Here is a 47,485-nt window from a genome sequence, read left to right as displayed (position 1 = left end):
TCGGCGGTGGTGGTGGTGGTCGCGGTGGTGGCGGCGGTGGTGGCGGTGCTCGCAGCCGGACATCCAGCGGTAATTCCGGACCCGCACGAGGCAACGTCGGTGGACGCAGCAGCGGGCGGCGGGTCCCGTCGATCTCGGGAGGCGTTCAGTCCGCCCGCGCCGGGATCTCGCGCGGCAGTCACTCTCTCGACGCCATGGCCCAGGACATAGCCGGCGATGTGCCGGGCCGCCCCTTCGCAACGAACGAGGTCATGAAGTGAGCACGACCACCACGCCCATGCGTCACCGCCAGACGTACATGATCGGCCCCGCACCGAGGGAATCGTTCCTCTTCGGGCTGAACATCGCCGCAAGCGTCTATCTCTTCGCCTGCGCGATCGTGGGCGTGTTCGCACTGTCGATCGCCGACAACAAGCTCTATGCCCTCGCCTTCATCGGAGTCATGGGCATTACCGCGTTACCGCTGATCCTGCGGTTCCAGCGCAAAACCATCTACCAGTGGGTCGTCCTGTACTCGCAGTGGCTGATCCACATGTCGAAAGGCGAGAACTTGTACCTCTCCGGACGTTTCTCCCGCGTTCCTGGCGGCACCAACCGCCTACCCGGCGTGCTCTACGACAGCGTGCTGCACGACGGATGGGTCCAGCATCAGTCCCGCCAGAAGTTCGGCGTGATCGAGATGCCCAAGACTCATCAGTTCACCATCGTCATCGAGTGCTGGCCGCAGGGCAACGAGGCCATCGACCAAGACGCAGTCGATACCTCGGTGTTTTCCTGGGGCGCGGCAGTCAACTTCATCTCCCAGACCGGCGACGTCGACGGGATCACCGTCGTGATCGAGAACGGCCCCGAGTCCGGCAATCGGCTCCGACGTGAAGTGCGGTCGATGGCGCATGGCGACGGCTTCTACGGCGGAGAGCTGCCGGCACGGATGATGCTCGAGTCCGCGGAGTACCTGGCCACCGGCACACCGCGTTTGTGGGCACGGGTGGCCATCACCTACAGAGCCGCCACCGCAAGTCGACGCAAAGACCCGGGCGAGCAGATCAAGGAACTGGCTCGCCGGATCGGCGGCGTGCTGACGGTGCTCAACGAAGCACAGCTCAACCCGCGACTGCTCGCATCGGAAGAAATCGTCTCGTTCGTCAAACACTCCTACACCCCGGCCGCATTGAACGATCTCGAGCTGTCGGAAATGAAGGGCGGGCACGATCTGGGGTGGGAGGACGCCGGCCCGCAAGCCCAGAAGGCGAATATCTCGAACCTCTTCCACGACGGCTGCTACTCCACGACATGGGAAATGGCCGAGCGCCCGAAGAACGCCTTTGTCGAGACCGTGCTGCGACCACTGCTCGACCCCAACCCCGACGTGCTGCGCAAGCGCGTGGCGATCTGCTACCGCCCCCATTCGCCGGCCGAAGCCGCGACCATTATCGGCCGCGACCTCAAACACGCCAACAGCGGCGTGAACCGACTGGGCAAGAACGGCCCCAGTTTCGAGGCGCAACAGCGCTTGAAGAGCGTCGAGGACCAGCTCGAAGAACAGGGCCACGGACACGGGCTCACCATGATCGGGGTGTTGGTGACGGTGACGACTCCGGACGGGGAGGACCGCCCGAAGGCCGACTCGGTCACCAAGGATCTCGGCACTCGATCCTCACTTCGCTTGCAGCGCTTGTGGTTCACCCAGGACACCGGATTCGCCGCAACCCTGGGGATCGGCGTCCTCATGCCCTCGCACACCAAGAACGTCGCAAAGAAACTGGGAGCGTGAGATGAGCATCAGACGCCCCTGGCGACGGGCTGCCAGCGCTGCCTCGCACCGCGACCTCGGCCGCACCGCAGCACAACGTCAGCGTGAACAGCACTGCAAAAGCGTCGATTCCGCCCCGGTGGCCGTCCTCGACGACAACGAGCGCCGCGAGCTCGAACGCGCCGCCGAATCGAAGAACATCGCCGTCTCCTGGCGGGCACGCCTGCATCTCGGGCGCGACGCTGCAGCTCGATCGAAGACCGTAGGCCACAGCCGCGACGCGGAGACACTGCGCGGCAACCACATGGGGCTCTCAGGACGCGGCGGCGGCAAAGCCGGACCCGTTCTGCCCCTGACCGAATTTCGCGCCACCACACTCCAAGCAGCCGGTATGTGGCCCTTCCCAGTCGGAGCCGGTGCACCGATCGTCGGCGTTCCGCTCGGTGTGCACCTCTACACCGGCGCACCGGTGTGCTTCGACCCGCTCTCGTGGATGACCCGCGCCCGATTCCTCCAGCAGCCCTCGATGATGCTGCTCGGCCTGCCCGGATTCGGTAAATCGACGCTGGCCCGCAAGATCATCCTCGGCCTGATCTACGCCGGAGTGTCCACCCTGATCATGGGCGACATGCGGCCCGACTACCGCAAACTCGTCGAAGCCCTCGGCGATCGAGGCCAGATCATCGACCTCGGCCTGGGCCGCGGGCAGATCAACCCCCTCGACATGGGACCGCTGGCCCAGATTCTGCCCACCCTCGATGCCGCCGACACCGACGCCGCCGACAAGACCGCGGCCCTGGTTCGCAAACGCATCGCCGGCGACCGCGTCCGCCGAGTCAAGACCTTGTTGCAGGTCACCCGCGGCAGCGCCCCGATCGACGACTTCGAGATCTCCGCCCTCGGGGCCGCGATCCGCCTACTCGAAGAACGCTTCACCGGTGCCGTCCAACCGCTGCTCTCCGACCTCGCGGACGTCCTCGAGGAAGGCCCAGACCCGGTACGGCGTGCATTCAAAGCCGACACCGACTCCGACTACCGAACCGGCTCGATGACACTGCGCCGTACCCTCAACGCCCTGATCGACGGAGAATTCGGCGAGGTGTTCTGCGGTCAGACCACCGTGCCGATCGACATCAACGCCGCTGCGGTCTGCGTCGACGTCTCCGGCATTGGTACCGCCGACAAGACCCTCAAAGGTGCAGTGCTACTGGCCTGCTGGGAGCACGGCTTCGCAGCTACCGACGCCGCGCACTACCTCGCCGACGCCGGATGCGGGCCTCGCCGCAACTTTCTGGTCGTCCTCGACGAGATGTGGCAGGTGCTGCGCGCGGGCGTCGGCATGGTCGACCGCGTCGACGAACTGACCCGCCTGAACAGGGCCTGGGGGACCGCACTGTTGATGTGCACCCACACCATCAGCGACCTCGAATCCCTACCCAACCCCGAAGACGTCGCGACCGCCAAAGGACTGGTCGAACGTGCCGGAGTGCTGGTGGTGGGCGCATTGCCGCGCAAGGAGATGACACGACTGTCCGACATCAAACCGTTCACCGACACCGAAGTCGCAGACATTACTTCCTGGTCGTCGCCGAAGGCGTTGACCGGTGAGGCCGGCGCTCTGAGCGCTCCACCCGGGCAGGGCAAGTTCATCGTCAAACTCGGTGAGCAAGGCGCACCGGGTATTCCGTTCCGGACCGTGCTCATGCCCTCCGAGATCGAATCCGGTGTCCACGACACCAACCACCGATTCACCTTTGTCGGCGACGACCTCGACGACGACTACGACGAGGTCGCGTGAGATGGCGAAACGGTTCTATACCAGCGAGTTTCGGGACAAGTGCCTCGCGCTCGTCGGGGAGCAGATGAAGACCGCCTCCTCACGCGAAGAGGCCGTCGTCGCTGTCGCTGCGGCACTGCAAATCCCGGTCACCACCCTGCGTAACTGGGTGCGCACCGAACGCGGTGCAGCACGCGTCACCCAGTTCCCCGCGGATACCGAACTGGCCGTCCGCGAGCTTCGTGACCAAGTGGCCATCCTGCAACGCGCTCTCGGCCGCGAAAGGATCTGAACCGGTGAAGAGCACCGCCGGCAAGGGGACGTTGGTCGGCGTCGCCCTGTTCCTTGCCCTGATCCTGGCGCTGGTGCTGCTGATCTTCCCCGACGACGACGAACCTAAAGTCGGGGATTGCCTGCCCGGCGGTGCACCGACCGCGGCGTTCCCCGCCGGCACCAAGGTCAAGCCGATGAAGGCCGGCACCTACCAGTTGACGTCCGGATTCGGTCCGCGTTGGGGCACCATGCACAAGGGGCAGGACTTCGGATCGGCTGCAGGCGAACCGATCTACGCCACCGCCGACGGTGTGGTGTCCAAGGCCGGACCGGCAACGGGGTTCGGGCAGTGGATCGTCATCGACCACAACATCGACGGACAAATCATCTCCAGCGTCTACGGACACATGTTTCCCGACGATCTCGAGGTGACCCCCGGCCAACAGGTCCACGCAGGCCAGGAAATCGCCAAAGTCGGCTACAACGGCGAAGTCTCACCACCTGGACCAGGAGGTGCGCACCTGCACTTCGAGATCTGGCAAGGCGGCCACGACGCCGGCGAAGCCGTCGACCCGGCCCCCTGGATCGCCGCAGCCTCCGAGCCCGACGCCCCCGTCGCGAGCCCAGCCACTCCGTCGCCCTCGCCCGCAGTACCGACCCCCGGCGGCGACCTCCCACCTCTACCGCCGTCAGTCGGGTCCGAGGAGCACTGGCAGGTCGACACCGTTCGCGTAGCCCGATCGGTTGCGCAGAAGTTCCCCGAGATCAAAACCATCGGTGGGTGGCGGCCGTACGACGCCTACGACGATCACCCCAGTGGCCGCGCCGCGGACATCATGATCCCGGACTACGACACCGGTGCCGGCAAGGAACTCGGAGATCGGGTCGTCGAGTACCTGATGGCCAACAAGACCGAGCTGCACATCGAATACATCATCTGGCGCCAGACTTACATCCCCGCCGAAGGCTCCTCGAACCAGATGGAGGACCGCGGCTCCCCCACCCAGAATCACTTCGACCACGTCCACGTCACCACCGCCGGCGGCGGGATGCCCGACGCTCTGACCACCTACGGCTCCGCACCGGGCGCAGCAGGCAGCCCAGGGGCCGTCCCGACCCCCTGCGGGGTCAACCCCGCGGCGAGCGGCGGCGAAGCCGACCTCGCCCCCGGGAAAGTGCCCCCGGAGTTCGAGCCGTGGGTGATCAGAGCCGGCAACACCTGCCCACAGATCCGCCCACCCGTGATCGCCGGACAGCTCAAGCAGGAATCGGGCTTCAACCCCCGCGCGGTCAGCCCGGACGGAGCCGAAGGACCGGCGCAGTTCATGCCCGGCACCTGGCCCGGCTACGGGCGCGACGACGACGGCAACGGCTCGGTCTCCCCCTACGACATCGGAGACGCAGTCATGGCCCAAGGCCGCTACATGTGCGAAATCGCCAGCCAGGTCGACGCCGGGATCGCCAACGGCTCCATCTCGGCCCCCAACGGCCCCCTCGAGCTGTATCTCGCCGCCTACAACGCAGGGTTCGGCGCGGTGCAGTCCTCCGGCGGATTCCCCACCGGCTCACCGGACTACGTCAACCAAACCCGCCCCTACGCCGACCTGATCCAGCAGTACGCCACCGAGTACGCCTCGATCGCCTGAGCACACGACACCGACCGACATGACAACGAAGGAGATAGCCGACATGGCCAAACGACGCAGCACCCACAACTCGGTAGCCGCATGGGAGACCGCGAAGAAGGCAGTCAAGGAACACCTCGACGACCTACGCGCACTCGAGACCCACGGCGAGCTCTATGCATGGGCGAAAGAGCACGAGCTCGCCGTCCCAGGCCTGTTCCCGAAGTTCAAGACCGAACTGTCCAAACAGCTCGGGATCGACTACGACGCACTGCGCGAGCAGGCCTACGCCCAGCGCAGAGAGCAGATCGCCGCGGCCGCCGCGGATGGGCCGGTACTCGAGATGTGGACCGCCGCCGACGACGAGGTGTCCTCGTTCGCGATCTGCGGACCCGAAGGAGCCGTCGTCACCTACAACACCTTTCACCCCGAGGACAAGATCTACCGCAACGGCGACCAGGTCTCGGCCGACCGTTCGGTGGCGCAGCACGCGGTGTTCGTCGCAGGCCAGGCCCGCGAAGAGCTCGACGTCGAGGCAGTCCGGCTGATCCTGCACGTGCTCAACCACGAAGTCGGGGCCGACGACCCTGCTCTGGAGCGAACGGCGCTGCGAGGCCGCGTGCACGTGAGCTTCGAAATCGACCAGGACAACCCAGCGGCGGAGTGGTGCCGCGAGAACGGCTACAAGTCGTGGCGAGAGACAAATCTGACCACCCTCGTCGTCGACGACGAACGGATCGCAGGATGAAACGCGGGCAGCTCATCGTGGTCAGTGCGGTGCTGATCCTCGTCGTGGCCGTCGCCGCCGCCGTGATCACCCTCGTCAAATTCAGCAGCACCGACGAGAGCCACGACCCGGCGACCGACGCCCACGTGCACCTCGACGACGACCGTAGTTCCGATCCGGACGCAGTCGCCGAAGCGGCACTGGCGGCGATGTTCTCGTGGCAACCGGCCATCGACCCCTCCCCCGCTGCCGCCGTCGGACGAGCTCAGCGCTGGCTCGGCGGTCAGCTTGCCGCCGACGCTACGCAACCGACCGCGACCGGGATCCGGCCGCTGCCGCAGTGGGCAGGATGGAGTGACTCCGGGGACATCGTCACCGCCACAGCACAATCAGGCGATTCGATCACCGCCTCCGACACCCGGCAGGTACTCGAGGTTGCTCTCACCCAGACCGTCCTGCACCGCGACGGAAGCACCACCCCATACAGCAACTACCGTGTCCGGGCCGTCGTCGAAAAGAACTCCGACACATGGCAACTGACCGAATACAACTTGGCACCGAAATGAGGACGTGGGTCATGACAAGAGGCATCATTCATTCGGATCCGAGCATCGTGATTTCCGGAACCGATCACATCGCACTGTTTCATTCGTTGATCTCCTGCATGACGCTCGCCGTGATCACACTGGTTGCGGCGCTGTCGATCTGGGCCCTCACTGCTCCTCTCTGGTTGCTCCGTCGTCCGGGGGCACGGATCGTGGCGACGTCGTTCACAGTCGCGGTTCTCACCGGTGCAACGGCCACGGCACGGACAGCCCTCGACGCGCCCGGCTATTGGGCATCAATGGCGTACCTGACTCCACTCTTCACGGTGGGAATGGTCGGTGTGATCGGACTTCGCAAAGGTGTTCCTTTCGGCCCTGCATCCCGCAAACGGAAAGCCGACACCCTCATCCAGGACCCGATCGCAGGGAAGGCGCTCTGATGGCGCAGACACGTAGATCCGGAACCGGCGCACGATCGCAGGAGAACCTTCTGCAGGCGGTGCTGCTCTGCATCGGCCTGGCCGTGGTAGTCACCCTCGTCTTGTCCTGGTGGGCAGGAACGTTCCTCGCCGGCGGCGACCCCAGCGGCAATCCCATTCAGGGGGTATTCGAGTCCTTCACCGGCCAACGCCCCTGGCCGTGGCAGTCGACGGCCATCGCCGTGGCACTGGTGGTGGCGATCATCGCAGTCTCCCTGCCTATCGCGGTCCGGCGATCGAAGGGACGCGCCGATGTCGACCGAGCCGCGCGCACGATGGTGGCACCGAACAAGCTTCGCGGCGTCTCCCCGAAGGAATCGCACCGTCTGACCCCCCAGTTCGACAGGACCGACCCCCGGTCGTGGGGATTTCTGATCGGTGTGACCGTGTTGGGGAACAAGCCGGTGTACCTGTCGTGGGAAATGGTCATGGTCGCCCTGGCCGGCACCCGAATGGGAAAGACCGTCGCTCTTGCGGTGCGCGCGACCTTGGCAGCACCGGGGGCCACGATCGTGACCAGCAACAAGCCCGACCTGTACGCCGCGACGCGCCTCGGACGCGAACGGTACGGGCGGGTGTGGGTGTTCGATCTGCAGGCGGTCAGCGGATCGGTGCAGCTCACGTTCTGGTGGAACCCGCTCAAGCACGTCACCACCCTTGCTCAGGCCCGCAAGCTCGCCTCCTTCTTCGTGTCCGCGTCGACGAAGAAGGACGCCAAGACCGACGGTTACTTCGACGGTGGAGCTCAAGAGTTGCTCGCCCTCTACTGCCTGGCTGCGGCGTCGGCCGGCGGTGATCTTCTGCACGCGGTGAGTTGGCTCGGCCGCGATCAGGACAGCACCCCCGCACAGATCCTCGATGCGTTCGACAAGAAACGCGCCGCGGCCCGAGTCCGTGAGGCGCAGGGCCTGACCGATCGCCAGCGCGACGGCCTGTTCGACATGGCGCGCAGATTCCTCGACATCCTGTCCGACGACGAGTACGCCCAGGCCGTCACACCGCCTGCGCGGGCGATCATCGAGGTAGACGCGACGGACAAGACCGTGGCCCCGCGCGTGAACACGCGGTACGAGGAGCCGCTGCACGATCGCCTCGAGTTCGATCCGCGGGCGTTCGTGGCCAGTACCGACACCCTCTATGCACTCTCGCTCGAGGGTCCGGATTCGGCGGCACCGCTCACCACCGCTTTGGTGGGGCAGATCTTCGACGAAGCGACCGCGCTGGCCTCACGGACCCCGGCTCGCACCTACGACAAGCAGATGCCGCGGTGGTGGCCGACCAGGATGTGGCAGCCCACCATTCGCACTCAGGGAGGCCGGCTCGACGTTCCGCTGGTTGCCGTTCTCGACGAGGCCGCGAACACCGTGCTACTCCGTCAGTTGCCTGACCAGTACTCGCATTTCGGTGGCCGTGGAATCATCCCGATCGCGATTCTGCAGTCGCCACAGCAGGGTGCGCGGGTGTGGGGCCGCGACGAGTTCGATTCGATGATTGCCGGTGCCGTGCATTTCTACGGCGGCAACATCAAGGACAAGCAGTACCTCAGCGATCTGTCCGAGCAGATCGGTTCGCACGAGGTGCAATCGACCACCCGCAGCAACGGCCAAGGAAGCCGCAGTACGTCGCAAAGCTGGCAGGAACGGCCCATACTCCCTATCAACGAATTAGCATCCCTCTCGAAATACCGTGCCATCGTGGTCTTTCCGGAGAATCCGCCCGTTCTGATCAAGAAAGTCTGGTGGACCGAAACCGACGACGCCGAGATGATCACCCAGTCCATCATCGACTACAGCGGATCCGCCGAGCAGGCGAAAGAACTGCTCGACGGTCCGTTCAACATCGACTACGAACCGGACCACGACGACGTCGACGAGTACGAGCTCGAGGACTGGAACCGATCGGCGGTGAGCATCGATGGACGATGAATTCGACCTCGACGAGGAACTGGATCTCGACGCCGAACCGGAGGTCGAGCCCGCGTACGAGTCGGTCGAGGACTGGGTTCAGCATTACCTCGCACGAGTGATTCAGCGTCGGATCAGTGACCGACCTGGCCACGGGCTGACCTGGGATGCCCGGTGGTGGCGGCATGGCGAAGCGGTCGCCCGCCTGACCGCTCTGTGGTGGGCCTGGGAATCTGCCCGCCGTGCGGTCGAGGACCGGTCGGCGATGTCGGGATGGTGGGTCGAGCATTGCGAACCTCACCTGCGGATGCTCCTCGACGGCGTCACCGGGCCGATGAGCGGTGCCGACGACACCGGCACCTGGGGCGGCTACGGACCTCTGACGTGCGAGCCGGTTCCCGCAGGCTGGGTCGCGGACGATCTGGCAGACCTTCCTCATGAGCATCCGGTGCCGATCGGGGAGGACGCCGACGAGCTACCGGCCCCGGCGTTTCTGCGGCTCGAAGACTTCGTGGAGAAGTACCTCAGCCACGTCATCAACCGCAAGATCGACGACAAACCCGGCCGTGGACTGTCCTGGGATCGGCGCTGGTGGCAACACCAGGAGGTCGTGTCGCGGCTCAAGGCCTTGTGGTGGGCGTTCGAGGAGGCACGCAGTTCGCCCGACGATCCGGCGGCGATGTCGAGCTGGTGGCTTCGGCACTGCGACCCGCAGATGCGGGTGCTTCTCGATGGTGAATCGGGACCGATGAGCAACGCCGACATCGACGGGAGCTGGCCTGGCCATGGCACTCTGCTCATCGCCTACCCACCGGAGGGCTGGCAGGCACCGAAGCATCTGACCCCCTGACAAGCAACACCTGACACCGAAGGCCTCCCCATGAGAACAGCACCTGCACCCGCATTCGAGCGCCCGGCTACGCCTGGCGACCGGCACCGACTACGGGCATCGATCGCCTTGACGGCGATCATCTGGTGGCTCGCCTGGTCGATACCCGTCGCCGAGTGGGTGCTGTCCTCTGCGGCGAGTGTCTCGACCGATAGCGGCAGACGTGACGCCGCCAACGATGCTGTGGCGCAGGGATGGTGGGCGATCATCACCCTCGTCGTAGCGCTGTCGATCGGAAGCCTTATCGCCGTGGTCACCGCTTGCGTGTCGGTGGCCATTCTGACGGGATGTATCCCTGATGACGCACGGTCGACCACCGCGTCCGGATCGGAATCTTCTGGGGTGGTCGAGCGAGTGGTCGACGGGGACACGATCGAGGTGCGCCTGGCCACCGGTGGCGAGCCGATCCGGGTCCGCATTCTCGGGATCGACACTCCCGAGACAGTCAACCCCGACACCGACGTGCAGTGCTGGGGGCCGGAAGCCAGTGTCTGGGCACGCCAACAGCTCGACCACAGGGCCGTCACGCTCATCTCCGACCCGGTGGCGGACGCCACCGACCGGTACGGTCGCGCCCTGCGGTACGTCGTCCTCCCGGACGGTAGCAATTACAGCATCGTCGCCGCTGGTGCGGGAATGGCCCGCGCCTACACATACAAGGGCCAGCAGCTCTCCGAAGCGGCGAATATCGTTGCCGCGCAATCGACAGCACAAGACGGCGGTGCTGGCCTCTGGGGACCGCCGTGCCACGGGCGAACCGTTCCCAACTGACACCCCACTCAGCTGGGCAACCCCTCGACGTTCTCGATTCTTGTTGCCGGGCCGATACTGCCGGTCGAGCGCTATTGTCAGCGCACGAAACAGGGAGGGGCAACAATCGATGACAACACCGGGGCACCCATCACACAAAGGCCGCAACTGGGTGGGCGGCATCGCACTCGCATTGGGGATCATCGCGGCAGTGAGTCAACTACTGGGCATCCCAGGGCAGGTCAAGGACCTCTTCGGGTCGGAAGAGACGCAAGCTCTAGACCCTGGCTCGACCACCACAGTCACCATGGCCCAGGCGACCGCACTGTCGACGACAACCGCTGGACCCACGACAACCTCAGTGACTACGCCACCCCGGACGACCACGCAGTCGTCAGCGCCCGCTGCACCGGCAGCGGCGACGGTCGTCGACCACCTCGACGTCTACATCAAGGTGCTCGCCGGAGAAAAGCTCGGACCGGACCTCTATGCGACCTCGGGCACGGGCAAATTCGGTCTCGGTTACGGGTGGACTGGAACGACGAACGGGGCCGAAGTGAAGACAGACGCATGTCAGATCACCATGCAGGTCACCGGGCCCGAGGACTTTCCCGTTCAGCGCAGTGCCCAGTGCTCGAAGCAGCCCGGCGGTCCCTTCAGCGGCGGCGACAACTCCGAGGGCATCACTGTTTTCGGGACGTACACGATCACCGTGACAGACGAACTGACGGGCACAGTCGGACAAAAAGCGTTCACCGTTACGGCAGGCTGACCGCAGGGGCCCCGATACGACTGCAGCAACGCTCTGAAAGCGGTGGCCCGTTTCGAAGGTCCGTCGGCCAGCTCAGATCGTGTCGTCGACATCTTCGGGGGTAGCGGCTATCAATGTCCGTAGTTGATCGATCGAGATGTCCAGCGAGGCTTCGTCTCCGGTGGTTACCGCGTGATCGATCAATCGTTCGCGTACCCCGTAACCGAAAGTTCGGATCGTGATGCCGTCGCTGGCTTCGAGAAGCCGGCCGATGTCGCGACCGAGCGGGGTCGGTCCGCTCCCATAGCCGAAACTCCATCCGTTGAACCGGTTCTCTTCGGGTCTCGGCATTGGTTTCAGCGGACCGTCGGGCTCGCGGAGAAACACTGCGGTGTGCCCGGATCCGGTAGAGCTGGCGACGATGTGGGTGCCATCGGGAATGCGATCGACGGCATGAGCGAACCACGGCCACATGATGATCATGCGATCGAGCTCGTTGTAGGAATTTCGGTAGCGCGCCATCAAGGTACCGTCGGCTGCGGTACGAAACCGCGGTTCTGCTTCCAGGAGATTGACTGCCTTACTGAGCCTGCGGAGCTCCGCACAGTCGTGGACACCTTCGGTCCCGTGACGCCAGTACTCGTCGAGCACCGGGGAGACGTCGAACCTGGTGGGTTCGGTCGCCGGGTAGGGAGGAAGCGGCTGCACTGGTTCGTCGCTTTGGTAGGACCGCAGCCGATAGACGTTGTAGACGGTGTTCATCGCGGTCTCGAGAGCCTTCGCAAGCTCCTTGTTTCGGTGCCCGTCGTCGACGGCGTACTCACCGACTGCGCTGAGCCAGACACCCAAACCTGACCAGCAGGAACGCAATTCGTCCACGGTTGGGTCGGGTGGGCCGGACAGCGGTCGCCAGTCGAGGTCGTCGAGATTATCGACAGTAGGGTCGATCGCACAGTGGTCGGTGTCGAACGCACTGCCCCCGTGGCGCATCGCGCTCCGCCATTGCGGCTCACGATGGGTTTCGTCGTTCTCCAGGATCATGTCGAGGCGTTCCCACATCGTGCGCAAGGCTATTTCGCTGGTGGGATCGTCATAGCGAGGGTGTTGCTGAGACCGCCGCAGTGTCACCATCGCCTCAGCGAGTGGGCGAATCTCCGGAGCATCGACAACGACCGGAACGGGTGCATTCGTGGCGGCAAGTTGGGCGATGTTCTCCGGTGTGGCGAGCTCGTTGGTCGGGAAATGCCGCACTGTCTGACCTACGAGTGCGTCGATGGTCGCCATCGGCTCATCCAGCTCGATGAGCGTCGTGTCGACCATCTGATCGAGATCGCGAGTGGCTCTGCCCCTCAACGTGTCCCACCATGAAGGTCGAGGCATATGCTCGTCCGCCCGGGTGACGAAGACATGGTTGTACGCCTTGATCCCCGTGATGTCGTTGCAGTATGTGTTGATCCAGTAGGCCCCCAGGTAGTCCCCGTCGAGGTAGGTCGCTGCCACGGCCGGCAGTACGTAACTCTCGAACCGCCATCCCGAGAAACCACTCGAGCCTGCTACGGGGCCGGTCAGGACTACCGTCCGCGTCGAAGAGCGCCAGATCCGTAGGTGCACTTGCTCGGAGTCATCACCGCGGCCCGCCCCGATCGTGGTGATGATGTCGACGACGAGCGGCAGCGGTGATGTAGCGGGTGTGGCGGTGGTGGCCACCCCTGAGGCCGAGTCATGGCCGCGAGTAGCCCTTTTGTACACCTCGATCTCGCCGATGTCGTAGAGCATGGTTCGCGGGCCGATGACCCGGCCGGTGATCGCTCCATCGAGGGTGAGCTGGCGGATTCGAGCCGAGCTTACGCCGAGCATGCCCGCGGCCTGTGCGGTCGAGATGAGGGTGGACGACATTCTCGAACGCTAACACAGCGGATGCGTTAAGGAAGGACATTGCTTGCGTTATCGCAAATGGTCTTGCTTGATGCGCATCTACCGCCAACGCGTCCGCCACGGCTGCTGTGGCGGTTTCTTTCTCCATCGTGTCCGCCATGACTGCGGTGGTGTCTCGAACTTCCGGGAGGATTGGGCGTGCCGCTCTCCTTTGACCCGGATGTAGGCGTGCATACCGAGATCCTCGGGGTCTTCTTTCCGGGCCGATGCCACCTGACCAGAGCTAACTGGGTAGTAGTGACGTACGCCGTCGACGAAGGTTTGTTCGACAGCCATGACCAGCCTCAGTTGTCTGTCGAGCTCGTCAAGCCAGTCTTCGACACTGAACTTGATATCGGGAAAGCCCGGTGGACGCGGGGTGTACGCGCTGGGAGGTCGATCGCCCCCGTCCTCGAAGTACGTGCGCAGCTGATTCAGCAGGCCGGCGACAGACTCGACGTAGCTGAGCATGTGCCCTTCATCGAGAACGAGGCGCGCGTAGAAGGCTGCAGCTTCGACGTCGGTAAGAGCTTGCTGCACATCTTTAGACAGCAGCTCGAGCTCGGAGGACGGGATTCCTTTGTCGAGCCCTCCCTGATGCCGAGCGACGGCGTCGAATGCCGACAGTGGTCGGCGGACTGCAACTACCGCTGCCCAGAGATCCGCCACGGCCCGGGCCGCTTGGCGGTTGACCGTGAATGTTCGGTCCGTTCTGTTCGTGAACAGTGCTACCGACACTGCCGCTGCGGTGAGGATCGCACCTACCCACGCTGCTGCCGACCCCACCGCGCCGACCGACCAGCCCCAGAACACGGCCACAACGGACAGCACGACGCCTACAGCACCTGCGGCAATCGCCAAAGTCCCCATGTGTTTCGTGACGACAGCGACCAGGCTTTGCGCGACCCGCCGGCACTTGAATCCGATTCCGGTATTAGTCGCCATCATCGAAGTATCGCCTGCGTCTGTTGCACCGCGCGGGCGCTTCCCAATCAACTTTCCCTACTGGCTGTTAGCGTCGCGCAATGGTCGTAACCGTTCCAGAGAAGACGCTCGAACACTGGATCAGCCAGTACATCGCCAACCGGTACGCGGGAAGCGCAGCGCTCTGGTGGCCGACCCGCGGCGAAGACATCGACGTCCGCTCACTTCCCATTCGACCGGGCAAAGCGATACAGCTCGAAGTGAAGACCTCCACCCTCATCAACACAGGTCGCCACGACGTACGGATCGACCTCGAGCAGCTTCAGAACTATCGGAGTCAGGCGCTCGCTCTGCAGCCCTTCTATGTGTTCCCGCTGCCTTACTGGCGAGGTACCCTCCGGGAAGATGCGCAACATGCGGGTTACGAGGTGACCGAAGGGGCGTTCAAACGCAGTGGATCACCGCAGTGGTTCGGTCATTGGATGGTCGTTCTGACCACTGAACAGGTCCATGCGGCAGTGAATCCGCAGCGCGGCGACCCCAAAACGAAGGTGTTGGCCAGAGTCCGAGTGAGCGCCCGCGGAATGCCGCGCGTGGAGTGGCCGAACGCGGGCGGGTCAACACCGTCGTTCGTTGGTTGGTCGGACTTCTGGGACATCCTTGGCCGGTGTGGCCGAGGGGACTGGCCTCAACTGGTGCGGATACCGAGGTGGCTCATCAACGACGGTCAGACCTACACCCACGATGAGATGCTCGAACTACTTCAGATCGCTGCGGCAGAGTTCGATGGTGGTTCGCAGCAGTCGCTGGCGACGTTCTGGAGTGGGGACAAGGAACGTTTTGTCGCAGCTCCCGACGGCGAGGTAGTGCCGGCTGATTTCGACTTCAGCGACGTCGTGGAGGAACACCGCCAAATCGTGTTCGTCGATGCCCGTAACTTCTAGTGAGAGCTCCCGCGCCTTCGAGACCTAGAGTTCGACCGGGCAGCGACGCTTCACCTCGATGACTCGACTTAGACCTGCGCACCAATCTCGCACTTCGGGGCTGATGGTGCCCAAGAGACGGAGCGCGTCATTGTGCCTGGCTGTGATGTTGACAGAAAGTAGAGGTTCCATGTGGGACACCCGATTTCGTAGTCCGTGGAGCCTCTGCGCACGCGAGGAGATGACTACGCCCTTGGCGTCGTTGACAGCGTGCGGAAAGGAGTGCCGCAAGGCCTGATTCCACAGAACCTGCCGCGCGACGTAGTTCGTGTCGGTTCGGTCGCTTGTCGGCAGTAGCTTTGGCCACATACCGAAAGTGAGCTGTGCGAGCAGGTCATCGTGTGAGACGGCCGCACCCCGGCGAGGATGAGTGGCATGACGGGCAAGGTCGGCCTCGTCGGCGTGCTTCTTTGCTGTTCTCCGCGCGCCTCTGGTCATCGAGTTCAGTGGTTTCGCTGGATCGATCAGCCAATCGGGGCTGCACTGGGTTCCGCTGCGTGGCTCGACCTGTTTGCGGTTCCAGATCCTCAACTGCGCGTCGATTGCGTTACGCAGAGCGACCTCGGTCACCGCTAGAACGGGCTGAAACGCTGCTGACATCGCGAGATTCCACTTGTACAGCTCCAAAGCTTTATGCGGATCGTTCCCACATTTTGCCTGGTAGGGGGCCATACGAACTGGGTGGATCAGTCGGTTGACCGCAATGATGGTCTCACGCTTTGGCATGCGGCTCCTTCTTTGCTAATATCACAGCAGATACGAGGACAAGGTCCCTCGTGAAAATACATGGAGTTCCCCCCGCGGCAGCTAGGCCGTGGGGGTTCTTCATTTCGAACCCTGGCCCACGCGGTAAGTGTCCCTCAAATGACCATGTCAGACTGCGCGCTTCTCGGGTGGAACAACGCAGATGTAGTTTGTCGTGTCAGGCCGGGCGCGCCCAAGACCCCGCTGGCATCCCCCTTCCACACCGCAGTTGACGTCTAGATATGCCGCCGGGCACTTCACCGCTTTCAGCGTTCGGATCAAAACGGAGCAGTAGGTGCTGCGAGATCGACTCGCTGCCCCCACAGCCGTTCGTAGTGATCGAGCAACTCGTCGAGCATCCGGTCGATCTTCGACGATCGGAAAACGCACCGAGCGGGCTCCCAGCCCCACGATTTCTCGTTCTCCGGGTCGTGGGTGAACACATCCCACACGGTGACAACTGCTTGTACACGCGAGGTGCTGCCGAAAAAAGACTCGAACACTTCGGCCGCCTCTGCCTGATATCGCGCATCGGTAGCCCATGCGTGCGGCAACTTCAGGAAAATGGAGCCGGTCCCACCAACAGGTAGTTGTCTCCGCGCACCTCGGATTGTGTTCAGCAGACCGTTCTTCGAGTAGGGACCCTCATCTTGCTTCGTTTTCACTTCGATCGACCACTTGAGATCGGGTACGCGAAACCAAACGTCAATGTCGTAGTCGTCGCCCTTGACGTTCCGCTCCCCCCGTAAATCGATCAGCAACCTCGGCATGCTGACCAGCATTCGCACTACGTCGGCCTCGAAGGCAGCCCCTTCGAGGTCTCTCCTCGACAGATTTGCGCACATTCGTTCGTAGAAGTCCTCGTCGCTGAACTCGAAGAGACGGCTAGCGAGTTCATGTAGCCGCAGGTAATGCTGAGCCGCCGTGGCTACGTCGAGCGGAGCGTCCCTACGCAAGTATTTCGCCCCGTTACCCGGCTTTTCGTCGGCATGGAACTGCGCGTTGGCCATGACCCACGCTCTGCCGAGGTGCTGCCCAATGACGTCCTTGAACAGCTCGATGTCTCGCGCAAAGCGTGATGAGTTGGGTAGCTCCTCGTCGAGTTGGCGACGAAGCTGGTCGATCGCATCGCAGCGCGCTGCCCACCGCCGGAAATCGGCAGCTTGCTCGTCCAGCGTTTTCCTGCGTGGAAGCGGGCGAACCGGGCCGTCTGGCATCAATTCAGATCCCCTTCTCGTTTCGCCACTGTTCACAGTTCAGGGCCCCGGTCTCGGCCCGGATCGACATTCGGGTTCGGCCGGTCCTGCGCACGGGGCTTCGCCTTCTGCCGATTGAGCATGGATTTGAGCGACGGCGACGAACCGACCTCTGAGGAGCGTTCTGCTCCGGCCGAGTTTTCGCTGTTCGATTCCGGCTCCGCGTCGAGCTTCCGCATCGCATCGTCGGCGGCGTAGCGCGCGGCGTCGCGGCGTTCTTCGAATCCGGAGGTCGTGGTGCCGGGTCCGGTCCATGCGGTCCAGTGCCAGGTGCGGTCGGTCCACTGGATCGCCGCTCCTGGTGCGCCGCTGTCGCGGTCCGCTCCGCGTTGAAAGCGCGACCCGTCAGGCGATTTCGGCTTCCACGGGTCGTCGGCGCGGCGTGCTTCTCGCTCGGCTTGGGCTGCGGCCCACTTTTCGGCGAAGGCCTGCATTCGCTCGGGGACGGACTCGACGAGTGCTGCGCGGCTGCTGTGTTGGGTGTCGGCGTGTGCGGGGGTGGGGTTGAGGTCGAGGCTCCATTTCGGGTACAGCCCTTGCGATCGGCGCCGGTCGAGATCGCGGCCTCGCTCGGTGAGCGCTTCGGGCGAGTTCTCCCGGGCGTTGACGTCCGCTTTGAGTTCGGCAAGCACATAGCGGGCCTGGGCGAGTTCGTCGGTGCGCGTGAAGGTTCGGTCCTCCTGCGAAGTGAGCTCGGTCAGTCTCCCGGCGATGTGCGCGCGGTCGGCATGAGCTGCGGTCGCACGCACGGGCAGCTCTTTGATCATGTTGCGCATCTGCTGAAGGATCCCGCGTGCGGCGGTGGCACTGGACATCGCTTCAGTGAGCTTGCGGTGCTCGACGTACCGTTTCGGGCCTGCTGGTATAGACAGTTCGAGCTGGTCGTTGACCGGGCGGTAGGTGCCGGCAATCGCAACGCCGGCGATCTCCGCGAACTCGCTCGGTCGTCCGCTCTTGACCGCTCGCATGTCGATGTAGGTGGTCTGCAGGACGTTCTGCAGCGCGTCGACGAGCGATTCGGTGTCGTCGTCGGCGGCGGTCCGTTGATCGATAGTGATCATCTTCTCGGCGCGGTCGTCGATGTCGAGCCACGCTGCAGCGCGGTCGGCATTGGCCTCGACAGTGGGCATGTCGGCGTCGAGGCGCTGGGCGGCGCGGTCGAGGCGGTCGATGGCCGCGCGGCGGGAGGCGTTCGCGTTGGCGATCATGGTCTGTTCGGATTCGAGCGCGTCGACGTGCGCCTGCTGCTCGATCGCGCGGACGTAGACGGGGTCGCCGGTGGCGGCGGCCTTGGTCTGCGCGGCCGACAGGGCGATGTCGCCGCCGACGTCTTCCATCGTGTCCGGGATCTCGCCTCCGCGTAGCTGCTGGACGGAGTGGGCTTTGCGTTCGATGATCTGCCACATAGTGGCGTCGTAGGACCGTCGGGCGACGATGTTGACCACGTCGACCTCGCGGTGGACGTTGCCCTGCCGGATGATGCGCCCGAACCGCTGCTGCATGTCGGCTGCGGTCCACGCGGGATCGAGGGAGATGAGCTGCTTGAGTAGGCGTTGGGCGTTGACCCCGGTGCCGAGCTTGGGTGTCGAACCGATCAGCACGCGAACCTTGCCGACGCGGCAGTCGGCGAAGAGCTGCTGCTTCTGTTTCGGTGTCGGGTAGTCGTGAATGAACACGACCTCCGATCGCTCCATTCCTCTGTCCACCAACGCTTCTCGCAGGCGAGCGTAGAGGCTCTTGTCCCCCGCCCCGCCGGCCTTGGGGGTGCCGCGGTCGCAAAAGACCATCTGGAACACCCCGCGGGCGTCGGGGCCGTGCCGGTCGGCGGGGGTGAACAGGTCGCGGTGCTCGAGGTGGGTGTTCCAGAGCAGATCCGCTGCGACGGCGACCCGGTCGTGTTCGGGTTCCGGTTCGGGCAGTTTCGCTAACGTCGGATGCAGGGAGGCGTTGCGGCCGTCGTTGGAGATCTTCAACGCGTTGTCGACGTCCATGCTGCGTCCGGAGGTCGCGGCCATGCGTTCGTCGAGATCGAACATGAAGTCTCGGACCTGCGGTGCGAGGTCGAATTCGACGACCAGCGGCTTGCCGGTGCGCATTCGCGGCAACTCGACGGGGATCTGGTCCTCGGTGACCACGTCGCGGAACTGGTCGACCATGGCGATCAGTTGCCGCAGGTTCTGGTACTCGGCCATCCGCGAGATCGGCCGCAGTGAGGTACCGGTGATGTTCATTTCGACGGTGGTGCGCTGTTTGGCGAATGTCTGTGCCCAGGCGTCGATGTGGCCGATGCCGGCGGCGTCGAGCAGATCGGGGCGCAGGTAGCGGTTCATCACCCACAGCTCGGACAGGGAGTTGCTCACCGGTGTTCCGGTGGCGAAGGCGATCGCTTTCGCGGGGGCGTCGGGTTGCCCGGATTCGACGTTGCGCAGGATGGCGCGGTCGCGTAGCCAGCGCGCTTTCATCTCCAGGTCGGAGGCGCGTTGCGATCCGTCGGGCAGGGACAGGTCGGCGGAGTTGGAGGTGCGGGCGAGGTTCTTGTAGTAGTGCGCCTCGTCGACCCACAGGAAGTCGCAGCCGGACTGCTCGAATGTCAGACCGGTGTCGGATGCTTTGGAGGACACCAGTTTCTGCTGTTTGGCTTGTTCGCGTTTGAGAACACGTTCGATCTGTTTGACGGTGTGCTCACCGCCGGTCTCCTTGGCGCGTTCGAGGCCTTCACGTAGTTCCATCATGCGGGTCTCGATGTAGGCGAGCTCGGTGTCTTTGCTGACGGCGATCAGCTTCATCACCGATTCGGGGACGATGACCATGTCCCAGTCGGTCACGGCGGTTTGGCCGATAAAGCGTTGCCGGTCGCGGGGCCCGGACAGGTCGCCGCCGACGAGCACTTTCGCGGCCGGGTAGGCATCGCGAACCTCGGCGGCCCACTGGTCGACGAGGTGGTTCGGCACGACCACCCACGGCTGGCGTTTGTGTCCGAGTCGGCGCATCTCCATGCAGCTGATGGTGATGGTGAGGGTCTTGCCCGATCCGACGCAGTGATCGAGCAGGATCGTCTCCCCGTGAGTCAGACGTTGTTCGGCTTGGCACTGGTAGTAGTACGGAATGTAGTTGGGGTTCAGGCCCGGGTACTGCTTGTGCTCGGTGGCGAACTGGGGTTTGACGAACCGGTTGAACCGCCCGTTGTATACCTCGGTGAGGTGCTCGTAGCGGGCCGGATCGGACCAGAGCCACTGCACGAACTTCTCTTCCAGCCGAACGGCGCGATTGCGCAGGTCGGTGGTGTGTTTGGGGTGGAATCGCGGTTTGGGCTCGCGGTCGAGCTCGCTCTCGGTCTTGAGCACTTCGACGGGCTTGTTATTTGCGATCGCGGTGAACAGCTCGAGTCCGGAGTAGCGGCCGGCGATGCCCCACGGGTCCTCGTAGCCTTGCGGGTCGTCCCAGTTCGGGGCCGAGCTGGTCTCGAACTGCCAGGTCGCGTTGACCGCGGCGTACGAGACGGTCAGCTCGTCGGGGTCGATCCCGAACTCCTGGACCAGGAACTGCTTGTGGTTGTCGACTCCGACCCATTCCGCGCCGGGGCGCACACCGATGCGCGCGGGGTCGGCGTCGGGTGGCACGACGGCTTCGAGGGCGTCGACGACGCCGGTGTAGACGTCGGGGTTCTCGGCTTCGGCGACGCGGGCGCGGGCGAGTTTGCTGCGGACGTCGCCGGCGAGGAATTGGCCGGCGACCTCGTAGGTACTCGGATCGGTGAGTGAGGGGTAGATCTTGCCTCGGGCTCGGTCGAGTACGTCCTCGACGTCGGTATCGAGCAGCTCGGCCACCCGTTCGGGGTCGATGCTGCCGCGTTCGTCGAAGGCGATGGCGATCGCTTCGTCGATGCCGGCGGCGCTGGTGGCGCGTTCGGTGGTGAAGGTGACGTCGGTATCGAAGATCGAGGTCTTGGTGCCCTGCTCGGTCTCGTCGTCGAAGAGTTCGAGCGAGCGGACCATCGCCATGCGGGGGTCGTAGCTGATGGCCCCTTGCAGGTGGTGGCGGCTCTTGCGGGGCCCTTGCGGCGGTGTGCGTGCCTTCTCCAGCAGTGCTTCGGTGACCTCGGTGGGCATCTCACCCCCGTAGGGGGGTAGATCGAGGTCTGCGAGGTCGTCGGGGTCCACCCCTCGATCGAGGGCGGCCTGCCCGGCTGCGTCGATGCGCCACTGCGCTTCGAGGGCGGTGAAGTTCTCGGCGGTCTTCTCGGGGCTGTTCTCGGTGGCGTGGTTGGTCCACTTGAACCGGTTGATGAAGCCGTATCGGTTGGTGTAGTCGGTGTATTGCCGATCGAGCTTCTCGCGCAGGTCTTGTCGGTGTTCGGGGGTCGAGTCTGCGGCGCGCGCGCTGTCACCGATGTCCAGGACGGTATCGCCCATGGCGAGCAGTCGTTGCCACTGATCGTTGATCTCGCGGCCCTTGGCGGGGGTGAGAACCCATCCGGCACCGACCTGGTACTGCTCCCACCGGGAGCTATGGGCGTCGAATCGCAGTGTGCCGGGGATGGTTCCGGTATCTGTCCCGGAGTCGGTGTGCAGGCCTGCGGTATCGAGCTCGTGATGCTGGGTTCGATCCGGAGCCGAAGCGGTCATCGCCAGGCCCGAGTCCAGGGCGTCGTCGACGATGTTCTCCAGCGCCCGCGTCAGCAGGGCTGGTATGGATTGCGATTGCGGAGCAACGACTTTCATCGTGGTCGAGCCGTACATTCCGGAACCGACTTCGACGGTGCCCAGGATGCGGTCTCGGTGCCGGTTGAAGTACCGGTTCAGGTGGGCCGGTGCGGTGCTGTCTCCGTTCCCAGTGGGAAGGGTGACTTGGGCGACCTCAGTCCACAGCGTGGTCTGTTCGGTGGCCTCGCGGCCCGGCTCTCGCCTGCGAAAGATCAGCACGTCGGTGAGCACGTCGGTGGCGGCCTGGCGACGATGCGCGGCCGACGGTAGCCGGACGCCGCCGACGAGGTCACCCAGGGCGGCGATCTCGCGCCGCGCGGCCGGGCGCACCGAATCGGAGGTGAACGTGCTGGTAATGACCGCGACGTACCCGCCGGGGGCGGTCAGGTGCAGGGATTTGATGATGAAGTGGTTGTGGATCGAGCGACTGTTGGGGTTGTGAATGTCGTCGTAGACCGGATAGTCACCGAACGGGACGTTGCCGATGGTTGCGGTGAAGGTGCCGTCGGCGGCGAACGCTGCCTCGAATCCGTGGTTGCGGATGTGCTGGTTCGGATAGAGGTGATGGGCGATCGCTGCGGTGATGGGGTCGAGTTCGACGCCGACCATCTTCGTTCCGGTGGGGGCGAGACCGACGAAGTGTCCACTGCCGCAGCCTGGTTCGAGGACGCGGGCACCCTCGGGCAGACCGGCGCGTTCGACGGCGCGCCAGAGGGCGGAGGCGATGGCGGGGTCGGTGTAGTGGGCGTTGACGGTGCTCAGGCGGGCTGCGGCGTAGTCCGGGGCGCTGAGCAGGGTGCGCAGTTCCTCGCGCTCGGGCTCCCATTCGGTCTTGGCGGTGTCGAATATCTGCGGCACGCCGCCCCATCCGGACCAGCGAGCGAGGGTGTCTTGCTCGGTAGCTGCGGCGGGGCGGGACTCGGTGGCCAACCGCTGGACGATGGCGAGGGCGTCGAGGTTGACGCGGGCTCGGGCTTTGGCTCCGGATGGGACGAGAACGTGCGTGCCGAGAACAAAATCGACTGCGGGAGAAGCATGTCGGGCTGAGTCGTCGGCGGAGTCGATCCCGCCACCTAACGGTTCCCGGCTCGGTTCGCCCGCGTCGACGCCGGCAGGTTCGGTGGCGGTCTCGGGTTCGGGCGTCGCTTCCGGTTCGGTCGTGGTCTGGGGTTCGGGTTCTAGCGTGACGGTGTCGGAGACGGCGGCATAGCGGCGGGCGGTGTCGGCGCTGATGTAGACGGTGGAGCCGTCGGGGCGTTTGGCGGCGATGAGACTGTTGCTGCGCCACAACGGGCTGGTGAGGGGTTCTCCGGTCTCGTACTGGGGCACCTCGACCGGCGCAGCGTGTATCTCGCGGGGTGTGGCGGTGTCGGCGGAATCGTCGGCGGGAAGCGATGTTTCGGTGGCCGCAGCGGCGTGCCTGGCAGCATCGGTGCTGGCGGCGGTGGTGTAGCCGTGGATGAAGTCGGCGCGGATCTGTGTGGCGTCGACGCTGTCGGAGGGCAGGGATTCGAGTGCTGCGCCGACGACGGGGTCGGCGGAGGGATCGGGCGCGGCGAAGGGCGCGCGCGGGTCGTAGGCCCGGCGGCCGCGATCGTCGAAGTCGACGATCGCAGCAGTGGCGGCATTGTCGAGCTCGTTCTGGGCGAGGTGCTGACGTGCAGCTTCGTCGGTGGTCTCTGGCCCTGTGGTGTCCGGCTCTGTGGGGTCTGCCTCGAGTGCCCGGTGGTGGGTCTGCCAGAGCAGGTCGACCAGCTCGTGGGGAAGTGCGTCGAGGCGGGCAGGATCGGCCAACAGCGATTGTGCGGCGCCGGTGAGCGCGGTGTCGGTGTCGTCGATGCCCACGAGGGCGTCGAGCATGACCGTTTTCGTCCGTGCCAGAGCCCACGACTGGAACTGGGCGAAGGTGTTCGATGACGCCTGAGCCGAGACGGTCAGATCCGCGTCGGCGAGGACGGCGGCGCGGATGCGCTCGGTGAGTACCTCGTGTGCCGACGCCTGCGGGGGTGCCGGCGGCGCTGCCTCGTCGGTGCTGCGCAGCAGTGGCAGCTCGCTGGCGAGGATGGCCTTGATGGAGCGGTCGGCCTCGGCTTTGGTCAGGCGCGCGTCGACGGTGTCGGCGGGTAGTCCGGATCGGGCGAGCAGCGTGCGCAGGGTGTCGAGTTGGCGTCCGGTGGCGGGGTCGTTGGCCCAGGTCGGCGGCGTGCGGCGTTGCGCGGCGTCGGCGCGGGCGACGGCGCTGTGGTTGATCGAGGCGGGATCGATCCCGGCGGCGCGCAGGGCGTTGCCGAGCTGCCCTTCGGCCGCGCGGGCGCGCTCGTAGTCGGCGAGCAGTCGGGTGCGCCGGTAGGACAGGTCCGAGATCCGCTGTGTCAGTGCCTCGATGCCGTCGCGGTTGTCTTGCTGGCGTGCGCGTTCGAGCGCGCGCTCGGCGTTGTCGAGGTGCTGCCTGAGACGGCCTCCTCGGTGCAGAATGTCGGCGGTGGCCGTGTGGGCGTCGACCCACTGCGCCCGAAGGGTCAGAAGGGAGTCGCGCCCGGCGTCCGGTCCATCTCGTCGAGGATCAACGTTTCGAGCTCCGCGGCGATCGGATCGCTCGCTGTGGTCGGCGTCGGCTGGTTGTCGTCGAGTCGTTGCTGGATCAGCGCCTGGGCGAGCAGCAGGAATCGACCCGGGCGGTCCATCCACACCCGGTCCACGATCCGGCTCGCCAGCGGCGAGATGTCCACCGACAGTGTCGTCCAACGCATCTCGTCGCCCTTGTTCTGCGCGCTCTGCAGGTGCGCTCGGCGCTCTTCCTCGATCACTGCGTCCGTGGAGATCACCCGTTGGTAGATCTCCTCGGTCACCTGCGGGTACAGGTGTTCCTCGAGGATCTTCGATCGTGCCGAGTGCCAGGCCGTGGTCATCAACGCCACGGTCGTGGGGTAGTCCGGTGTCACTCCCGGGTTCTCGGCCCGCCACCGATCCATCAGGAAGCCGTGGGCGCTGTCCCCCACCGTTTCCTCCACCAGTTGGGTCAGTCGTGCCGCTTCGCGTTCGATCTGTTCCTCGCGTACGGCCTCGGGCAGGTCCGGATCGAGTCCGATCCACTCCCCCCAGATCCTGCGCACTTCGTCGCGGATCCGCAGATCCACGTTCATCTCCGGTTCCGACATCGTCGGTCCCCTCTCCGATCGAAAACAGGGACGGTTGATCCTGGTCGTCACGCGCCATGGTCGCTGCGCCCCCGCTCGGTGTGTGGTGAAAGCGAAAAATCTACCCATGCGGCACACCGGATCGGTGCGGCCGTTCGACTGGTCGGGCTCGTCCATCGTCGTCCGTCCTTCATTCGGTGCTCACAGTTCATGGCCACGGTCCTTTCGTGGGCCGCTCTCGGGCTCTCGGTGCGGTCCCTTGCTTCCCTTTGCCTGCTGTTTGCGTAGTCGTTCGCGTACCGCGTCTTCGGCGGCGCGTTCGCCCTGCGTGAGGGCGGCGCGGCGTTCGAGTTCTGCGCGGTAGCGAGCCAACGTCGCGGCCCCGCTCTCGCTGGGATTGAGCCGTTGACTGAGCGTGGTCTGTTTGATCTTGGCTTTGAGCTCGGGTGTTGCGGTCTTCATGGCCTTGGTTCCTTCGGCGATGCGTTCCTCGATCAGGTCCGGATCGACTGTGGTCTCTGTCGGTTCGGCAGTAGCAGTTGCCTCAGTGCTGACACTGCTCGGCACCGGTGGGGCGCTCTCGTCGGGAAGCGATGTCCCGTGCAGGTCCGGCTCGGAGTCGGGCATCGCCGACGCTTCGGATGCCGGGAGTTCCGAATCGACGGACTCGGTGGTGAGTGCACGGGGATCTCGGGAGGGCTCGACCGCCGCGAACGCTGGATCCGACAGAGCAAGGCGCGCTGTGGTGCGGCCGGATCGAGCCGGTGTACTGCGATTCTGCGCAGGCTTTTTCGGTGCGACGGTGGGGCTTGCACGGTCGACGTCGGGCTTGGTGAGGACGGCGACCTGGCCGCGACTGTCCGGCTCGGGCGAGCGTGCCGGCGGCAGGGGGGTGTGTTCGGCGACGGCGGGGGCATCGTGGTGGGCCTCGTGCATTTCCGCGCGCATGATCTCGCCTTCGAGTGCGCGAACGGTGGCGCGGGCGTCGTCGACCGACATCTGGTCGATGCTGGCTGCCGTGTCGCGGATGACGTCGGCATCGGCGGTGGTCACGATGTTGCCGGGTCCCCCGGCTGCGGTCTCGAGGTCGGCCTGTGCCCGCTGCCAGAGCTGGTGGGCATCGCGTTCGGTGGCGTGCGCGTGCTCGCGCAGTATCTCGACCAGGGCGAGGTCGGCCTGGGCGTGGAGTGCGTCGTCGTCGCGGCCGTCCTTGGTCGCGGCTGCTGCAGCTCGCGCCAGGTCTCGGCATCGAGCGTCGGTGGTTTCGAGTTCGCGGGTCGTCTCCAGCCACCGGGCGTGCGCGTCCTGTGCGGCGAAGTACAGCGGGCGCAGGGCGTCGGCGCGGCTGCGGACATCGACGATCATGGGGATCGCAGCGGTCATCGCGGGGCCTCGTTCGTCGAGGTACGCGCGCCACAGATCGTTGCTGCGGGTGCGTGCGTCCGCGAGCTCGGCGTGCAGCGCGGCCACCCGGGCAGCGGGTGCGATGTCTTCGTGTTCGGGGCGGACCATGCGCAGGGAGTCCATCGACTCCGCGAGCATGTCCCAGTCGGCCCCGGTGTCGTACTCGAAGTCCGGTGGCGGCAGGTCGGACTCCGGGTCGGGAGGCAGGTCCGCGTCGCTCAGCTCGGGGTAGTAGTCGTCGAAGCCGGCCTCGAACACCGGGCCGGTCCCGGTGACGGTTGCGGTGGTGGTCTCGGGGGCGTGGCTCTGCGTGGTGGCGGGGGTCGACTCGTACGGGTCGATTTTTCCGGCGACGGTTGCTGCTGCCTCGTCCTCAGCAGGGTCGACCAGTGCGTGTTCGACGGCTGGGAAGTCGTGGTGGGTGAACTCGTGATGGCTCAGGGCGGTGATCCGCCACGCCAACGCTTGGGTGAGCTCGTCGGGGCGTAGTTCGTCGTCGACGTCGCGGGCCTGGGTGAGCAGCTCGTCGGTGAAGGCCAGGATCTGCTGCGGCTCCCAGTCGATGGGCGCGTTGTCGACCGCGGCGACGAGGGAGGGCCATGCGTGATCGCTGCGGATCGTGCGCGCGGTCTCCTCGCCGAACACGACGTCGAGGGCCGGCGTCCAGTGCGGTGCGAGGTGCTTGGACAGTGTCGTGGAGTCCAGAGCTGCCGGGCTCAGGGTGCGCGAGAGCCGCCACCACAGGGCTGCGGCGGGCATCTCGTCGGGTAGTGGGCGGTCCCCGGTGACCGAACGCAGCAGAGCGGGGACGTCGAGACCGGCGCGGCGGGCGGTGGTCAGCCGGAGTGCGAGCACCGGCCAGAACGGATCGGTGAGGATCCGCGGCTCGATCTTCTGGGCGAGCGCTCTCCAGGCGTTGGTGGCGGCATCGGGCGAGCCGATGACCGCTGCTGCCCTCTTGTCGAGCCGGTTCTGCTGCCGTTTGTGTGCGGCCGCGAACTGCGCGGGACCGGTGGGCCGGAGGTCGATGTCGTCGACTGTGCGCGCAGCGCGCCACACGGCGAGGTCCGCGAGCAGGTCCGGGTGTTCGAGGAAGGGCCGGGCCCAGACCGGCGCGGTCTCGCTGGTCCAGCCGCGGGCTCGTTCGTCGACCGCCGTCGAGAGGGTGTCGACCAGTTCTGCGCGGGCGGTGAGGTAGTTGCTCCACGTCGGGTCTGCACGAAGGGCTGGAGGGATGGCGGGCAGCCACGGCAGGGGGCCGCTGCCGGCGGAATGCTCTCCGCTCGGGTCGAGCCTCCAGTCCAGGACGGCGGCGACGTCGACGGCGGTGTCGAGTTCGCGGTGGCTGGCGGCGCGGGCGAGTGCGGCGATTGGGTCGGTTCCCCCGACTGCGCGGATGGCCAGGTGCTTGCGCAGCACGGGCCATGCTGCAGCGTCGGTGACGCCGGGGACGACCTTGTCCGCTTCGGCATCGATGCGCTCCATCTCGTCGTCGCCGAGGACCTGTTCTGCGGCGGTGCCGACGGCATCGTCGTAGGCCGCTGCGGCGATCGGGAGTCGCTCGGCGGGGTCTGCGAGTCGGCGGGCGGCGGTGGTGGCCGATTCCTGCGCGCCGTCTCGGCCGAGGATGCGGGTGAACAGGTCCACAGCCGTTTGCGGTGTGACGGCTTCAGGGGTGATGATTGAGTGTTCGTCGCCGTCGAGGGCGGACCCGAAGTACAGGTGGTTCTCGCTGCGGCCACGGGTAGCGGCGACGTAGGCGAGCTGCCGGGTCTCGCGTCCGCTCAGGACGGTGTGGCAGGTGTCGGCCGTGATGCCCTGCGCGCCGTGAATGGTGCGGGCGTATCCGAGGGTGACCTTCTCGCTGACGTAGTCGGCGGGCAGGGTCACCACACGACCGTCTCCGATGCGGCGGACTTTCAGGCTGCCGTCGGCGTTCGTCTCCTCGACGGTCCACCGGTTGCCGTTGCGGACGAAGTCGGTGGCACCGATGACGAGTCGTCGATCGTTGCGGCGGGTGGTGATGACGTCACCGACCGAGGCGTGCAGTCCGTCGGCCAAGGTGACCTCGCGGCCGATGATGGTCTTGCCCGTCGCAGCGAGGCGATCGATACGGGCGCGTTCGTTGAGGGTGCGGACCGTGTCCCGGGTGGGGGCGAGCATGACCGCGTCGAGGCCGTTTTCGATGTCGCGTTGCCATGCCGAGTAGGCCTGGTCTTCGGCGGCGACGAGATCTCCGACGTGGACTCGGTTGTTGTCGATGTAGAAGCCGATGGCTTCGGCGTTTCCGGCCCGCAGGTCCAGGGAGGCGAGGCCTTCGGCGTTGTCCTTGAATCGGACGACGTCGGTGAGGGTGATCGCCCCGGTGGTGGTGGCGATGTCGCGGAGCACTCCGCCGGCGGCGACGGAGGCGAGCTGTTGATCGTCTCCGACCAGACGGACGCTGCCACCGCGGTCGAGGACGAACTGCACGGCCAGGTCGAGGTCGGCGGTCGAGGCCATGCCGGCTTCGTCGATGACGACGAGGGAACGGTGGTCGATGCTGTCGAACCAGTCCGGGACTGTCACGACCTCGCCGGGTGCGGCGTCGTCGAGCTCGCAGAGTGTATCGACGAGTTTGCCGAGGGTGTCGGTGGTTGCGTCGAGGTCTTGTTCGAGGGCGGAGGCTGCGGCGGCGGTCGGTGCCAGACCGAGGACGTGGCCCCCTTCTGCTTCCCAGCTGCTCCGCAGTACGGCCATGGCGGTGGTCTTGCCGGTGCCGGCGGGTGCGAGGGCGAGCTGGAGGCGTTGCCCGGAGGTGGCGAGCTCCCGGACCATCTGTGCTTGGGAGGTGTTGAGATCGAATTTGTTGGCGGCGTGTTCGAGCAACGCGAGGTCGACGGTGAGCGGGTCGACGCTGCGTCCTCCGCCCAGTTGCGCGGCTTGCACGAGGCGGTCTTCGGCGGCGAGGATGGACTCGCAGGTGTAGAGGCGCGTGCCTTCGGTGGTGTAGACGCTGGCCCCGTTGCTGCGGCGCAATACCCCCGGCTCGTCCAGGTCGTCGTCCGGTCCCAACGCGACCGATCGCTGCGGGTCCAGAGCAGCATCGGTGATGGCGGTGATGGCGTATTCCATCTGCTCGCTCGGGACCGAGTGCGCGCGCACGATGCGGGCCGCTTCGGCGCGCACATGCCACTCCTGCCAGCGGGCGCGGCTCTGCCCGACCACCGACAGGGCGTGGTCGGCGCTTTCGGCGATCCACTGTGCGTCCACGGTGACGGGTTCACGTACGGGCCCGTGGTCGTGGGTGGTGCGTCGGATCATTTCCGAGAGAGCGCGTTCGTTTCCGAGGACTTCGATCGCTTCGGCGCGCCAGGCAGTGCGTTGTTCTGCCAGCGAGCGTGGTTCGTGTTTGGCTTCGCGGGTTTCGAGGTTGGCGCGTTGGTTGAGTTTGCGGGCTTCGGTGGGTGTGGGTTCGCGGCCGAGTTCGCGTTGGAACTCGGCGGCGAGCTCTCCGCGGCGCAGGTCGATCATCCCGGCGCGGGAGGACCAGCGGGCTGCCAGATCGGCGTCGACGCCTACGATTTCGCGGATCGGGCGTTTGCCGGGGTCGGTGCCGGCGCGTTCGGCGAAGTCGACGCCGAGACGGTCTCGGAGGTATCCCTCGAGGCGGGTGTTGTAGGTCTCGGAGATCGCGACCATCGCTTTGTGCAGTGGCCGGCCGTCGATGGCGAGCCACTTGTTCTGCCCTTTGACTTTCACCTTGTTCGAGATCGCGACGTGGGTGTGCAGGTCGGGCTCGCCCGCGCGGGAGTCGCGGTGGGTGAAGGCGGCGGCGAGCATTCCTTCGGTGTCGACCTGCTGCACACCATCGGTGCCGAGCCGAGTGAGTAGGGCGTTGTTCTCGAACCAGTCGAGCGCGTCTTTGACCGCGTCATGGTGGGCGGCTTCGATCGCCTCGGACATCTCTCGCGGGGCCAGCGCCCACAGGGCACTGACCGACTTCACCGGGCTGAAGGTGACGTCGTATCCGGCGACGGCGGTGGTCTTGGCACGAGAGTTCTTGGCCACCCAGCCGCTGAGTTCGCGGTCGTCGAGCGGTGCGCGGCCGAGTTCGGTCTCGAACATCTCGCGGGCGATTCGGGTGCGGATCTGCGCGCGGACGTCGTCGTCGACCGGCGCGTGGGAGGGCAGACCGAGGGCGGCGTTGTGTTCGGTGAACGCTTCGCCGACCACCTTGCGGAACTCGGTGACGCCGGAGTGAATCCGAAAGGGGTTGCCCAGCTTGCTCTCTCGCAGTGCGAGCGCGGCGGCGTCTTTCTTGCTGGCACCGTCGGCGACGAGGGCGGTGGCGTGCCTGCCTTCGATGGCGGTGGCGTCGGGGTGTTTGCCTTCGCCGAACAGCGCGAGCATGTGCGCTTCGGTGACCTCGTCGCCTGCGCCGATGGTGCGCAGCGTGGGTAGCCCCGATCCCATCCAGAGGCCGGGCGACTCGCCTTTCGAGGAGTAGTAGTCCGCGAGAGTGTCGCGTCCACGTGCGGTGGCGTCGTGCGCAGCGACCTGCCGGATCAGGTACATGTACCCGTCCCCGGCCGTCAGCTTGTGCATCGTCGCGGTCACGCAACAGATCATAGCTGCTGTTATCTTTTCGTTATCCTTAATGCAAGAGGTCTGTAGGGCTTGATCTTGGGTTCGTGAGGTGGAATGGTGTGGCGACGAGGACGGAGCTGCAGGCGAGGGCCTGTGGGGCCGTGACGAGGTCTGACTGGCGTCTGGGTTGGAGGTGGGTGTTGCGATGAGTAGGTCGGGTGATCGGATCTCCACACGGACTCAGCTCCGCGCGGCAGCGGCAGCGAAGGTGGCCGATGCGGCGAGCTCGGCTCGCCCGGCGGTGGCATCGTTTCTGGCTGCGCAAGCTCAAGTCGTCGCAGCGGAGCAAGCGATGGTGGCGGCGTTGATCGAGTTGCAGTCGTATGTCGGCGGTCTCGACGTGGCAGCGGAGATGGTGGGGCTCGATGACGAGTCCGCCCGTGCCTTGGTCTCGCGCGTGGCCGCCAGCGGCGTGGGTAGTGAGGGCGGGTGATGGCCGCGCGTCGACCGGTGCCGCAGTCGACGACGACCGAGGAGCATCGCCGGGCGTGGGTGGCTCGTGTCGGTGAAATCGCCGCGTTGCTCGGGCAGTCCACTCCCCCGTCCGTCGAGTTCCTGCCCGGGCCGTTGGGTATGGGTGCGCGCTATCACCATGGGACCGACGCGTTGGGTGTGACGGACGGGTGGATCAGCGCAGAGCCGGATCCGTGGTCGTTGCCGTCGTCGGCGTTGCTGGCGCACGAACTGGGTCACCGTGAGGAGTTGACCAACATTCGTCGCGCTCGCCGGCTCTACTATCTCGCGTACTTCGCTCTGGTGGCACTTCTGCTCGGTGGTTGCGTCGCCGCGTTCGTGTCGTGGACGCGTGAGTCGGACGGCGGGTTGGATGCGTCGGTATGGTTCCCGCTGTTCGTCTCGGCCGTGGGAGTTGCCGTCGTGGTGTCGATGATGGTGACGAGTTGGCCGCGTGAGTACTACGCCGACGGTGTGGCGGCGCGCCTGTTCGGCAGTAGGGGCGTTGTGGCGTGCTTGGCCGTGTACGCCGCGAACGGTTCCCGTTCGACCGTGTGGCCGTCACACACGCACCCCTCACACCGCATGCGGATCGCACGGCAACGCCGCCTCGAAGCCCAGAGACGTTAGGTGGCCGGCGGACCTGAATTGACCCGTTCCCGCTTCGCTTCCGAGAGCATCCGGTCGGGTGAGTTTGTCTCGGTCAGGTCCGATCGAGTGCAGCTTGAGCCACCGCACGAACGTTATCCCTGACGGACTCCGCCTCGACCGGGATCTGGATGGGCTCTCCGCTGTAGGACTCACCGTAGGTTTGCGCGGTTACGGTCCACTCGGCGGATAAAGAAGACGCGGTGTGGTCGACCGCGCGCAGGATCAGCAGTTCGTCATCGCTGGTCCATGTCTCGTCGGGGCGCAGGTGTTGCAGATCGATTGTGATGACGATCGTCTCGTCGTCGACGTTCTCCCATGCAAGGGGAGCGCCCGCGAATTGCAACCTTGTGCTGTAGTCCATTGCTGGGGGTGGAATGTATGGGTCGAACAGAGGCGTGCTCGGTGGCGTGACGGGGGGAATGAACTCGTCGAAGTCGAAGGCGTCGCGCTCTTCCCAGTCGAGACCTTGCGCACCCTTGATCGTGATCTTGACTTGGACGTCGTTGAGGAAGACGCGTTCGATGTTTCGTAGCCGCAGTCGCGTGCCTGGCCACGCAATGGCTGCCAGGTACTGCTCACTGTCGTCCCAGCCTTCTTGCACGTCCTGCGACCACTCGTCCAGAAGGGTGTCGAGGTCTGTTCTCGTTCGCGGCTGCGGGTCGTACTCGACTCCCAACAAGCTTGAGAGGTTCGGGAGGTTCAAGGGTCGGACACCGAACGGTGATTCCTTTCGTGCCGCCTCGGCTGCCTCGTCGAATTCCCGTCTTTGCTGATCACTGATCGCGGCGATCAACGTAGAGCTCGCAGCGTCACCGTCGGAAAAGTAGCGGGCAGAACCGTCGATGGACAGTGCTACGTCGATGGGAGGTGGGCCGGCTTCGATGTCGAGGTACTGCTTGCGGATCTGCGCCATGTTGGGCCGATCAATGACACCCACGGTTCGCTCGAGATGGTAGATCTCGATCTCGGTTCCGTCTCCCAGATCTTCTAGATCCTTTCGTTCAGCCAACAGTATTTCCTGGTTGGTGACGAAGACGAAGCCATGCGGGGCGTGATTCTTGGCAGCGGCCAAATCGTCGGTGAACTTCTTCTTGATGGTCGCGGCGAACTTCTGCTGACCTCGGGGGAAGTAGACACCCATGATCCAGCTCTTTCCGTCCTTGGTGGCGACGGCGTCTTTGCCGCTGTCCTTGCCGCCGAGCGGGTGTGAGGGGTCGATGTTCTCGTACCCCTCCACGTGGAGGACGTGCGCCGCGAGGCGTTCCGATGGGGTCTGTCCTTGCGTCCACTCTCGGAGGCGAAACCACGTCTCGTCCTTGCGCGTCATCTACGGGGCCTTCCGATCTCGAACAACGGGCCACCCGCGAGCGTAGCTATCTGCCGTCGCGCACCTCGGCATATCGATGCGGCGTTCTGTCGTTCTCGATCGGGGAGGAATGCCTGGCGTTCGACCCGTGTGCGTACGGCAGTGACCGGGTAGGCTCGGCAGCGCTGAGGATGCCGTTGCGGGTCGATCCTTCAAGCGCAGATTCGTGTACCCACCGAACTCGTCGCGTTGTTGGTGCCGGCGGTTCGGGCGACTTGAAAGGCCCGCAACTCATGAGTGTCAACCCAGTCAATACAGAAGCCATCTACGCCGCCGCGGAGGCCGCTGTTCGTGGACGTGTCGCCTTGGCAGAAGCCATCGTGACCGCACAGCAAGCAGTCGGAACTGCCGAGGAGAACGCCGCCAAGCAACGAGCCGAAGCCGACGCCGCGATCAAAGCGGCCGAGGCCACCAAACGCGCAGCAGCGAAATCGGTCGACGCCAGCAAGAAGGCCGTTCACGCCGCGATGCGAGAAGCATTGGTGGGCGGGTGGACTGCAGCTGAACTGCGCGACATCGGGCTCACAGTGCCGACGTCGGTCATCTCCGCCGCTGTCGGTAGTAAGTCGACGGAGTCGCGCAAACGCAGTGCGAGCGCCACACCGAAGCGCCCGCGGATCAGCCTGAACGCGAGCGAGGACGCCGCGTCGAGCAGCGCCGGTGAGCGAAGCTCATCCGAGACGACTGCTCCCTCGGATCATCAGCCGCAGAACGAACACGGGCGCATCGACAACGCTCCCGACGTACAGTCACTGGCGCACACCGGATAGCGCGGGAGACGGGTCGATGAGATCCTCGACAGTGGGCCGTGTTCGCGGCGAGAAGCCGTTGGCGCACAGCGGCCGTCGTGTTCACGACAGGCCGACCGACCGGGAAGCGTTAGGTGGGTGGGGAGTCGGTGCCGAAACCGTTGGTAGTGGGCGACGCCGACGAGCGAGCTCGGTTTCGCAGCTACGTCGTGCACGGGCCGCACCGGTCGTCGTGTGCGATCTGGATCGGGGCCATTGCCGACGACGGGTACGGCAGATTCTGGGTCTCCCGCGGTGGACGACCGCGGGTGGTTCGCCCGCATCGCTACGCGTTGGCGATCGCGCTCGGTGGGTCGATCGACGAGTCGGTGAACGCATTGCACATGTGCGACAACCCGATCTGTGTACGAGTGACGCTGGACGAGGCGCAGCAACAGCCGCTGCACGTGGTCGACGGGAACCAGTCGCAGAATTTGCGCGACATGGCAGCGAAAGGTCGCGGCGGGGGACGTCGCCAACCCGGGCTTTGGTACGGGCCGGATCGGGCCGCACGAGCTGCTCGCTCGCGCCGGTTGCGTGCTGCGGTACGCCATGGTTGGGACGACGCAGCGGTACAGGCAGCCCTATTGGAAAGCGCTACGCCGACCTTGTTCTGAGACCACGGCTGGACGCAAGGTCACAGGGAGCTGCTGAAGGCACTGGCTACGACCGCCACGGCCATCGCGAACAGGACGCCGACCACCACGCTCACGAGCCGGAAGCCCATGCCGAACACCATTCCGGTCGCGCGCATCGGCGCGAATCGCCAGCCGCCGTCGTCGGTGACGCCGGCGCGCAACACCGCAACGACGAAGACGATGCCGACCACTATCGCTATCACCACGATCATCACCTCGCTTCTCGTTCTGGGGGTCGCCCCGTGTGGCGGCCAGTAGACACCACGGCACCGACAGGTTTCGAGGCGCGCGGCTGCGGCCGGCGTGTCGACGCCCTCTGAACCGACGCCCTTTCGCTCTTCCTCAGCGCGTGTCGTCTCTCTCTGGGAGATCCTCACGCACACGACGAAAAAGGATCAACCGTCATGACTTCTGCACGAAATCGTCCCACCCATTCCGAGCGCATCACGGTCGAGGTCGCATCCCTCGATCAGCACAACGATCCGGGGCATGTGTTCGCCCGCGCCGAATTCCTTTCCCGGACAGCGGCTGCGACCTTCACTGTCGGTCAGGCCGCGATGCTGTCCGCCGGCCGGGAGGTCGACCGTATCGCGGCCACCATCAGTGTCCGGGCAGGCGACGGAGCGCACACCGAGCTGCCCTTCATCGGCACGCCCAACGAACTTGCGGTGGTGCTCAGTAGCGAGCCGGGGTACGCATCGGGGGTACGCAGGGCGCAGGTGCCGGCCCCGCCCGCGGTGGCCGAGGTGATCTCTCGATTCGCGGACTCGGCTCCGTCGCGCATCGACGCCGCCCCGACCGAGCCAGACGTGAGTGAGGTGCGGGTTCAATCGACCCGTCCCGAGCCGATTCCCGATTCCCGGACCGTGGTCGGGGTGTACTCGACCGCGGACGCGGCGCGCATTGCCTCCGCGATCGCCGAACGGGTCGGCGGTTCGGTCACTGCGGATCCCGAGAGCCGGAGATTGACCGTCAGCCATGCGGCACCGATCACCGTGCACGAGAGTGAGGCAGTCGAACGACGTCATCGCATTGCATCGCTTCGGGCGAACATCGCAACTCTGGACGCAGTGCGGGACCGCGACCACGTCGCCGCGCTCAATGGTGAATTGGACGATCTGCGGAAGCGCACACAGTCGTTCGAGCCACGTCCGGACGGCGTGCCGATGGACGATCCGGCGACGCACGCTCAGTTACGCGGGCAACTGACCGGTGAGAACGCGGCAACATCAATGCCGCCCTCGTTGCGAACGGTGCTCAACCGACAACCGAATCACCCCCGCGAGGCAACCCCACCGGTGCCATCACCTCAAGCGCGCACCACACAGGATCTCGAACGTTGACCGATCGAAGTCTCGTCCGGGCCAACGTCGTCTCCATCCCCTACGCCAGCTCTGTGACCTGCTTCACCACCGTGAGGACCAATCATGGGCACCGTTGATCCTCGCTCGATCACTCCGCCGGCCGCACACGGCGACGTGATCGAGGCCGGCTGGTCTATCGGACTGGCCGGACACCGCACGGCCGAGGAGATTCCCGAGATTGTCGAGCGGTTTCAGGAGTGCGGTATCACGGCGGAGATTCTCGACGAGGTTCTCACCGATCCGAACCGACTGTTGCTTTCCCCCGACCGCGATGGTGAGCAGTGGGCGCAGCAATACGGCGGACCTGCCGGTGCCGCGCTGCTCGTCTCCGAGCTACTCGCCTACCTCGCGCACCAGCACCGCGTCGCTGCCCGGATCCGCGTGGATCTGGTCACGGGCATGGTGGCCACCGGCTCCGTGTCCACCGTCGCGCACCGTCTCGGAATCCCCGATCACGACGCGACCCGACTAACACCTCGCACACCCTGACATGCAGAACAGTGACACCGACGCGACCTCGACCGAAGGACTCCGACCATGCGCACGCCCGAGTACACCACCGCTGCTCTCACCGATCTCGACACCCTGGAGCTGGCGGTCCTCGCCGAGCTCCGATCGCCGGAAGCGGTGGCCGCGTTCGAGATGCTGCACAGCAGCATTCGGCCCGAGACCGCTGCGCGGTTCGTCGAGCTATTGGCGATCATCAACGAACTTTCCGGCCCGGACTTCGCCGTTGCCGCATCGTTGGATCTGCTCGCGGCGGTCGACGATTCGACCGACCTCGCGTTGGTCGTCGCGGCCGCGCCTACGCTCGACGATCCCATCACCGCGCTCGCTCTCGCGCAGCTTCTGCGGACCATCCACCAGGACTGACATCGGCTCCGCACGACGTAGACGGAGACCCCCAGCCACAGTGTGGTAGGGGGTTTCTGCATCAGGATGCTGTGGGAGCAACGAAACCCGTTGGCGTGGGTGCGGTTACGTCAACGGGTCGCGGCGTGACCGTACGACGGTGGCGTTCCGGCTGTAGCCAGCGGCGGCTGACGCTGCGTGAAGTACCGCGACCTGGTCTGCTGCCCAGTCCTGTGGGTGGGTGAGTACGAGAGCGTCTGGTGCGGTGAGAACACCGCCGCTGCGGGCGCTGGCCGCCACTGCTCGCGTGATCGCGTCATGCACCGTCTCGTCGGCTCGGTCGAGGGCGGTGCCCGCCGGTAGCGGGAGTACCTCGACGCGGCCGCGGTCGTAGTCGGTGACCGTGGCGGCGACGACTGCGGAGTGAGCCCCGAAGTCGATCGTGACCACCAGAGAGTTGCCCATCGGATCCCCTTGCCGTGATGCTGGCCCGTTCACGACTCGGCAGGATGCCCCGCACGAGTACTCACGGGCATTCATAGCACTCCACGGCAGAAACGGCCGTGGGCGATTGCCGATGGAACCGAACGTCGCCGCGGTGCGTCCAACACGACGCGAGAGCCGCATGATCCGCTCGGGCTCACGTGGGGCGGGGGTACGAACGGGAGGAATCTATTTTGCCGACTACATGGACCATGCGTACAGGGGCCGTGCTGTGCGCTGGCATTCTTTTGGCCGGCTGCAGCACCCGCGATAGCACCGATGCCAGCGCAGTGGCCTCATCCGATACCGGCGACCAGAGCACCGCAGCGATCGATCCCTCAGCGCTCGACACCGGCGACTACCCCACCACCCCCGCCGCGCCGTTCGGGCTCGCCACCTTGGACACACTCCTCGACGTCGAGACTCAACGCTTGGCCGAATTCGTCACCGTTCCGTTCGAGGTCGACCCGGAACTGACCGATGTGAAGAATCCGACGATGGTCTTGCGCACTCCATCCAATCTCGCTGCCGTTCTCAACGAGGGTGTCGCCCAGATAGCCAGCGACAACACCATGCTCTACGGCTACGTCACCACTGCCGCCGTCCCGAAACCGTCGCCCAACGACTCCACTCGGAGCCTCGTGAACGCAGTCATCCGCTTCGGCACCACCGAGGCAGCGGCCGCGGCCGCGCGGCAGATGCACGACAACCTCACCACCGTCGACTCCGGCTCCGGCCTCGAGACGCCTGAATCGATCGATGTCCTGCCCGACACCCTGGTCTCGACCCAACGCACCGACCTCAGCGGACCCGAGGTAGCGGTCAACGCCTTCACTGCACACGGAATGTACGTGCTCTACACCTACGCGAAAGCCCCTGAAGCGCAGAAGGACTGGACCGCGACGGCAGTGGCGAAGGCTCTTTCGCTGCAAGCTCCGCTGATCGATCGATTCCCGGGCACCCCCACCCGCGAACAGAACGGCGGAGAGCGTCCGGACTACCCGTTGATGGACCAGGACAAGATCCTGATCTACGCCATACCCGAGGCGGACCCACAAGCCCAGGGCGGCGACGACATGGCCGTCTACGGTCCCCGCGGGATGGCGCACCGATCGTCGAACCCTCCCCTGACGTACAAGGTGCTCACCGAGACCGGATCCGAACACAACGCCTCGTACAAGACCACCGTCTACCGGGCCGCCGACGAGACCGGTGCCCAACGCATCTTGAACGAGTTCGTCGATGACCAACTCTCCAACGGCTTCACCGAAGCACCTGCACCGCAGGGGCTTCCGACGGCCCGCTGCGTCAGCCGCGAAACCTCCCAGGGCCCTCAGGAGCACTGCATGGTCGTCAACGGCAGATACGTCGGTGAAGCGTCCGGCCTCGACAACAAGACCGACGTCGACCAGCGGATCTCCGCGCAATATCTGATCCTGAATTGGGCCGACCAGAACGCGAAATAGACTCCGACCTCGTGACGGAGGGACCGATGCACGGGGTCACTCGGGATCCCCCCCCGTATCTTTAGGGCCTTGTGAGCTGCCGCTGTCCTCGTCTTTCGGTTGTGACTCGAGCAGCACCGTAGCTCCTCGAACCGCCCTCACCGGGGCGGTTCAGGATGTCGGTGGTTGTCGAAAACTGTTGAGTCGGTTGAAGGCTGCGCGCTGCTGGGTTCCGAGTTCGACCATGTAGTCGAACAGGTCGGCTTCGGGTGCTTCTTCGGCGGCCTGGGTCAGTCGCTGGCCGGCGATATGGAAGCTGCGTCGGTAGGACTGGGACAGGACGTTGTCGGCGTAGTGCACGGCCGCGACGGAGTGTGCACCCGCGGTGACGATGCCCATGAGGCGTTTGCGCAGGGGTGCGTCCTTGGCTCCATCTGCTCCGGATCGAATGAGGGCACCGGTGACGGATGCGAAGTCGTGGGGTTGGCCGGCGGTGATGAGGTCGAGAATGTGGCCGTACATGCGTGCGTGTGCGGGATCCTCGAAGTCCGCGGCGGTAAGGGTGTTGGTGATCTGTTTTATGTCGACGCTCTGGTTGCGGACGTCCATGAGCGCGCACAGGAGCATTGCTTCGGGGTCGGTGGCGGGGTCGTAACCGGGCTCGGCCGACGTGTCCAGGTCTTCGACCGGTGCGAGTTCCGCTCGTGCCTGCGCTGCCGGGGCGTCGCCAGTTGTGGGGACTGCGCGTAGTGCGTTCATTGTGCGGGCCTCGTGTCGGTGTCGGTGTCGGTGTCAGGCTGCGGTGAGCTTTTTCAGGGCGTCGATCCGGAACCCGCTCCAGTGGGTGTCCTCGTCGACGTAGACGACGGGGGTCTGTCGGTAACCGAGCTCTTCGGTGATGAAGCGGTAGGCGTCGAGATCTTCGGTGACGTCGACGGTTCGATAGTTCACATTCTTGTTGTCGAGCATTGTTTTGGTTGCGCTACAAGGGTCGCATTCCGGTTTCGTGTAGACGATGATGGACATATCTATCTCCTTGCGAGAATTGTTCTGTTGGCTCTTATTCTACGCCAATGGTTATCTAATTTCCAGACTTATTCTTATTGTGTGTGCCTCCATATACATTGCTGCACTTACTTTTTCGTGTTCTGCGGATTCGCTTCAATGCCATCGAATCGGCTATTCGCATAGTTACGACAGCTTTCATCTTCCCACCTTCCCCTGCGTTCTCTTCGCTTCCGGGTGGCGCAAAAAAGAGACGGCGGCGCACGGCGTCGATGGTCAATGCCTGACCGGTGCGAGTGTTGGCTGGGGAGCGTAGCGACTGCGGGTCGGGCGACAGTCGTGCTGGGCCCTGTGGGCCGAAGCGTGAGCGGAGCCAGGGATTGATCCGGGAGACGACGGGTGAGGCATTCTCGTTGCGCAGCCAGACGGACCGACAAGAACCTCCCCTTCTCGTCGTCGGCGCGAAGCTCGTAGCGGTCGCCGTGTTCGCGCTGGTCGGTAGGGTGCTGGGGTATGGAGCGCTCGCGGATCGAACATGCCTTGTCCAAAGCTGTGGTGAACGCTGAACCGCCTCCGTCGGAGCTGGCGCTCGATGCGATCGTGGCCGGTGTTCGGGTCGAGGACACCCGCCCGCCCGCCGTCGACGTCGATCTGGTGTGGCCGGCCGGGCCGACTTCCCTCTGAGCACTGTTCGGCTCCTTCTAGGTTTCGTCCGATTTTGCTGCCACCCGCCGGCCCCTTCTGTCGTTGCTGCGGGTGGTGCGCGTTTGTCGGTGTGAGGGCTCGATGCCCGATGCGCCGGCCCCGCGACCGCGACCTGCGGTTGCCGGGCGTGGCCACCTCGGACCGGTGGCCACGCTGGGCGGCGAATCGTCAGGTGTAGCTCTGCACTGCGCCGATGTGGGCGGCGACGTAGTCGGGGGTGATGACTCCGCCGATTCCTCTGACCTCTTCCGGCGGCATCCCGGCGTTGAGGACGCGGAGGAGAATCCCTGTGAGGCTCGGCAACGGCACGTTGGATCGTTCGGCGGTGCGCTCGGCGGCCTGCAGTGCGGCGTGAGCTGCTGCGCCGTCGCCGGTGCAGTACAGGAAGTAGGCGGCGATGGTGAGGGCGTTGGCGCGGGCGGTGCCGCATAGCGGGGCGGCAATACGGGTGAATGTGTCTGCTGCGTCGGCGTCCCCGTGAACCGACATGGCCAGGAATGCGTCTCGGACTTCGAGGTGTCCGGTGGCCAGTGCCAGGCCGACGCGGGCGGTGAGGTCGGCGCTGGGGATTTCGCGGGCGTGGATGACGGCTGCGAGCTCGTCGAACGTGATGGGCAAAAAGTCGGTGCCCATCGTGGCGGCGGCGGCGAGTGCGAGAGATTCGGGGATCTCCGTGGTGGGGGCGAATCGGGCCTCGAGGTCGGTGCGTGATGCGGCGATGACGGCACCGTCTGCGGTGCGGGCTGTCGCGAGTTCGGTGGTGGCGGGGTCGGGGATGGTGCCGTCGGTGAAGCGGTCGAGGTCGGTGAAGGTGGTTCCTGCGGTGAGGCTGTAGGTGTGCAGTGCGCGGAGGGTGCGGATTCCGACGGCGGTGAGCGCGTCTCGGATCGCGTCGAGCCCGGTCAGGGCAGCTCCTGCGTGGGTGGTGTCTGCGATGGCGGCGAGGATGACGGCGGTGATGGGGGTGTCTTGGCGGATGAGTGCGTCCGTGATGACGTCTGCGGCGGCTTCGGCCTGGTGGGCGTCGACGCGGGCGGTGGGTGCGACGAGGTGCGAGCCGTTGCCGTCGTCGGTCAGGGCGATGATGACGACGGAGTTGTGGGGGGTGAAGCCGAGCAGGGCGGGGATGGCGGCGAGGGTGTCGGCGGCGGTGGCGAGGGACATGCGGTGTGGGGTCATGGTGATGCCTTTCGGGGGTGTGTTCGGGTTATTTTGGGGTGGAGCGGTTTTCAGTGGCGGAGTTCGCGGCGGGCGGTGCGGCGGTCGCGGCGTGCGCTGGCGCGTTTGACGGTGCGGCGGACTTTGCGGCTGCCGTTGCGGTGGACGATGATGTCGATTTCGTCGGCAGTGGTGGGGTGCTGTGCTCGCATGACGGGCCTGTTCCTCTCGACTGGTGGCCGGACCTGCTGCCCTGCCAATTTCTTTTGCCGTGGTGGCTGGGGAGAGAAACCAGCGCACGGGAACGACGGGGCAACCCTTCGGCCGGGCAGTTTTCGTGGGAGCGCAGCGACTGCTCGACGAAAAGTGTTCGGAGCCTTGGCCGTAGCGCAGCGGAGCGAGGGGTTGAGGCGGCGGGCACGGGTGATGGATGCTCGGAGAAGCCACCTACGTCAAAAGAAATTGATTCTTTTTCGCTCTTTTGAGTGCGGAGCGCAGCGAAGTTCGATTCGGTGCAGCCCGCAGGGGTGCGTGTGGCCCGCTAGGGCCTGCCTGCGACCGCGGCCGGCTTAGTGGTGGGACGCGGAACGCCGCCGGAGCTTGTGCTCTACGGCGGCGCGGTGTGGGGTACGGCTGTGAACGTGATTGTGCGGGAGCGACGGAGCGTGACCGGGCTCGGTGTCGCGGCAGCTTTCGTTGTCTCTCTGTGGTCGTTCCTCTCGTGAGGCATGTGCCGGTGCCCCGCCACCTGATTGCGGCGGGGCACCACGGGTTGGTGGGTTAGAAGCCGAACGATCCTGTGGGGAGGCAGACGGAGCCGGTGCAGCCGGGTTCGGGTTCCTCGGGTACGACTGCGGGGACCACGAGTGTCGACGGTGCGCCGTAACCCTGCTGCTGCGGTAAAGATCCTGTGGTCCCGTCGTAGCCGCCGCTGGCGAGGTAGCAGACCCAGTCGATTGTGTAGGTGCCATCGGGTACGTCGGTATCGGTGAGGGTAATGCTGGGCTTCGGGTCGCCGTATGCGTTGGCGTCAAGTAGGTAATTGCCATTTGCATCGAAGGCATCGGCGTCGTACATAATGCAGTAGTACGGAACGAAGAGGTCTCCGGTGGCGGTGAAGGTGCCGGTGACTGTGTTGCTGCCGCCGGGGTTGGGCGTGGTGGTGAAGACGGCACTGATGTCGCCGGGTGCGGCTGTGGCTGGTGCGGCGGCGAGGAATGCGAGGGGTATTGCCGCTGCTGCGGCGAGTGTTGCGGTCAGGGTTGTGCGCATGCGTTGGGCTGCTTCCGTTTCGTTGGGCTCCCGACCTGGTCCGATGCTGCCATATGCGCTGGTTTCGGGGGTGGTTTTCGTCGCGTATTGCTGCGCGGCCCGGATTGGGTGTCGGTGGCCTCTGCCACGCTCTGTGCCCGTGGATGCAGGGGCGTCGGCCGTGACGAATCGGTCGCATTTCGTTGACTGTCCTCGGTGCAGTAGCCCGATTCCGTTGCCGCTGGACAATTTCTGTTCTCGGTGCAGGTATCCGTTGCGGGTCGATTCGGAGGAGCGGGCGGCACGGCTTCGTGCTGCGAACCTTCGGCGGCTCCGTCGGCGTCGTGGTTAGGGCGGTCAGGTGGTGGCGGGTACGAGGGTGTCGGGTTTGACGAGGTAGGGGTAGACGCCGGGGCCTGGTGTGTCGTTTTCGACGAGGATGAGGCCCTCGGGTTGGATGTCGCGGACGACGACGATGCCGGGTGCTCCGGGTGCGAGGTGGTAGCGGTCGCCGATGTTCACGGTCTCTCCTGTGCTGCTGCGGTGGTGTGTATTGATTGTCGGTGCTCGAGGCCGATCCTGATGGCTTCCGCGGTGGTGGTGTCGGTCATGTGATGGGTGTGATGGCAGCGGCGGGGCACCATTGTCGGTCGAGGTCGAGTCGGCCTTTTTTGTTGCCGGTGGGGATCGAGAACGACACGGCGGCAAGCCAATCGCCGGTTCCGGTGCGTGCCCATGCGAAGAGGGTTCCTTCGACGGTGGTGTCCATGGCGAGACCTTCGGCGCGGACTTTTAGGGGTGTCGTGTCGCGGAATCGTCCGCCTCCGGATCGTCCGATGGCGAGCGCGACATTGACGTTCACCGTCATCGGCGGGTCGACGATGCGTCGGGTGGGTGGTTCGAAGGTGGTGGGCCAGGCATCGAAGATGCCGGCTTCGTTGTGGGTGGTCATTGCGCGACGGCGACGGGTCGGTGGACGGTGAGGTCGGCGGCGGGTTCGGGTGTCCAGCGCAGGCCTGTCTCGCCGAAGGTGGGGGCGGTGAGGGTGTAGCGGCCGGTGCGGTGCGGTGTTCCGCGGCCGTGGACGGTGGTTTCGAGGGTGATGGATTTGATGCGACCGCGGCCCTGTTCGATTCCGCCGTAGCCGCAGACGGTGGAGGCGATCGTGAGATCGATACCAGGCATGTGCCCGTCGGTCAGCAGCAGCACACTCGCGTGCCGCCGATTCCTTGCGAGCAAAGCTCTTGCGCGCGTTGGCGGTACGTCTCGGCCGTGCACGGTGGTGACGATCAGATCCAACCCGTCGAGACAGATCGAGGCGGCGTCGAGCGGGTCGCCTGCCCCGGGATCGACGAGGTGGACTTTCGCGAGATCGCCGCCGTGTTCGTGGACGGCGAGCAGGCTCAGTCGGGGTTGGCCGATGAGGGCGACGTGGTGGCCGGCGGCGGATGCTTCGGCGACGAGGGCGATGAGCATGGACCCGGCACCGGTGACGGTGACGGCGGTTCCTCGGGCCAATGCTTGGCGTGGGAGCAGTGCGGCGAGCGGTGGGGGCACTGGCATGGTGCGAAGGGTCTTGCCGCGTACAGCGGGGTTGAGCGGTTCCGGATCGCCACCCTCCGCGAGGACCGTACTGCTTGCGGTGGGTGCCGCTGGTTCGGGTGCGGCGACGGTGGGCAGCTCGGCGGGTGCGTGGTCGCGGCGACCGCCGGGGACTGTGGCCATCCGACGCCGCAGGACGTCGAGCTGGGTGGCTTTGTCGAGGCCGGTGAGGTCGGGGATCGCGTCGACGGTGGCCATGAGGATCGACCTTTCGCCGTGCCGTTGTGAACTACCGACACTGTATCGAACGCGTGTTCGACTGTCGAATGCTCTGGTGAACGCATCATCGCGGAATTGCGAGGCCATCTAGGTCGGACGCGGTGAAGGTCCAGGAGAGGTGCCGGTGCAAGTGCAGGGCGTGTTTGACCTGGTCGAGGGCATGGGAGACGGCTGGATGGTCGGGGTCGTAGCCGTCTGCTCGGATGGCTGCACGCTCGTCGTCCATATCTGGTTGGACGCAAAGGGCGGCTCGGCGGTTCCGGCAACAGTCAATCGCGTGAACGACTGGACGGCATTCTCGCCTGCCCCACCATCGGTTCATTCAAACAACCGACATATCTACAGCGTCGGTTTTTTGCGGTAAAGACGTGTAGCAGAATGACCAAAATGTCTGAAAGTTTTTACCCGTCTTCCGATGCTCTGCGCTCGACCGATACCGATTCGGAGCGAGGGCATCGAGCGCGTGGTCCACAGCTCGGCTTGACCTGTCTTGCAGTCGGACTGGGTATATTCCTTGCCGTCGTTCTAGCAGCGTTGGTGTTCGTATTTTTCGGGATCAGATCCGCTGCTGGTTGGTCTGCGATCGGTTTCGTTGGGCTGGCAATCGGCGGTGCTTTCGCAGCTGTCGCCGCATCCGCATATCGCCGCGCGACGGCGGTCCGCTGGTGGCAGATCCTGGGCTCGGCCTTCGGCGTGGGTCTACTTCTGAACTCGATCAATCGGGCCGCTCGGGTCGACTTCATTTTCATCATCGTCAACATTGTGAACGTCGCTTCCATAGTCGCCATGATCGTCGGCGGAATCGTCGCGGTAATTCAGGTTTCCGCCAAGCCACCTGCGACACTCCCCCACGACGCGCTGGTGGCTCCGATCGTCGGGTACACAGACGATGGTCGACCGGTATACGGGCGGCCCGTACCTGGTCCCTCCGGGACGCAGTCCACGAACGTGTTCGCAGTGTTGGCGCTGGTGTTCGGCATCATCGGTGGCCTTTTGGGGCTCGTGTTCGGTCATATCGCGCTGAGTCAGATCCGGCGAACGGGCGAAGCTGGTCGCGGCATGGCGATCGCAGGACTAGCGCTGGGCTACATAACCTTGACGTTCATACTGCTGGGCATGATCGGCTACAGCGTCTTCGTCGCCGCGACCTGAAAGACCGTGCCGTCCACGCGCCCTTGCTCGCATCCGATCTCCCCGCTCCTCGGGGCGCTCTCTCAGTTGTGGCGGCGGTCTTCCTCGATGCCGCGGAGTCGATCGAGTTCAGATCGCTGCAACGAGATCTCCTCGCGCAGGTCCGCGGCGATCGACTTCTGTTCGTCGATCCGTTCGGTGTAGTCGCGACGTAGCTCGGCTTCGCGTTTGGTGGCGTCGGTGCGCTGTTGGGCGAGTGTTGCTGCGTTACTGCGGTTGTCGTCGTGGTGTGCGCTGCGTTCGGCGGCGAGATCGGTGCGCAGGGCCTTCGCCTCGGCGCGCAGCTCGGCCAGCTCGGTTTCGAGGCGGCGGCCGTTTTCGTCGTATCGGTCGATTGCTTCGCGGTGGCTGGTGTTGAGCGAGGCCACGATGGAGTCGTGGTTGTCTTGCAGGGCAGTCATTTCGGCTCGTTGGCGTGCGTCGAGCTCGTCGAGGCTCCGCTGGTGCGCTGTTTTCTGTTCCTCGAGCTCTGTGCGAGCCTGCTCGGCAGCGTTTTCCGCTGCTGCGGTTTGCTCCCATGCGTCGGCAGCATCGGAGCGGAGCTCGTCGTTCTCGACGTCGAGTGCGTCGGCGCGGACAGTCGCAGCATGCGCGGCCGCTTCGGCGGCCGCGGCACGCTCTTCAGCGGCGGAGACGGTGCGTGCGGTTTCGGCGCGCATCAGCTCGAGACGCTGGTCGAGGGCTTTGGGGTCCGAGACGGTGCCGATCGCGGATTCGACCCGCTGGACCAGTGCGGTGATCTGTTCGGCCTGCGTGGCCAGGGCCGGCAAGACAGCGGCGAGGGAGGCGACGGCAAGTTCGGGGGTTGCGGTGTCGGCTTCGTCGACACCGGCAACTGCCGCGCCCTTGCCGGCCTTTTCTGCTGCTCTGGCTCGGTGTGCCCGCACCCGGTCGGACGCGCTGGCGTGGATGCGGGGTCGGCCTGGCTTGCGGGGCGGCTCGGCTGCGGTCATGGCCGAACTCTACCATTTCATTTCATATCGTTACGTTTCATTTCATTACGTTGCGATAACGGAATGGGAGCCAAAAAAAGGGGTCCCGGCCCCATTGTCAGTTCCCGCCCTATGTGGCGGATTCTCAGTGAATGTGGCGGCGTGGTGGCGGGGCTGTTGCTGTATCTGGCGGTGATGATGTGTCGGTGCTGAGT

General features: G+C 65.3%; 42 protein-coding genes. 24 read left to right on the top strand and 18 right to left on the bottom strand.

Going from position 1 to position 47,485, the window contains the following annotated elements:
* From CH274_RS29315 to CH274_RS17855, 12 genes are all read left to right on the top strand, one after another.
* The coding region (locus CH274_RS29315) for a hypothetical protein (RefSeq protein ID WP_179275798.1) at nt 1-260 on the top strand (260 nt) is incomplete at its 5' end.
* Nucleotides 257-1,774: an SCO6880 family protein gene (locus CH274_RS17905; RefSeq protein ID WP_094658379.1), complete on the top strand. Its 1,518-nt coding sequence runs from the start codon at nt 257-259 to the stop codon at nt 1,772-1,774. The genes CH274_RS29315 and CH274_RS17905, both read left to right, overlap by 4 nt.
* 1 nt (nt 1,775) lies before the next feature.
* Entirely contained in the window at nt 1,776-3,551 is a 1,776-nt protein-coding gene (locus CH274_RS17900) for a hypothetical protein (RefSeq protein ID WP_143546607.1), read from the top strand.
* Between the two features lies 1 nt (nt 3,552).
* The gene (locus CH274_RS17895; RefSeq protein WP_094658377.1) at nt 3,553-3,822 is read left to right on the top strand and encodes a hypothetical protein; all 270 of its coding nucleotides are present in this window, start codon (nt 3,553-3,555) and stop codon (nt 3,820-3,822) included.
* A 4-nt stretch (nt 3,823-3,826) separates the two neighbouring features.
* Nucleotides 3,827-5,449, top strand: coding sequence for a M23 family metallopeptidase (locus tag CH274_RS17890; protein WP_094658376.1), 1,623 nt, complete (start codon nt 3,827-3,829; stop codon nt 5,447-5,449).
* Nucleotides 5,450-5,468: 19 nt separating this feature from the next.
* A complete protein-coding gene (locus tag CH274_RS17885; RefSeq protein ID WP_094658375.1) occupies nt 5,469-6,176 on the top strand; it encodes a hypothetical protein in 708 nt (235 codons plus the stop codon).
* Nucleotides 6,173-6,721: a hypothetical protein gene (locus CH274_RS17880; RefSeq protein WP_094658374.1), complete on the top strand. Its 549-nt coding sequence runs from the start codon at nt 6,173-6,175 to the stop codon at nt 6,719-6,721. The genes CH274_RS17885 and CH274_RS17880 overlap by 4 nt, the downstream gene beginning before the upstream one ends.
* An 11-nt stretch (nt 6,722-6,732) precedes the next feature.
* Nucleotides 6,733-7,140, top strand: coding sequence for a hypothetical protein (locus CH274_RS17875; protein ID WP_143546606.1), 408 nt, complete (start codon nt 6,733-6,735; stop codon nt 7,138-7,140).
* On the top strand, nt 7,140-9,104 hold the full coding sequence (locus CH274_RS17870) for a TraM recognition domain-containing protein (RefSeq protein WP_094658372.1): 1,965 nt from the start codon (nt 7,140-7,142) through the stop codon (nt 9,102-9,104). The genes CH274_RS17875 and CH274_RS17870 overlap by 1 nt, the downstream gene beginning before the upstream one ends.
* Complete coding sequence (locus CH274_RS29310; RefSeq protein ID WP_179275797.1) at nt 9,094-9,933, top strand: DUF4913 domain-containing protein; 840 nt, start codon at nt 9,094-9,096, stop codon at nt 9,931-9,933. Before CH274_RS17870 ends, CH274_RS29310 begins: the two co-directional genes overlap by 11 nt.
* Nucleotides 9,934-9,963: 30 nt before the next feature.
* A complete protein-coding gene (locus CH274_RS17860; RefSeq protein ID WP_094658371.1) occupies nt 9,964-10,743 on the top strand; it encodes a thermonuclease family protein in 780 nt (259 codons plus the stop codon).
* Nucleotides 10,744-10,852: 109 nt separating this feature from the next.
* Nucleotides 10,853-11,494, top strand: coding sequence for a hypothetical protein (locus CH274_RS17855; RefSeq protein WP_143546605.1), 642 nt, complete (start codon nt 10,853-10,855; stop codon nt 11,492-11,494).
* 72 nt (nt 11,495-11,566) lie between these two features.
* On the opposite strand, the gene CH274_RS17850 is transcribed toward CH274_RS17855, so the two are convergent.
* Nucleotides 11,567-13,369 carry a hypothetical protein gene (locus CH274_RS17850; RefSeq protein WP_094658369.1) on the bottom strand — a complete coding sequence of 601 codons (1,803 nt, stop codon included), beginning with the start codon at nt 13,367-13,369 and terminating at the stop codon, nt 11,567-11,569.
* Between the two features lie 78 nt (nt 13,370-13,447).
* The gene (locus tag CH274_RS17845; RefSeq protein ID WP_143546604.1) at nt 13,448-14,335 is read right to left on the bottom strand and encodes a hypothetical protein; all 888 of its coding nucleotides are present in this window, start codon (nt 14,333-14,335) and stop codon (nt 13,448-13,450) included.
* Between the two features lie 77 nt (nt 14,336-14,412).
* On the opposite strand from CH274_RS17845, the gene CH274_RS17840 reads away from it, so the two are divergent.
* Complete coding sequence (locus CH274_RS17840) at nt 14,413-15,255, top strand: hypothetical protein (protein ID WP_094658367.1); 843 nt, start codon at nt 14,413-14,415, stop codon at nt 15,253-15,255.
* A gap of 24 nt (nt 15,256-15,279) precedes the next feature.
* Here CH274_RS17840 and CH274_RS29765 read toward each other — a convergent pair whose 3' ends face one another.
* The 4 genes from CH274_RS29765 to mobF all read right to left on the bottom strand — a co-directional run bounded on the left by CH274_RS29765 (nt 15,280) and on the right by mobF (nt 31,137).
* Nucleotides 15,280-16,020 (bottom strand): hypothetical protein, encoded by a 741-nt coding sequence (locus CH274_RS29765; protein WP_094658366.1) that lies wholly within the window; start codon nt 16,018-16,020, stop codon nt 15,280-15,282.
* 296 nt (nt 16,021-16,316) lie between these two features.
* On the bottom strand, nt 16,317-17,255 hold the full coding sequence (locus CH274_RS17830; RefSeq protein WP_143546603.1) for a hypothetical protein: 939 nt from the start codon (nt 17,253-17,255) through the stop codon (nt 16,317-16,319).
* Between the two features lie 32 nt (nt 17,256-17,287).
* Nucleotides 17,288-24,685: a DEAD/DEAH box helicase family protein gene (locus CH274_RS30080; protein WP_094658364.1), complete on the bottom strand. Its 7,398-nt coding sequence runs from the start codon at nt 24,683-24,685 to the stop codon at nt 17,288-17,290.
* Between the two features lie 650 nt (nt 24,686-25,335).
* Nucleotides 25,336-31,137 (bottom strand): MobF family relaxase, encoded by a 5,802-nt coding sequence (gene mobF, locus CH274_RS17820; RefSeq protein ID WP_179275796.1) that lies wholly within the window; start codon nt 31,135-31,137, stop codon nt 25,336-25,338.
* Nucleotides 31,138-31,312: 175 nt separating this feature from the next.
* Here mobF and CH274_RS17815 point away from each other — a divergent pair, with 175 nt between their 5' ends.
* Nucleotides 31,313-31,600: a hypothetical protein gene (locus CH274_RS17815; protein WP_143546444.1), complete on the top strand. Its 288-nt coding sequence runs from the start codon at nt 31,313-31,315 to the stop codon at nt 31,598-31,600.
* A complete protein-coding gene (locus CH274_RS17810) occupies nt 31,600-32,250 on the top strand; it encodes a M48 family metalloprotease (protein ID WP_143546602.1) in 651 nt (216 codons plus the stop codon). Before CH274_RS17815 ends, CH274_RS17810 begins: the two co-directional genes overlap by 1 nt.
* 73 nt (nt 32,251-32,323) lie before the next feature.
* Here the strand turns inward: CH274_RS17810 and CH274_RS17805 are convergent, their stop codons facing one another.
* Complete coding sequence (locus CH274_RS17805; RefSeq protein ID WP_094658360.1) at nt 32,324-33,598, bottom strand: hypothetical protein; 1,275 nt, start codon at nt 33,596-33,598, stop codon at nt 32,324-32,326.
* 272 nt (nt 33,599-33,870) lie between these two features.
* Between CH274_RS17805 and CH274_RS17800 the strand changes: the two genes are divergently transcribed.
* Nucleotides 33,871-34,407, top strand: a complete 537-nt coding sequence (locus tag CH274_RS17800; protein WP_094658359.1) for a hypothetical protein — start codon at nt 33,871-33,873, stop codon at nt 34,405-34,407.
* A gap of 128 nt (nt 34,408-34,535) precedes the next feature.
* Nucleotides 34,536-35,042: a hypothetical protein gene (locus CH274_RS17795; protein WP_256993627.1), complete on the top strand. Its 507-nt coding sequence runs from the start codon at nt 34,536-34,538 to the stop codon at nt 35,040-35,042.
* Nucleotides 35,043-35,062: 20 nt separating this feature from the next.
* Here the strand turns inward: CH274_RS17795 and CH274_RS28910 are convergent, their stop codons facing one another.
* On the bottom strand, nt 35,063-35,440 hold the full coding sequence (locus tag CH274_RS28910) for a hypothetical protein (protein ID WP_143546601.1): 378 nt from the start codon (nt 35,438-35,440) through the stop codon (nt 35,063-35,065).
* Nucleotides 35,441-35,467: 27 nt separating this feature from the next.
* Between CH274_RS28910 and CH274_RS17785 the strand changes: the two genes are divergently transcribed.
* The 3 genes from CH274_RS17785 to CH274_RS17775 all read left to right on the top strand — a co-directional run bounded on the left by CH274_RS17785 (nt 35,468) and on the right by CH274_RS17775 (nt 37,300).
* Nucleotides 35,468-36,406 carry a hypothetical protein gene (locus CH274_RS17785; RefSeq protein ID WP_094658356.1) on the top strand — a complete coding sequence of 313 codons (939 nt, stop codon included), beginning with the start codon at nt 35,468-35,470 and terminating at the stop codon, nt 36,404-36,406.
* Nucleotides 36,407-36,490: 84 nt separating this feature from the next.
* Nucleotides 36,491-36,916: a hypothetical protein gene (locus tag CH274_RS17780; protein WP_256993626.1), complete on the top strand. Its 426-nt coding sequence runs from the start codon at nt 36,491-36,493 to the stop codon at nt 36,914-36,916.
* A 48-nt stretch (nt 36,917-36,964) separates the two neighbouring features.
* Nucleotides 36,965-37,300, top strand: coding sequence for a hypothetical protein (locus CH274_RS17775; protein ID WP_094658355.1), 336 nt, complete (start codon nt 36,965-36,967; stop codon nt 37,298-37,300).
* Between the two features lie 105 nt (nt 37,301-37,405).
* On the opposite strand, the gene CH274_RS17770 is transcribed toward CH274_RS17775, so the two are convergent.
* Nucleotides 37,406-37,744 carry a hypothetical protein gene (locus CH274_RS17770; RefSeq protein WP_094658354.1) on the bottom strand — a complete coding sequence of 113 codons (339 nt, stop codon included), beginning with the start codon at nt 37,742-37,744 and terminating at the stop codon, nt 37,406-37,408.
* A 308-nt stretch (nt 37,745-38,052) separates the two neighbouring features.
* Between CH274_RS17770 and CH274_RS17765 the strand changes: the two genes are divergently transcribed.
* On the top strand, nt 38,053-39,228 hold the full coding sequence (locus tag CH274_RS17765; RefSeq protein ID WP_256993625.1) for a DUF7373 family lipoprotein: 1,176 nt from the start codon (nt 38,053-38,055) through the stop codon (nt 39,226-39,228).
* 150 nt (nt 39,229-39,378) lie between these two features.
* Here the strand turns inward: CH274_RS17765 and CH274_RS17760 are convergent, their stop codons facing one another.
* Both CH274_RS17760 and CH274_RS17755 read right to left on the bottom strand, forming a co-directional pair.
* A complete protein-coding gene (locus CH274_RS17760) occupies nt 39,379-39,966 on the bottom strand; it encodes a DnaB-like helicase N-terminal domain-containing protein (RefSeq protein WP_094658353.1) in 588 nt (195 codons plus the stop codon).
* A gap of 33 nt (nt 39,967-39,999) precedes the next feature.
* The gene (locus CH274_RS17755) at nt 40,000-40,233 is read right to left on the bottom strand and encodes a glutaredoxin family protein (RefSeq protein WP_094658352.1); all 234 of its coding nucleotides are present in this window, start codon (nt 40,231-40,233) and stop codon (nt 40,000-40,002) included.
* Nucleotides 40,234-40,725: 492 nt separating this feature from the next.
* On the opposite strand from CH274_RS17755, the gene CH274_RS29305 reads away from it, so the two are divergent.
* The gene (locus tag CH274_RS29305; RefSeq protein WP_179275795.1) at nt 40,726-40,896 is read left to right on the top strand and encodes a hypothetical protein; all 171 of its coding nucleotides are present in this window, start codon (nt 40,726-40,728) and stop codon (nt 40,894-40,896) included.
* A 189-nt stretch (nt 40,897-41,085) separates the two neighbouring features.
* Here CH274_RS29305 and CH274_RS17750 read toward each other — a convergent pair whose 3' ends face one another.
* The 6 genes from CH274_RS17750 to CH274_RS17735 all read right to left on the bottom strand — a co-directional run bounded on the left by CH274_RS17750 (nt 41,086) and on the right by CH274_RS17735 (nt 45,126).
* On the bottom strand, nt 41,086-42,096 hold the full coding sequence (locus CH274_RS17750) for a DUF4192 domain-containing protein (RefSeq protein ID WP_094658351.1): 1,011 nt from the start codon (nt 42,094-42,096) through the stop codon (nt 41,086-41,088).
* Between the two features lie 50 nt (nt 42,097-42,146).
* Entirely contained in the window at nt 42,147-42,287 is a 141-nt protein-coding gene (locus CH274_RS29300; protein WP_155289314.1) for a hypothetical protein, read from the bottom strand.
* Nucleotides 42,288-42,855: 568 nt separating this feature from the next.
* Nucleotides 42,856-43,347, bottom strand: coding sequence for a hypothetical protein (locus CH274_RS17745; protein ID WP_094658350.1), 492 nt, complete (start codon nt 43,345-43,347; stop codon nt 42,856-42,858).
* 336 nt (nt 43,348-43,683) lie between these two features.
* Nucleotides 43,684-43,848: a hypothetical protein gene (locus CH274_RS29295; protein ID WP_179275794.1), complete on the bottom strand. Its 165-nt coding sequence runs from the start codon at nt 43,846-43,848 to the stop codon at nt 43,684-43,686.
* A gap of 85 nt (nt 43,849-43,933) precedes the next feature.
* The gene (locus CH274_RS17740) at nt 43,934-44,278 is read right to left on the bottom strand and encodes a hypothetical protein (protein WP_094658349.1); all 345 of its coding nucleotides are present in this window, start codon (nt 44,276-44,278) and stop codon (nt 43,934-43,936) included.
* A complete protein-coding gene (locus CH274_RS17735; RefSeq protein ID WP_094658348.1) occupies nt 44,275-45,126 on the bottom strand; it encodes a hypothetical protein in 852 nt (283 codons plus the stop codon). The genes CH274_RS17740 and CH274_RS17735 overlap by 4 nt, the downstream gene beginning before the upstream one ends.
* A gap of 139 nt (nt 45,127-45,265) precedes the next feature.
* Between CH274_RS17735 and CH274_RS29290 the strand changes: the two genes are divergently transcribed.
* Both CH274_RS29290 and CH274_RS29750 read left to right on the top strand, forming a co-directional pair.
* Complete coding sequence (locus tag CH274_RS29290; RefSeq protein ID WP_179275793.1) at nt 45,266-45,511, top strand: hypothetical protein; 246 nt, start codon at nt 45,266-45,268, stop codon at nt 45,509-45,511.
* Between the two features lie 23 nt (nt 45,512-45,534).
* Entirely contained in the window at nt 45,535-46,299 is a 765-nt protein-coding gene (locus CH274_RS29750; RefSeq protein WP_256993624.1) for a DUF4190 domain-containing protein, read from the top strand.
* 62 nt (nt 46,300-46,361) lie between these two features.
* Here the strand turns inward: CH274_RS29750 and CH274_RS17725 are convergent, their stop codons facing one another.
* The gene (locus CH274_RS17725; protein WP_094658347.1) at nt 46,362-47,291 is read right to left on the bottom strand and encodes a hypothetical protein; all 930 of its coding nucleotides are present in this window, start codon (nt 47,289-47,291) and stop codon (nt 46,362-46,364) included.
* Nucleotides 47,292-47,485: the final 194 nt, after the last annotated feature.

Origin of the sequence: Rhodococcus sp. 06-418-5, from assembly GCF_002258285.1 — a bacterium.
Lineage (GTDB): Bacteria > Actinomycetota > Actinomycetes > Mycobacteriales > Mycobacteriaceae > Rhodococcoides.
The sequence above is the reverse complement of the archived record's forward strand: the minus strand, read 5'-3'. Positions and strand labels throughout refer to the sequence as shown.

Excerpts from the sequence above, each read along its gene's own strand:
- CH274_RS17900 (WP_143546607.1), top strand. The coding sequence starts at position 1,776 with ATGAGCATCAGACGCCCCTGGCGACGGGCTGCCAGCGCTGCCTCGCAC.
- CH274_RS17895 (WP_094658377.1), top strand. The coding sequence starts at position 3,553 with ATGGCGAAACGGTTCTATACCAGCGAGTTTCGGGACAAGTGCCTCGCG.
- CH274_RS17885 (WP_094658375.1), top strand. The coding sequence starts at position 5,469 with ATGACAACGAAGGAGATAGCCGACATGGCCAAACGACGCAGCACCCAC.
- CH274_RS17880 (WP_094658374.1), top strand. The coding sequence starts at position 6,173 with ATGAAACGCGGGCAGCTCATCGTGGTCAGTGCGGTGCTGATCCTCGTC.
- CH274_RS17875 (WP_143546606.1), top strand. The coding sequence starts at position 6,733 with ATGACAAGAGGCATCATTCATTCGGATCCGAGCATCGTGATTTCCGGA.
- CH274_RS17870 (WP_094658372.1), top strand. The coding sequence starts at position 7,140 with ATGGCGCAGACACGTAGATCCGGAACCGGCGCACGATCGCAGGAGAAC.
- CH274_RS29310 (WP_179275797.1), top strand. The coding sequence starts at position 9,094 with ATGGACGATGAATTCGACCTCGACGAGGAACTGGATCTCGACGCCGAA.
- CH274_RS17860 (WP_094658371.1), top strand. The coding sequence starts at position 9,964 with ATGAGAACAGCACCTGCACCCGCATTCGAGCGCCCGGCTACGCCTGGC.
- CH274_RS17855 (WP_143546605.1), top strand. The coding sequence starts at position 10,853 with ATGACAACACCGGGGCACCCATCACACAAAGGCCGCAACTGGGTGGGC.
- CH274_RS17850 (WP_094658369.1), bottom strand. The coding sequence starts at position 13,369 with ATGTCGTCCACCCTCATCTCGACCGCACAGGCCGCGGGCATGCTCGGC.
- CH274_RS17845 (WP_143546604.1), bottom strand. The coding sequence starts at position 14,335 with ATGATGGCGACTAATACCGGAATCGGATTCAAGTGCCGGCGGGTCGCG.
- CH274_RS17840 (WP_094658367.1), top strand. The coding sequence starts at position 14,413 with ATGGTCGTAACCGTTCCAGAGAAGACGCTCGAACACTGGATCAGCCAG.
- CH274_RS29765 (WP_094658366.1), bottom strand. The coding sequence starts at position 16,020 with ATGCCAAAGCGTGAGACCATCATTGCGGTCAACCGACTGATCCACCCA.
- CH274_RS17830 (WP_143546603.1), bottom strand. The coding sequence starts at position 17,255 with ATGCCAGACGGCCCGGTTCGCCCGCTTCCACGCAGGAAAACGCTGGAC.
- CH274_RS17815 (WP_143546444.1), top strand. The coding sequence starts at position 31,313 with ATGAGTAGGTCGGGTGATCGGATCTCCACACGGACTCAGCTCCGCGCG.
- CH274_RS17810 (WP_143546602.1), top strand. The coding sequence starts at position 31,600 with ATGGCCGCGCGTCGACCGGTGCCGCAGTCGACGACGACCGAGGAGCAT.
- CH274_RS17805 (WP_094658360.1), bottom strand. The coding sequence starts at position 33,598 with ATGACGCGCAAGGACGAGACGTGGTTTCGCCTCCGAGAGTGGACGCAA.
- CH274_RS17800 (WP_094658359.1), top strand. The coding sequence starts at position 33,871 with ATGAGTGTCAACCCAGTCAATACAGAAGCCATCTACGCCGCCGCGGAG.
- CH274_RS17785 (WP_094658356.1), top strand. The coding sequence starts at position 35,468 with ATGACTTCTGCACGAAATCGTCCCACCCATTCCGAGCGCATCACGGTC.
- CH274_RS17780 (WP_256993626.1), top strand. The coding sequence starts at position 36,491 with ATGGGCACCGTTGATCCTCGCTCGATCACTCCGCCGGCCGCACACGGC.
- CH274_RS17775 (WP_094658355.1), top strand. The coding sequence starts at position 36,965 with ATGCGCACGCCCGAGTACACCACCGCTGCTCTCACCGATCTCGACACC.
- CH274_RS17770 (WP_094658354.1), bottom strand. The coding sequence starts at position 37,744 with ATGGGCAACTCTCTGGTGGTCACGATCGACTTCGGGGCTCACTCCGCA.
- CH274_RS17760 (WP_094658353.1), bottom strand. The coding sequence starts at position 39,966 with ATGAACGCACTACGCGCAGTCCCCACAACTGGCGACGCCCCGGCAGCG.
- CH274_RS17755 (WP_094658352.1), bottom strand. The coding sequence starts at position 40,233 with ATGTCCATCATCGTCTACACGAAACCGGAATGCGACCCTTGTAGCGCA.
- CH274_RS29305 (WP_179275795.1), top strand. The coding sequence starts at position 40,726 with ATGGAGCGCTCGCGGATCGAACATGCCTTGTCCAAAGCTGTGGTGAAC.
- CH274_RS17750 (WP_094658351.1), bottom strand. The coding sequence starts at position 42,096 with ATGACCCCACACCGCATGTCCCTCGCCACCGCCGCCGACACCCTCGCC.
- CH274_RS29300 (WP_155289314.1), bottom strand. The coding sequence starts at position 42,287 with ATGCGAGCACAGCACCCCACCACTGCCGACGAAATCGACATCATCGTC.
- CH274_RS17745 (WP_094658350.1), bottom strand. The coding sequence starts at position 43,347 with ATGCGCACAACCCTGACCGCAACACTCGCCGCAGCAGCGGCAATACCC.
- CH274_RS17740 (WP_094658349.1), bottom strand. The coding sequence starts at position 44,278 with ATGACCACCCACAACGAAGCCGGCATCTTCGATGCCTGGCCCACCACC.
- CH274_RS17735 (WP_094658348.1), bottom strand. The coding sequence starts at position 45,126 with ATGGCCACCGTCGACGCGATCCCCGACCTCACCGGCCTCGACAAAGCC.
- CH274_RS29750 (WP_256993624.1), top strand. The coding sequence starts at position 45,535 with ATGTCTGAAAGTTTTTACCCGTCTTCCGATGCTCTGCGCTCGACCGAT.
- CH274_RS17725 (WP_094658347.1), bottom strand. The coding sequence starts at position 47,291 with ATGACCGCAGCCGAGCCGCCCCGCAAGCCAGGCCGACCCCGCATCCAC.